The sequence below is a fragment of the Geobacillus sp. TFV-3 genome, from assembly GCF_009901865.1.
Classification (GTDB): domain Bacteria; phylum Bacillota; class Bacilli; order Bacillales; family Anoxybacillaceae; genus Geobacillus; species Geobacillus thermoleovorans_A.
In genome coordinates, this window is record NZ_MPSP01000001.1 from 32,501 (window position 1) to 85,000 (window position 52,500).

53 protein-coding genes, 2 tRNA genes and 2 rRNA genes (2 of these 57 only partly in view) are annotated in these 52,500 nt (G+C 52.0%); 56 read left to right on the forward strand and 1 reads right to left on the reverse strand.

All coding sequences use genetic code 11. The annotated features are described in order from the left end of the window. The 10 genes from BJQ97_RS00150 to rsmI form a co-directional block, all read left to right on the forward strand. Positions 1-1,778 (forward strand): 23S ribosomal RNA (locus BJQ97_RS00150); it begins 1,152 nt to the left of the window's first position. A 276-nt stretch (positions 1,779-2,054) separates the two neighbouring features. Continuing rightward, a 5S ribosomal RNA gene (gene rrf / locus BJQ97_RS00155) occupies positions 2,055-2,171 on the forward strand. A gap of 151 nt (positions 2,172-2,322) precedes the next feature. Further along, positions 2,323-2,529 carry a sigma factor G inhibitor Gin gene (locus tag BJQ97_RS00160; RefSeq protein ID WP_160155091.1) on the forward strand — a complete coding sequence of 69 codons (207 nt, stop codon included), beginning with the start codon at positions 2,323-2,325 and terminating at the stop codon, positions 2,527-2,529. 171 nt (positions 2,530-2,700) lie between these two features. Then, the gene (locus BJQ97_RS00165) at positions 2,701-4,134 is read left to right on the forward strand and encodes an aminotransferase class I/II-fold pyridoxal phosphate-dependent enzyme (RefSeq protein ID WP_160155092.1); all 1,434 of its coding nucleotides are present in this window, start codon (positions 2,701-2,703) and stop codon (positions 4,132-4,134) included. A 26-nt stretch (positions 4,135-4,160) separates the two neighbouring features. Continuing rightward, positions 4,161-4,793 (forward strand): dTMP kinase, encoded by a 633-nt coding sequence (tmk, locus tag BJQ97_RS00170; protein WP_201451640.1) that lies wholly within the window; start codon positions 4,161-4,163, stop codon positions 4,791-4,793. Positions 4,794-4,871: 78 nt separating this feature from the next. Continuing rightward, positions 4,872-5,864 carry a DNA polymerase III subunit delta' gene (gene holB, locus BJQ97_RS00175; protein ID WP_160155094.1) on the forward strand — a complete coding sequence of 331 codons (993 nt, stop codon included), beginning with the start codon at positions 4,872-4,874 and terminating at the stop codon, positions 5,862-5,864. A 14-nt stretch (positions 5,865-5,878) separates the two neighbouring features. Further along, a complete protein-coding gene (locus BJQ97_RS00180; protein ID WP_074043769.1) occupies positions 5,879-6,706 on the forward strand; it encodes a PSP1 domain-containing protein in 828 nt (275 codons plus the stop codon). 15 nt (positions 6,707-6,721) lie between these two features. Next, a complete protein-coding gene (gene yabA, locus BJQ97_RS00185) occupies positions 6,722-7,084 on the forward strand; it encodes a DNA replication initiation control protein YabA (RefSeq protein WP_160155095.1) in 363 nt (120 codons plus the stop codon). A gap of 60 nt (positions 7,085-7,144) precedes the next feature. Beyond that, a complete protein-coding gene (locus BJQ97_RS00190; RefSeq protein ID WP_160155096.1) occupies positions 7,145-7,894 on the forward strand; it encodes a tRNA1(Val) (adenine(37)-N6)-methyltransferase in 750 nt (249 codons plus the stop codon). Positions 7,895-7,910: 16 nt separating this feature from the next. Beyond that, positions 7,911-8,816: a 16S rRNA (cytidine(1402)-2'-O)-methyltransferase gene (gene rsmI / locus BJQ97_RS00195; RefSeq protein ID WP_160155097.1), complete on the forward strand. Its 906-nt coding sequence runs from the start codon at positions 7,911-7,913 to the stop codon at positions 8,814-8,816. Positions 8,817-8,832: 16 nt separating this feature from the next. Here rsmI and BJQ97_RS00200 read toward each other — a convergent pair whose 3' ends face one another. Continuing rightward, positions 8,833-9,129, reverse strand: a complete 297-nt coding sequence (locus tag BJQ97_RS00200) for a transition state genes transcriptional regulator AbrB (protein ID WP_160155098.1) — start codon at positions 9,127-9,129, stop codon at positions 8,833-8,835. Positions 9,130-9,525: 396 nt separating this feature from the next. Between BJQ97_RS00200 and metG the strand changes: the two genes are divergently transcribed. The 46 genes from metG to lysS all read left to right on the forward strand — a co-directional run. Further along, positions 9,526-11,478, forward strand: coding sequence for a methionine--tRNA ligase (gene metG, locus BJQ97_RS00205; protein ID WP_160155099.1), 1,953 nt, complete (start codon positions 9,526-9,528; stop codon positions 11,476-11,478). Positions 11,479-11,614: 136 nt separating this feature from the next. Then, positions 11,615-12,385 (forward strand): TatD family hydrolase, encoded by a 771-nt coding sequence (locus tag BJQ97_RS00210; protein WP_160155100.1) that lies wholly within the window; start codon positions 11,615-11,617, stop codon positions 12,383-12,385. A gap of 201 nt (positions 12,386-12,586) precedes the next feature. Continuing rightward, positions 12,587-13,792 (forward strand): G5 and 3D domain-containing protein, encoded by a 1,206-nt coding sequence (locus tag BJQ97_RS00215; protein ID WP_160155101.1) that lies wholly within the window; start codon positions 12,587-12,589, stop codon positions 13,790-13,792. A 257-nt stretch (positions 13,793-14,049) separates the two neighbouring features. Then, on the forward strand, positions 14,050-14,613 hold the full coding sequence (rnmV, locus tag BJQ97_RS00220) for a ribonuclease M5 (RefSeq protein WP_160155102.1): 564 nt from the start codon (positions 14,050-14,052) through the stop codon (positions 14,611-14,613). Beyond that, entirely contained in the window at positions 14,606-15,487 is an 882-nt protein-coding gene (rsmA, locus tag BJQ97_RS00225) for a 16S rRNA (adenine(1518)-N(6)/adenine(1519)-N(6))-dimethyltransferase RsmA (RefSeq protein WP_160155103.1), read from the forward strand. Before rnmV ends, rsmA begins: the two co-directional genes overlap by 8 nt. Positions 15,488-15,627: 140 nt before the next feature. Beyond that, entirely contained in the window at positions 15,628-16,527 is a 900-nt protein-coding gene (yabG, locus tag BJQ97_RS00230; RefSeq protein WP_160155104.1) for a sporulation peptidase YabG, read from the forward strand. Between the two features lie 181 nt (positions 16,528-16,708). After that, positions 16,709-16,966 (forward strand): biofilm formation stimulator Veg, encoded by a 258-nt coding sequence (veg, locus tag BJQ97_RS00235; protein WP_160155105.1) that lies wholly within the window; start codon positions 16,709-16,711, stop codon positions 16,964-16,966. A 252-nt stretch (positions 16,967-17,218) separates the two neighbouring features. Beyond that, positions 17,219-17,398 carry a small, acid-soluble spore protein, alpha/beta type gene (locus tag BJQ97_RS00240; RefSeq protein WP_122983906.1) on the forward strand — a complete coding sequence of 60 codons (180 nt, stop codon included), beginning with the start codon at positions 17,219-17,221 and terminating at the stop codon, positions 17,396-17,398. A gap of 218 nt (positions 17,399-17,616) precedes the next feature. Next, the gene (gene ispE, locus BJQ97_RS00245; RefSeq protein WP_160155106.1) at positions 17,617-18,489 is read left to right on the forward strand and encodes a 4-(cytidine 5'-diphospho)-2-C-methyl-D-erythritol kinase; all 873 of its coding nucleotides are present in this window, start codon (positions 17,617-17,619) and stop codon (positions 18,487-18,489) included. Between the two features lie 55 nt (positions 18,490-18,544). Then, positions 18,545-19,372: a pur operon repressor gene (purR, locus tag BJQ97_RS00250; protein ID WP_160155107.1), complete on the forward strand. Its 828-nt coding sequence runs from the start codon at positions 18,545-18,547 to the stop codon at positions 19,370-19,372. Between the two features lie 29 nt (positions 19,373-19,401). Further along, positions 19,402-19,776, forward strand: coding sequence for a RidA family protein (locus BJQ97_RS00255; RefSeq protein ID WP_011229557.1), 375 nt, complete (start codon positions 19,402-19,404; stop codon positions 19,774-19,776). 126 nt (positions 19,777-19,902) lie between these two features. Further along, on the forward strand, positions 19,903-20,193 hold the full coding sequence (spoVG, locus tag BJQ97_RS00260; RefSeq protein WP_160157504.1) for a septation regulator SpoVG: 291 nt from the start codon (positions 19,903-19,905) through the stop codon (positions 20,191-20,193). A gap of 130 nt (positions 20,194-20,323) precedes the next feature. Then, entirely contained in the window at positions 20,324-21,703 is a 1,380-nt protein-coding gene (gene glmU / locus BJQ97_RS00265) for a bifunctional UDP-N-acetylglucosamine diphosphorylase/glucosamine-1-phosphate N-acetyltransferase GlmU (RefSeq protein WP_160155108.1), read from the forward strand. Between the two features lie 12 nt (positions 21,704-21,715). Continuing rightward, positions 21,716-22,663 carry a ribose-phosphate diphosphokinase gene (locus BJQ97_RS00270; protein WP_044732963.1) on the forward strand — a complete coding sequence of 316 codons (948 nt, stop codon included), beginning with the start codon at positions 21,716-21,718 and terminating at the stop codon, positions 22,661-22,663. Between the two features lie 77 nt (positions 22,664-22,740). Then, positions 22,741-23,373 (forward strand): 50S ribosomal protein L25/general stress protein Ctc, encoded by a 633-nt coding sequence (locus tag BJQ97_RS00275; protein ID WP_160155109.1) that lies wholly within the window; start codon positions 22,741-22,743, stop codon positions 23,371-23,373. A gap of 60 nt (positions 23,374-23,433) precedes the next feature. After that, positions 23,434-23,994, forward strand: a complete 561-nt coding sequence (gene pth, locus BJQ97_RS00280) for an aminoacyl-tRNA hydrolase (RefSeq protein WP_160155110.1) — start codon at positions 23,434-23,436, stop codon at positions 23,992-23,994. 111 nt (positions 23,995-24,105) lie between these two features. Next, entirely contained in the window at positions 24,106-24,336 is a 231-nt protein-coding gene (fin, locus tag BJQ97_RS00285) for an anti-sigma-F factor Fin (protein ID WP_011229562.1), read from the forward strand. Between the two features lie 89 nt (positions 24,337-24,425). Then, positions 24,426-27,959 carry a transcription-repair coupling factor gene (mfd, locus tag BJQ97_RS00290; RefSeq protein ID WP_160155111.1) on the forward strand — a complete coding sequence of 1,178 codons (3,534 nt, stop codon included), beginning with the start codon at positions 24,426-24,428 and terminating at the stop codon, positions 27,957-27,959. Between the two features lie 156 nt (positions 27,960-28,115). Beyond that, entirely contained in the window at positions 28,116-28,652 is a 537-nt protein-coding gene (gene spoVT / locus BJQ97_RS00295; protein WP_011229564.1) for a stage V sporulation protein T, read from the forward strand. Positions 28,653-28,926: 274 nt separating this feature from the next. Beyond that, positions 28,927-30,477: a putative polysaccharide biosynthesis protein gene (locus tag BJQ97_RS00300; protein ID WP_160155112.1), complete on the forward strand. Its 1,551-nt coding sequence runs from the start codon at positions 28,927-28,929 to the stop codon at positions 30,475-30,477. Positions 30,478-30,483: 6 nt separating this feature from the next. Next, entirely contained in the window at positions 30,484-31,944 is a 1,461-nt protein-coding gene (yabN, locus tag BJQ97_RS00305; protein ID WP_160155113.1) for a bifunctional methyltransferase/pyrophosphohydrolase YabN, read from the forward strand. 13 nt (positions 31,945-31,957) lie between these two features. Next, on the forward strand, positions 31,958-32,239 hold the full coding sequence (locus tag BJQ97_RS00310; protein WP_160155114.1) for an RNA-binding S4 domain-containing protein: 282 nt from the start codon (positions 31,958-31,960) through the stop codon (positions 32,237-32,239). Between the two features lie 123 nt (positions 32,240-32,362). Next, positions 32,363-32,668 (forward strand): sporulation protein YabP, encoded by a 306-nt coding sequence (gene yabP, locus BJQ97_RS00315; protein ID WP_012820452.1) that lies wholly within the window; start codon positions 32,363-32,365, stop codon positions 32,666-32,668. Next, positions 32,665-33,297 (forward strand): spore cortex biosynthesis protein YabQ, encoded by a 633-nt coding sequence (gene yabQ / locus BJQ97_RS00320; RefSeq protein WP_160155115.1) that lies wholly within the window; start codon positions 32,665-32,667, stop codon positions 33,295-33,297. Before yabP ends, yabQ begins: the two co-directional genes overlap by 4 nt. A 16-nt stretch (positions 33,298-33,313) precedes the next feature. Further along, positions 33,314-33,685: an FtsB family cell division protein gene (locus BJQ97_RS00325; protein ID WP_160155116.1), complete on the forward strand. Its 372-nt coding sequence runs from the start codon at positions 33,314-33,316 to the stop codon at positions 33,683-33,685. A gap of 118 nt (positions 33,686-33,803) precedes the next feature. After that, positions 33,804-34,202 (forward strand): S1 domain-containing RNA-binding protein, encoded by a 399-nt coding sequence (locus BJQ97_RS00330; protein WP_025950917.1) that lies wholly within the window; start codon positions 33,804-33,806, stop codon positions 34,200-34,202. Between the two features lie 173 nt (positions 34,203-34,375). Then, a tRNA-Met gene (locus BJQ97_RS00335) sits at positions 34,376-34,452 on the forward strand. Between the two features lie 12 nt (positions 34,453-34,464). Beyond that, a tRNA-Glu gene (locus BJQ97_RS00340) sits at positions 34,465-34,536 on the forward strand. A gap of 197 nt (positions 34,537-34,733) precedes the next feature. Then, positions 34,734-37,214: a stage II sporulation protein E gene (spoIIE, locus tag BJQ97_RS00345; protein ID WP_160155117.1), complete on the forward strand. Its 2,481-nt coding sequence runs from the start codon at positions 34,734-34,736 to the stop codon at positions 37,212-37,214. 64 nt (positions 37,215-37,278) lie between these two features. Next, positions 37,279-38,019, forward strand: a complete 741-nt coding sequence (locus BJQ97_RS00350; protein WP_011229573.1) for a vWA domain-containing protein — start codon at positions 37,279-37,281, stop codon at positions 38,017-38,019. Further along, a complete protein-coding gene (locus BJQ97_RS00355; protein WP_160155118.1) occupies positions 37,982-38,956 on the forward strand; it encodes a serine/threonine protein kinase in 975 nt (324 codons plus the stop codon). The genes BJQ97_RS00350 and BJQ97_RS00355 overlap by 38 nt, the downstream gene beginning before the upstream one ends. Positions 38,957-39,023: 67 nt before the next feature. Continuing rightward, positions 39,024-40,418, forward strand: coding sequence for a tRNA lysidine(34) synthetase TilS (gene tilS, locus BJQ97_RS00360; protein WP_160155119.1), 1,395 nt, complete (start codon positions 39,024-39,026; stop codon positions 40,416-40,418). Between the two features lie 11 nt (positions 40,419-40,429). Further along, positions 40,430-40,975, forward strand: coding sequence for a hypoxanthine phosphoribosyltransferase (gene hpt / locus BJQ97_RS00365; RefSeq protein WP_160155120.1), 546 nt, complete (start codon positions 40,430-40,432; stop codon positions 40,973-40,975). Between the two features lie 94 nt (positions 40,976-41,069). After that, entirely contained in the window at positions 41,070-42,965 is a 1,896-nt protein-coding gene (gene ftsH / locus BJQ97_RS00370) for an ATP-dependent zinc metalloprotease FtsH (protein ID WP_160155121.1), read from the forward strand. A 126-nt stretch (positions 42,966-43,091) separates the two neighbouring features. Continuing rightward, complete coding sequence (locus BJQ97_RS00375; protein WP_160155122.1) at positions 43,092-43,868, forward strand: type III pantothenate kinase; 777 nt, start codon at positions 43,092-43,094, stop codon at positions 43,866-43,868. A gap of 8 nt (positions 43,869-43,876) precedes the next feature. Next, the gene (gene hslO / locus BJQ97_RS00380) at positions 43,877-44,767 is read left to right on the forward strand and encodes an Hsp33 family molecular chaperone HslO (RefSeq protein WP_160157505.1); all 891 of its coding nucleotides are present in this window, start codon (positions 43,877-43,879) and stop codon (positions 44,765-44,767) included. A gap of 86 nt (positions 44,768-44,853) precedes the next feature. Further along, positions 44,854-45,780: a cysteine synthase A gene (gene cysK, locus BJQ97_RS00385; protein WP_011229580.1), complete on the forward strand. Its 927-nt coding sequence runs from the start codon at positions 44,854-44,856 to the stop codon at positions 45,778-45,780. Between the two features lie 115 nt (positions 45,781-45,895). Then, complete coding sequence (pabB, locus tag BJQ97_RS00390) at positions 45,896-47,317, forward strand: aminodeoxychorismate synthase component I (RefSeq protein ID WP_160155123.1); 1,422 nt, start codon at positions 45,896-45,898, stop codon at positions 47,315-47,317. A 5-nt stretch (positions 47,318-47,322) separates the two neighbouring features. Next, complete coding sequence (pabA, locus tag BJQ97_RS00395; RefSeq protein WP_201451641.1) at positions 47,323-47,898, forward strand: aminodeoxychorismate/anthranilate synthase component II; 576 nt, start codon at positions 47,323-47,325, stop codon at positions 47,896-47,898. A gap of 5 nt (positions 47,899-47,903) precedes the next feature. Beyond that, positions 47,904-48,779, forward strand: a complete 876-nt coding sequence (gene pabC / locus BJQ97_RS00400) for an aminodeoxychorismate lyase (RefSeq protein ID WP_160155125.1) — start codon at positions 47,904-47,906, stop codon at positions 48,777-48,779. Then, positions 48,779-49,630, forward strand: a complete 852-nt coding sequence (gene folP / locus BJQ97_RS00405) for a dihydropteroate synthase (protein ID WP_201451642.1) — start codon at positions 48,779-48,781, stop codon at positions 49,628-49,630. The genes pabC and folP overlap by 1 nt, the downstream gene beginning before the upstream one ends. Next, the gene (gene folB, locus BJQ97_RS00410) at positions 49,593-49,982 is read left to right on the forward strand and encodes a dihydroneopterin aldolase (RefSeq protein ID WP_160155127.1); all 390 of its coding nucleotides are present in this window, start codon (positions 49,593-49,595) and stop codon (positions 49,980-49,982) included. The genes folP and folB overlap by 38 nt, the downstream gene beginning before the upstream one ends. Continuing rightward, positions 49,983-50,510: a 2-amino-4-hydroxy-6-hydroxymethyldihydropteridine diphosphokinase gene (gene folK / locus BJQ97_RS00415; RefSeq protein WP_160155128.1), complete on the forward strand. Its 528-nt coding sequence runs from the start codon at positions 49,983-49,985 to the stop codon at positions 50,508-50,510. After that, complete coding sequence (locus BJQ97_RS00420; RefSeq protein ID WP_011229587.1) at positions 50,462-50,683, forward strand: helix-turn-helix domain-containing protein; 222 nt, start codon at positions 50,462-50,464, stop codon at positions 50,681-50,683. The genes folK and BJQ97_RS00420 overlap by 49 nt, the downstream gene beginning before the upstream one ends. A 16-nt stretch (positions 50,684-50,699) precedes the next feature. Next, positions 50,700-51,701, forward strand: a complete 1,002-nt coding sequence (gene dusB, locus BJQ97_RS00425) for a tRNA dihydrouridine synthase DusB (RefSeq protein WP_160155129.1) — start codon at positions 50,700-50,702, stop codon at positions 51,699-51,701. A 90-nt stretch (positions 51,702-51,791) separates the two neighbouring features. After that, positions 51,792-52,500 carry the start of a lysine--tRNA ligase gene (gene lysS / locus BJQ97_RS00430; RefSeq protein WP_160155130.1) on the forward strand. The gene runs 776 nt beyond the window's last position, so 709 of the gene's 1,485 nt are visible here — the first part of the coding sequence; the start codon lies at positions 51,792-51,794; its stop codon lies off the right edge, out of view.

Consider the following 52,500-nt stretch of genomic DNA (forward strand, 5'->3'; position numbering starts at 1 on the left):
TGGTCGAGTGGCTCTGCGCCGAAAATGTACCGGGGCTAAACGTGCCGCCGAAGCTGCGGGATGACCGTTGGTCATCGGTAGGGGAGCGTTCTAAGGGCAGAGAAGCCAGACCGGAAGGACTGGTGGAGCGCTTAGAAGTGAGAATGCCGGTATGAGTAGCGAAAACAGAGGTGAGAATCCTCTGCGCCGAAAGCCTAAGGGTTCCTGAGGAAGGTTCGTCCGCTCAGGGTTAGTCGGGACCTAAGCCGAGGCCGAAAGGCGTAGGTGATGGACAACAGGTGGAGATTCCTGTACCACCTTCTTCCCGTTTGAGCGATGGGGGGACGCAGGAGGATAGGGCGAGCAGGCGGCTGGAAGAGCCTGTCCAAGCCGTGAGGCTGATCCGCAGGCAAATCCGCGGGTCGCTAAGGCCAAGCGGTGACGGCGACGGAGCATTCCGGAAGTCCCTGATTCCACACTGCCAAGAAAAGCCTCTAGCGAGGGAAGAGGTGCCCGTACCGCAAACCGACACAGGTAGGCGAGGAGAGAATCCTAAGGCGCGCGGGAGAACTCTCGTTAAGGAACTCGGCAAAATGACCCCGTAACTTCGGGAGAAGGGGTGCTCTTTCGGGTGAAGAGCCTGGAAGAGCCGCAGTGAAAAGGCCCAAGCGACTGTTTATCAAAAACACAGGTCTCTGCGAAGCCGAAAGGCGACGTATAGGGGCTGACACCTGCCCGGTGCTGGAAGGTTAAGGGGAGCGCTTAGCGGAAGCGAAGGTGCGAACCGAAGCCCCAGTAAACGGCGGCCGTAACTATAACGGTCCTAAGGTAGCGAAATTCCTTGTCGGGTAAGTTCCGACCCGCACGAAAGGTGTAACGACTTGGGCGCTGTCTCAACGAGAGACCCGGTGAAATTATACTACCTGTGAAGATGCAGGTTACCCGCGACAGGACGGAAAGACCCCGTGGAGCTTTACTGCAGCCTGATATGGAATTTTGGTATCGCTTGTACAGGATAGGTGGGAGCCTGGGAAGCCGGAGCGCCAGCTTCGGTGGAGGCGGCGGTGGGATACCACCCTGGCGGTATTGAAATTCTAACCCGCACCCCTTAGCGGGGTGGGAGACAGTGTCAGGCGGGCAGTTTGACTGGGGCGGTCGCCTCCCAAAAGGTAACGGAGGCGCCCAAAGGTTCCCTCAGAATGGTTGGAAATCATTCGGAGAGTGCAAAGGCACAAGGGAGCTTGACTGCGAGACGGACAGGTCGAGCAGGGACGAAAGTCGGGCTTAGTGATCCGGTGGTTCCGCATGGAAGGGCCATCGCTCAACGGATAAAAGCTACCCCGGGGATAACAGGCTGATCTCCCCCAAGAGTCCACATCGACGGGGAGGTTTGGCACCTCGATGTCGGCTCATCGCATCCTGGGGCTGTAGTCGGTCCCAAGGGTTGGGCTGTTCGCCCATTAAAGCGGTACGCGAGCTGGGTTCAGAACGTCGTGAGACAGTTCGGTCCCTATCCGTCGCGGGCGGAGGAAATTTGAGAGGAGCTGTCCTTAGTACGAGAGGACCGGGATGGACGCACCGCTGGTGTACCAGTTGTCCCGCCAGGGGCACCGCTGGGTAGCTATGTGCGGACGGGATAAGCGCTGAAAGCATCTAAGCGTGAAGCCCCCCTCAAGATGAGATTTCCCACCGCGTGAAGCGGGTAAGATCCCTCGAAGATGACGAGGTCGATAGGTCCGAGGTGGAAGCGTGGCGACACGTGGAGCTGACGGATACTAATCGATCGAGGGCTTGACCTAACGAGAAAAGTGGAAGCGCCGCGGTCAGCTCTCGATGCCAAATGTTCTTCACCCGCAGGGGTGCTTGCACCCCGAGGGGGAAGGTTATTTGGCAGAAGAGAGCTAGGCGCTGGAACTGGACAACAAGAAAAGCGGCGGCGAGCCGGAGCTGGACAACGAAAAGCGCAGGCTTGCGGCTTCTTCCGACGGTTATCTAGTTTTGAAGGAATGAACATCCTGTTGACAAATCCAACAGGATGGATATAATAAGGTTTGTCCATAAGTTGATGATCATTGCCTAGTGGCTATGGCGGAGGGGAAACACCCGTTCCCATCCCGAACACGGAAGTTAAGCCCTCCAGCGCCGATGGTAGTTGGGGCCAGCGCCCCTGCAAGAGTAGGTCGCTGCTAGGCAATAAACGAGCAGCCAGTTGCATTGGTGCAATTGGCTGCTTTCGTTTTTTGAGAAAAAACGATCTGGACCCGCTCAATGTCTCTCTTCCTTTCATCTACTAGTATAGAATGTTAGCAATGTGGGAAACATAGAGGATGGGAGGTGGAGAGCGTGAGGGCATCAATAGCAGACCGGAATCAACACGAACATGTATGCATCGTTTGTGAACAGGAAAAAAAGGAAGGGATTTTCCTTTTTGGCCATTTTCTTTGTTTGGACTGCAACCAGGCGATTGTGCAAACGAATACGGACGACCCGAACTACTCGTTTTATGTGCAGCAGCTGCGTAAAATGTTTACATCGAAAATTCACTCGTAATCAGGGCCTGCATTTGGGCCTGTTTTTATTTGCGATTGACGCCACTCGTGCGTTTTTTCGGGCGTTTGTGATACTATTATGTTTGATGTTTCTCCTGCATATCCCATGCATTTCGGCAGTCTGCCCGGATGATGGCCGTTCTGGGACAGACAGCAAGGAAAGAGGATGATGATGGATCAAACGAAAACTCCTTTATATGACGCTCTCGTGCACCATTGGGCGCGCCGCCCGGTTTCGTTTCACGTGCCGGGACATAAATACGGCGCTTTGTTTTCGCATCGAGGGAGAAATATGTTTGCGCCGCTGTTGGCGTTGGATGCGACGGAAATTTCCGGCTTGGATGACTTGCATCATCCTGAGTCGGTGATTGCCGAGGCGCAGGAGCTGGCGGCGGAGCTGTATGGCGTTAGGGAGACGTTTTTCCTTGTGAACGGTTCGACGGCAGGGAATTTGGCAATGATCGCCGCCGTGTGTGATGGAAAGAGGAAGAAGGTGATTGTACAACGCAATTGCCATAAATCGGTGATGCATGCATTGCAACTCATAGAGGCCACTCCTGTTCTACTTGCTCCCGAGTTTGATCGTGATGTGTGTGTCGCTTCGCACATTCGTCCTGAAACCGTCAAAGAGGCGTTGGCGCTTCATGATGATGTTGCTGCGGTTGTATTGACGAATCCAAATTATTATGGAATGGCCGCCGATTTGACAGAAATCGTCCGCCTAGTTCATGAACATGGTATTCCGGTGCTGGTTGATGAGGCACATGGCGCCCATTTCGTTGTCGGCCCCCCTTTTCCCACATCGGCGCTTCGCTATGGCGCCGATGTCGTCGTGCAGTCGGCGCATAAAACGTTGCCGGCGATGACGATGGGAGCGTTTTTGCATATCAACAGCGAGCGGGTTGATCTTGAACGGTTGAAATATTTTTTGCAGTTGTTTCAGTCAAGCAGCCCGTCTTACCCGATTATGGCGTCGCTCGATTTGGCGCGGAGTTATGTCGCCCAGCTTTCAAAAAGCGATGCGGCGGCGATCGTGGCAGAAATTGAGAAATTTAAGGCAGTCCTGGCCGATATTGACGGGGTGGCAGTCGTTTGTTCCCGCCATTCTGGCGTACAGACCGACCCGCTGAAAGTAACGGTGCAGACGCGCTGTTCCTTGACCGGGTATGAACTGCAGCGTTGGCTTGAGCGTGAAGGGGTGTTTGTCGAGCTTGCTGATCGAATGAACGTGCTTTTCGTTTGCCCGCTGGCGGTAACCGAGCGCCTTCAGGAAGCAACGGAGAAAATCAAACGAGCGTGGCGCGATTTGCCAGATGGCGAGGCGCCGGTGTGTGACGATTCGCCTTTTCTCGGACCGCCGCTATCGGTTTTAGTTCCGTATAATGAACTGCGCTATTGGCGGACAAAAGCTGTGGCGCTCGAGGATGCTGAAGGACATATAGCAGCGGAAACGGTCATTCCATATCCGCCTGGGGTGCCGCTCGTGTGGGTTGGAGAGCGGATCGGCCGTGGCCATATTGAACAGATTCGCCAGCTTCTTTGTCAGCGGGCGCACATACAAGGCGGAAGCCGGCTGAAAGATGGTCAGTTGGTTGTATACGAATAGGAAGGATGGAAAGGATGCCGCGAGTGGTGAACGGATGCTTTTTTTCGTTTGAAGGGCCGGAAGGAGCAGGTAAAACGACGATGATCGGCAAATTGGAGTCGTTGTTGCGTGAGCGGGGGATTGACGTCGTGGCGACGAGGGAACCGGGCGGGGTGCGCATTGCTGAGGCGATTCGCTCAATCATTTTAAACCGTGATTATACGGAAATGGATGGGCGGACGGAGGCGCTTTTATATGCGGCGGCGCGCCGGCAGCATTTGCTTGAGAAAATCGTGCCGGCGCTTGAGGCTGGGTGCGTCGTCCTTTGCGACCGGTTTGTTGATAGTTCCCTCGCCTACCAGGGATTTGCCCGCGGGCTTGGCATTGAAGAAGTATGGAAAATTAATGAATTCGCTATTGATGGATATATGCCGTCGCTGACGATTTATTTTGATATCGATCCGCAAATTGGGCTTGAACGAATCCGGCGAAACCGCGGCCGAGAAGTGAATCGACTTGACCTTGAAACGTTGTCTTTTCATGAGAAGGTGCGAGAAGGGTATCGGGAACTCGCCAGACGGTTTGCCGACCGCATTGTCGTCATCGACGCGAGCCGCCCGCTTGATGATGTATTCGCCGAAACAACGGCTGCGGTGCTTTCCCGCCTGAAAGGAAGATGACAGCGTGATTTCCATGAATCCGGCCGTGATGATTCCTAGCGGACATGATAGAATAGAAATAAGAAATAAGGAAGAGTGATGGCGATGCGATGGGAACAGCTAGCGAAACGCCAGCCGGTGGTGGCGAAAATGCTGCAAAGCGGCTTGGAAAAAGGACGGATTTCTCATGCGTATTTGTTTGAGGGGCAGCGGGGGACGGGCAAAAAAGCGGCCAGTTTGTTGTTGGCGAAACGTTTGTTTTGTCTGTCCCCAATCGGAGTTTCCCCATGTCTAGAGTGCCGCAACTGCCGGCGCATCGACTCCGGCAACCACCCCGACGTCCGGGTGATCGGCCCAGATGGAGGATCAATCAAAAAGGAACAAATCGAATGGCTGCAGCAAGAGTTCTCAAAAACAGCCGTCGAGTCGGATAAAAAAATGTACATCGTTGAGCACGCTGATCAAATGACGACAAGCGCTGCCAACAGCCTTCTGAAATTTTTGGAAGAGCCGCATCCAGGGACGGTGGCGGTATTGCTGACTGAGCAATACCACCGCCTGCTAGGGACGATCGTTTCCCGCTGTCAAGTGCTTTCGTTCCGGCCGTTGCCGCCGGCAGCGCTCGCCCAGGCGCTTGTCGAGGAGCACGTGCCGTTGCCGTTGGCGCTGTTGGCTGCCCATTTGACAAACAGCTTCGAGGAAGCACTGGCGCTTGCCCAAGATAGTTGGTTTGCCGAGTCGCGAACATTAGTGCTACAATGGTATGAGATGCTGGGCAAGCCGGAGCTGCAGCTTTTGTTTTTCATCCACGATCGCTTGTTTCCGCATTTTTTGGAAAACCATCAGCTTGACCTTGGACTTGATTTGCTTTTATATTTATACCGCGATTTGTTGCATATTCAAACCGGTCAAATGGACAGCGTGTTATACCGCGATCAGCTGGACTGCCTGCAACGATGGGCGCTTGCTTGCCCACAGCGGCGGATTGTGGCTGGCATGGAAGCGATTTTACAAGCAAAAACGCGTTTAAATACAACGAATATGAGCACGGCGTTGCTTGTTGAGCAGCTCGTTCTTCAATTAAAGCGGTAAAGGAGGGAGAGCCGTTGTATACGGTAGTCGGCGTTCGTTTTAAAAAAGCAGGGAAGATTTATTATTTTGACCCTGGCGATGCCGTTATTCCCGTCGGCGAATTCGTCATTGTCGAGACGGCGCGCGGCATTGAGTACGGAAAAGTCGTCATCGCCAATAAACAAGTCGACGAAAACGACATCGTGATGCCGCTCAAAAAAGTGATCCGTGTGGCGAATGAGAAAGATAAATGGGTTGTGGAAGAAAACAAAAAGGCGGCGCGCGAGGCGTATGACATTTGCTTGCGCAAAGTGGAGGAGCACGGGCTCGAAATGAAGCTCGTCGATGTGGAATATACGTTTGACCGCAATAAAGTGATCTTTTATTTCACTGCCGATGGACGCGTCGATTTCCGCGAACTTGTGAAGGACTTAGCGTCAATTTTCCGCACGCGCATTGAGCTGCGGCAAATCGGGGTGCGCGACGAGGCGAAAATGCTTGGCGGCATTGGGCCGTGCGGCCGCATGCTTTGTTGTTCGACGTTTTTAGGCGATTTTGAACCGGTGTCAATCAAAATGGCGAAAGATCAAAACTTGTCGCTCAATCCGACGAAGATTTCCGGGCTGTGCGGCCGGCTGATGTGTTGCCTGAAATATGAAAACGAAGAGTATGAGACGGCGAAAGAACAACTCCCGGATTTAGGGGAATATGTCGAAACACCCCACGGCTTCGGCAAAGTTGTCGGCTTGAATATTTTAGAACGGGTGTTGCAAATCGAGCTTCCAGAATTCGGAAGGGTCGTCGAATATACACTCGATGAGCTGATGAAAAACGGGACGTTGTCCATTCGCGTCGCAGATTAATTTGGGGTGGGGCCAGTGGAAAAAGTAGATAAAAAAGAAGTGTTTCGATCAGTGGCCAATATGGAAGAGCAACTTAGTTATTTTTACCGCGAGCTGGTGCAGCTGAAACAGCGCGTAACGGAGCTGTTAGAAGAGAATCACCGGTTGCAAATCGAAAATGCTCAGTTGCGCCGTCGGCTTGAACAATTGTCAGAAGCATGGGAAGAAGGCAAACGCAAAGGGGACAAACATGGCAAAAAACTCATCGACGTTGGCGAAGGGTATGATAATTTAGCCCGCCTTTACCAAGAAGGGTTTCATATTTGTCACATCCATTACGGAAGCATTCGCACCGAGGGCGATTGTTTGTTTTGCTTGTCGTTTTTGAACAAAAACTAAAGGCAACGCCACCCTTTCCGTTTCGGAAAGGTTATTTTTTTCAATGGAGGATCTTGCGTCATGGTGGAATTGTACGAGGATGAACGGCTCGATTATTTGTTTAACGAAGAGCTCCGCATCATTCAAAGTCCATCTGTATTTTCGTTTTCCCTTGATGCCGTGCTCCTTGCTCATTTTGCCTATATGCCGATTCAAAAGGGGCAGATTGTTGATTTGTGCACGGGCAACGGGGTGATTCCCCTCTTGTTGAGCCGGCGAACAAAAGGGACGATCATCGGCATCGAAATTCAAGAACGGCTTTGCGACATGGCGAGGCGAAGCGTGCAATACAACGGGCTTGAAGGACAAATCGAGATCATACACGGCGACATTAAAGAAGCGCCGCAACGGATCGGTTACAGCCGGTACGATGTCGTCACGTGCAATCCCCCGTATTTTCCGGCAGTCGGCAAAGATGAACTGAGCAAAAATGAACATATCGCCATCGCCCGCCATGAAATTTATTGCACTCTAGAGGATGTGATTCGTGTCAGCAGCCAACTGTTGAAGCAAGGAGGGAAGGCGGCGTTCGTCCACCGGCCGGGGCGGCTGCTTGACATTGTGACGCTCATGCGCCAATACCGTCTTGAGCCGAAACGGCTCCGCTTTGTGTACCCGAAAGAGGGCAAAGAGGCGAACATGATTTTAATTGAAGGGACAAAAGATGCAAGCCCGGACTTAAAAGTGTTGCCACCGCTCGTCGTGTATGATGAGAATAACGAATATACCGAGGAGACGAAGCGAATCTTATATGGCATTATTTCATCTTAAAGGGGCGGAACAAAGGATGCTTTGGCAGCAAAAAAGTTTTACCGAACAAACGGAGCAAGGGACGCTATACATCGTGCCGACGCCGATCGGCAATTTGGAGGATATGACGTTTCGTGCGGTTAGGACGCTTCAGGAAGCTGATGTCATCGCCGCCGAGGACACAAGGCAGACGAAAAAGCTGCTCGCCCATTTCGGCATTCATACGCCGCTCGTCAGCTACCATGAGCATAATAAATACGCGAGCGGCCGGCAGCTTGTCGAATGGCTGAAGGAAGGAAAAACGGTGGCATTGGTGAGCGACGCCGGGATGCCCGGCATTTCCGATCCGGGCTATGAGCTTATTGCTGCGGCGCTTGCCGAGCGCTGCCGCGTCGTCCCTCTTCCTGGAGCGAACGCGGCATTGACAGCGCTCGTCGCCTCCGGGCTGCCCACGGACCGCTTTTTGTTTGTCGGCTTTTTGGAACGGGCGAAAAAAGAGAAAAAAGAGCAACTGCTGTCATTAAAAACAGCGGCGGAGACGTTAATTTTTTATGAGGCGCCCCACCGCTTGAAAGAAACGCTCGCTCTCATGTATGATATATTCGGCAATCGGCGCATCGCTCTTGGCCGCGAGTTGACGAAACGGTTTGAGGAGTTCATCCGTGGTGATTTACGTGATGTGGCCGCTTGGGCGGAAGAACATGACATCCGCGGCGAATTTTGCCTCATTGTCGAAGGGGCGCGAGATGGGAATAAACAAGAGCAAGAGGAATGGTGGCAGCCGCTTTCGCTTGTCGAACATGTCGATTATTATATTCGCGAGCACAGCCTTTCTGTCAAGGAGGCGGTGAAACAGGCGGCCAGTGATCGAAATATGTCGAAACGCGACGTTTATCGGCAGTATCATCAACAGCAAGAAGAAGAAAAAAAAGAGTTTCTCTGAAACCAGAGAAACTTTTTTATTGTTTTTCTTTGTCTGCTGCTTCTAGATGCTGTTGGATCTCCTGCAGCAAAATTTCCGCGCCTTCGCGGCTTAAAATGATTTTGCCGCCGGCCAGTTTGAAGTTGTCGTCCGACACTTCGCCGGTGACGACACACGTCATGTTCGGCTTATACTTTTTCAAAATGATGCGGTCATCGTCAACGTAAATTTCCAACGCATCTTTTTCGTTAATATCCAACGTACGTCGCAGCTCAATTGGAATGACGACGCGGCCTAACTCATCGACTTTACGCACAATCCCTGTCGATTTCATCGTCGATTCTCCTCTCCGCAAAAAAGTTTTTTGTCGTTTATTCGTCAATATTCGACAAATTTCCTACAACCTAATCATATCAGTGTTTCCATTAAGCGTCAATCCTTTAATATGTAAAATTTAAAAAAAATGTATATTGTTATTTCGCAAAAAAGTTTGTTTAGAAAGAAAAGAGAAAACGAATGAATTTGCCCATCTAAACTCTATCCTTGTATAACAAATTCGCAGCGATAGTTGAAAACGCGGCCGTATTTTTGCCGGTTTGGGTATATTTTTTCAGCTTGCGAGAAATAGATGTTTTTGTAGAATGAAAAAATTATGTAAAATAGAAGTAACGCCGCTCTCGTCGCCGGACGGGGGCTTTTGTGCTCAACAGTACGAGGGAGGGCCTAACCGATGGAGAAAAAAACGTTTTATTTGACGACGCCGATTTATTACCCGAGCGACCGCCTGCATATTGGTCATGCTTACACAACGGTGGCGGGGGACGCCATGGCTCGCTATAAACGGATGCGCGGCTATGATGTCATGTATTTGACCGGCACTGATGAGCATGGGCAAAAAATTCAGCGCAAGGCGGAAGAAAAAGGAGTAACGCCACAGCAATACGTCGATGAGATCGTCGCTGGCATTCAGGAGCTATGGAAGAAGCTTGACATTTCCTACGATGATTTTATTCGCACAACGCAGGAGCGGCATAAAAAAGTCGTCGAGCAAATTTTCGCCCGTCTTGTCGAACAAGGCGATATTTATTTGGGCGAATATGAAGGTTGGTATTGTACGCCGTGCGAATCGTTTTACACTGAGCGGCAGCTTGTGGACGGCAACTGTCCGGACTGCGGCCGGCCTGTTGAGAAAGTGAAAGAAGAGTCCTATTTCTTCCGGATGAGCAAATACGTCGACCGTTTGTTGCAATATTACGAAGAAAATCCCGATTTTATCCAACCAGAATCTCGGAAAAATGAGATGATCAACAACTTTATTAAGCCAGGGCTTGAGGATTTGGCTGTGTCGCGGACGACGTTCGATTGGGGCATTAAAGTGCCAGGCAATCCGAAGCATGTCATCTATGTCTGGATCGACGCGCTTGCCAACTATATCACAGCGCTCGGCTATGGCACGGACAACGATGAAAAGTTCCGCAAATATTGGCCGGCGGACGTCCATTTGGTCGGCAAAGAAATCGTCCGTTTCCATACGATTTATTGGCCGATTATGTTGATGGCGCTCGGCTTGCCGTTGCCGAAAAAAGTATTCGGCCATGGTTGGTTGCTGATGAAGGATGGAAAAATGTCCAAATCGAAAGGAAATGTCGTTGACCCAGTGACGCTCATCGACCGGTATGGACTTGATGCGCTCCGCTATTATTTGCTGCGGGAAGTGCCGTTCGGCGCTGATGGCGTGTTTACCCCGGAAGGATTTATTGAGCGTATCAACTATGACTTGGCCAACGACTTAGGCAACTTGCTGCACCGCACCGTGGCGATGATCGAAAAATATTTCGACGGCGTTATTCCGCCATACCGCGGGCCGAAAACACCGTTTGACCAAGAGTTGGCGCAAACGGCGCGCGAAGTGGTGCGTCAATATGAAGAAGCGATGGAGGGAATGGAGTTTTCCGTCGCGCTCGCCGCTGTTTGGCAGTTGATTAGCCGGACGAACAAATACATCGATGAAACGCAGCCATGGGTATTGGCGAAAGACGAACAGAAACGGGACGAGCTTGCCGCCGTCATGACCCACTTGGCTGAATCGCTCCGCCATACGGCGGTGCTGCTCCAGCCGTTTTTGACGCGCACGCCGGAGCGCATGTTCACTCAGCTTGGCATCACTGATCATTCATTGAAAGAATGGGACAGCTTGTACGATTTCGGCCTCATTCCGGAAGGGACAAAAGTGCAAAAGGGAGAACCGCTCTTCCCGCGCCTCGACATCGAAGCGGAAGTGGAGTACATTAAGGCGCATATGCAAGGGGGCAAACCGGCCGCCGAGCCGGTAAAAGAGGAAAAAAAAGCAGCGGAGGCGGCGGAAATTTCGATTGATGAGTTCGCCAAAATCGATTTGCGCGTCGCTGAAGTCATCCATGCCGAACGGATGAAAAACGCCGATAAGCTGTTGAAGCTTCAGCTTGACCTTGGCGGCGAGAAGCGGCAAGTGATCTCTGGCATCGCTGAGTTTTACAAACCAGAAGAACTCGTCGGCAAAAAAGTCATTTGCGTCGCCAATTTAAAACCAGCCAAGCTTCGCGGCGAATGGTCGGAAGGCATGATTCTAGCCGGAGGCAGCGGCGGGGAATTTTCGGTGGCGACGGTTGATCAACACGTGCCGAATGGAACGAAAATCAAATAGCTATTTGCTTGGTAGGGGGGTGTTGCGCTTGACACCTCCTTGTCGCTATTTTGTAATGGAAATGTTAACGAAATGTGACGTATGTAACCAATTTCTATGCTACACTTAACATCAAGGTGGAAAAGAGGGCATTCGTATGCTGTTTGATACGCACGCACATTTGAATGCAGTCCAATACGAAGAAGATTTGGAACAAGTCATTGAACGCGCCCGCGATGAAGGGGTTTCACACATTGTCGTCGTCGGGTTTGACCGTCCGACAATCGATCGGGCGATCGAGCTGGCTGAGCGGTATCCGTTTATTTATGCGGCGGTTGGCTGGCATCCGGTCGATGCGATCGAGATGACGGACGATGATTTGCAGATGATTGAACATCTCGCCGCTCACCGGAAAGTCGTGGCGCTCGGCGAGATGGGGCTTGACTACCATTGGGATAAATCGCCGAAAGACGTGCAACAAGAGGTGTTCCGGCAGCAAATCCGGCTGGCTAAAAAGGTGAAGTTGCCGATCATTATTCATAACCGTGAGGCGACGGCGGATATTTTAAAAATTTTGAAAGAGGAAAACGCCGCCGAAGTCGGCGGGATTATGCATTGTTTCAGCGGCAGCGTCGAGGTGGCCAAACAGTGCATGGACATGAATTTTCTCATTTCCCTTGGCGGTCCGGTCACGTTTAAAAATGCGAAAAAACCGAAGGAAGTGGCGAAGGAGATTCCGCTCAGCCATTTATTGATCGAAACGGACTGTCCATATTTAACGCCTCATCCTTTCCGCGGCAAACGAAACGAGCCGAGCTATGTCAAATACGTTGCCGAAGCGATCGCACAGATCAAAAACATTTCTTTTGCCGAAGTAGCGGAAACAACGGCGGAAAATGCCAAAAAATTGTTCGCCATCGACCGCTAAAATCAGGCATCGAACAGCGGGGAAGCTTGTCGAAGGTGCGGCGAAGACGATAAGATTCTACAAATTCAGCCGATATGAGCCAACCGCGTGTCGACAAGTCTTCCTTCCTTTTTCACTGAAATTTCTGCATAATAGAGTATGCTCGTGCGTACATGTTAAAGGGAGAGGGGAATTCCGGAGGAAAAGGAGGCGTTTCTTCTGATGTTGCCGAATGGGAGGAAATGGCTGGACTTATGGAGGAAAAACGTGACCGTCACAGCGGGTGGGTTTCTCGCCATCTCCGCGACGACAGGGGTTGCTGGATATGAGATGGCCAAAGACGATGTGACGCTGATCAAAAACGGAAACAAACAAGAAATTCGCACTCATGCGAAAACGGTGAAAGAACTGCTTGCGGAGCAAAACATTCAACCGCGCAAAGAAGATTATGTTTATCCGTCTCTCCATTCACCGATCACCGACGATCTCCATATCGTTTGGGAAGCGAGCAAAGAAGTGACGCTGACGGTCAATGGAAAAAAGAAAAAGATATGGACGACAGCCGATACAGTCGCGGAGTTGCTCCGTTCGCAGCACGTGGCAGTCGGGCCGTATGACAAAGTGGCGCCGGCGCTTTCGGCGAAAATTCAAAAAGGCATGGACATCGGCGTTGAAAAGGCGTTTCCAGTCCACGTCAATGTCGGCGGTAAACAACAGCAGGTATGGACAACTTCGACTACGGTCGCTGACTTTTTGAAGCAGCAAGGGATTCAGCTAGGTCGACTTGATCGGATAGAGCCCTCCTTGCACGAAACGGTCAAAGAACAGATGACCATTTGCGTGATCCGAGTAAAAAAAGTCACCGATGTAGTGGAAGAACCCGTCGACTTTGCTGTGGTGACAAAACGGGACGACTCATTGCCGAAAGGAGAGCGGCGCGTCATTCAGCCTGGAGAAAAAGGGGCGGTTCAAAAAACATATGAGGTGACATTGGAAAACGGCAAAGAAACGGCACGCAAACTAGTCGCTGCCAAAACGCTGAAAGAAAGCAAGGCGCGCATTGTCGCCATCGGCACGAAAACGGTGCGCTCGGCTGCCGCGCCCGACCGCCCGTCCTCGCGCGGCTCGGACCATGCCGCGAAGGAATTTTACGTCACCGCCACCGCCTACACCGCCTATTGTGCAGGCTGTTCAGGCATAACAAGCACAGGCATTAACTTGCGCAAAAATCCTTTCGCTAAAGTGATTGCCGTCGACCCGTCCATCATCCCCCTTGGGTCGAAAGTGTATGTGGAAGGATACGGATATGCCATTGCCGCTGACACCGGTTCAGGTATCCGCGGATATAAAATTGATGTATTTTTCCCGGAACGGTCGGATGCGTTTCGTTGGGGCAGAAAGCGCGTGAAAATACGGGTGTTGCCATAGAGATGCGATGGGAGAACGAAGCGGAGGGTTTTTTCCCTCTGCTTTTTTTCGCTATAATGGCATTGTGCCGCAACAATGCGCGCTGTTTCTGATAAATTAGACGATGCAAACGGAAAAAAGTTTCAGCCAAATTCAAAAAATAATAAGGGAATGAAGCGGCTTTCGGCGATGATTCGCCTTACTTTTGATTTTACCGGAAAGGAGGCTTTGCAGAAATAGGAAAAAGGAACGATTCCATTGTTTCTGCAATTGGGAGGATGAAGATCAAAGAAGTGATCGTTGTGGAAGGAAAAGATGATACGGCGGCGATCCGGCGCGCCGTCGATGCCGATACAATCGAGACAAACGGAGCAGCAGTGGGCGCGGATGTCATTGAGCGGATCAAGCTGGCGAAAGAGCGCCGCGGCGTGATCATTTTTACCGATCCCGATTTTCCTGGCGAAAAAATTCGCCGCACGATTGCCGAACAGGTGCCGGGGTGCAAGCATGCCTTTTTGCCGCGTGAGGCGGCCAAAGCGAAAAATGGCAAAGGCATTGGTGTTGAGCACGCGTCCCCTGCCGAAATCCGTCAGGCGCTCGCCAACGTGTATGAAGAGGCGTCGGATTGGAAGGAAGAAATTACGTTTGCTGAACTGATCGAGGCTGGGTTGATTGGCGGCGCGATGGCGCGCCGGCGGCGGCAGCGTCTCGGCGAGGAGCTGAAAATCGGCTATGCGAACGGTCGGCAGTTTCATAAGCGGCTGCAAGTGTTCCGCATTTCCCGTGATGCTTTTTATGAGGCGTTAGCGCACGTGATGCAGGAGGAGGCGGACGATGTATAAAGATATTGCTACACCGGGGCGGACGAAAGAAATTTTGGAGCGATATGGCTTTTCGTTTAAAAAGAGCCTTGGGCAAAATTTTTTAATCGATGCGAATATTTTGCGGAAAATCGTGGATGTCGCCGACATCTCCCCTGATACAGGAGTGATTGAAATCGGACCGGGCATCGGAGCGTTGACTGAACAATTGGCGCGGCGGGCGAAAAAAGTCGTTGCTTTCGAAATCGACGGCCGACTGTTGCCGATTTTGGCCGACACGCTGTCTCCTTATGACAATGTGCGCATCTTTCATCAAGATGTATTAAAGGCCGATTTGCATGACGTCATTGCCGAGGAATTAGCTGATGTAAGCGACCGGATGGTCGTCGCCAACTTACCTTATTATGTGACGACACCGATCATTATGAAGCTGCTGACCGATCGGCTGCCCATCCGCGGCATGGTCGTCATGCTGCAAAAAGAAGTCGCCGACCGTCTTGCCGCTAAGCCGGGGACGAAAGATTACGGCTCGCTGACGATCGCTGTGCAGTATTATACCGAAGCGGAAGTCGTCATGACGGTGCCGCGCACCGTCTTTATGCCGAAGCCGAACGTTGATTCTGCTGTCATCCGGCTTGTAAAGCGGCAGCATCCGCCTGTTGTTGTCGACGATGAGGTCGTGTTTTTCCAAGTGGTGCGGGCAAGCTTCGCTCAGCGCCGCAAAACGCTGTTCAACAACTTAACAAACAATTTGCCGGGAGGAAAAGAGAACAAAGAGCAAATTGAACGAGTGCTCGTTGCTTTGGGCATTGATCCCCGCCGCCGCGGAGAGACGCTTGACATCGCTGAGTTTGCTTCATTAAGCAACGAGTTGGCACCGCTTTTCGGCAAATGAAGGAGTTGTAAAGAAAGCGCTTCTGTGGGGAGGCAATGGTCCTTTCGTCAACCAAAGCCGTTCAAACAGGCGTCTATCACCTATTGTCCGCACGTGCATATCGTATAGATGACAACGATTATGCAATGGAGTGAGCGGTGATGGACGTCATTAAAATCGGCGATATTGTCGCCCGCAAGTCTTATCAATGTGATTTATTGTTCCGAGTGATTGATATGAAAGAAAAAAACGGCGAGTGGGAAGCGATTTTGTATGGTGAAGATGTGCGCCTCGTCGCGGATGCTCCGTGCAGCGATTTAGTCGTCATCGGTGAGCAGGAACAACAGGAACGGAAAAAGAAGGAAATCGAGCTGATCGAACAATCGTATCGGCTTTTTCGCCAAGATTATCAGGCGATCAAGCAAAAAGTTGAATATCGGGCGACCGGCGGATACCGGGTGGAGAAAGATTTTTTTCAAATTCCGGGGCGCGTCCTCCATTTGGATGGCGACCCGTTATATTTGCGCAAATGTATGGATTTGTATGAGCGGATCGGCGTGCCCGTGCACGGCATTTACTGCGAGGAAAGCGAAATGCCTGAAAAAGTTGGTTATTGGATCGAGCAGTTTCGCCCTAATATTTTAGTCATCACCGGGCATGATTCGTATTCGAAGTCAAAAGGAAAGGTGCATGAGTTAAAAGCGTACCGCCATTCGCGCCATTTTGTGCAAACGGTGAAAGAGGCGCGCAAAAAAGTGCCCCATTTGGACCAACTGATCATTTTCGCCGGCGCCTGCCAGTCGCACTTTGAGTCGCTCATTCGCGCGGGGGCGAATTTTGCCAGCTCGCCAGCGCGGGTGAACATTCATGCTCTGGACCCTGTCTATATTGTTTCGCGTCTCAGCTTCACCCCGTTCACCGAAACAGTCGACGTATGGGATGTGCTGCGCAACACGTTAACCGGGGAAAAGGGGCTTGGTGGGGTGGAAACGAAAGGCGTGCTCCGCACCGGGATGCCGTTTCGCCTCATTGAGGATCGAGAGGAAGACCGCCGCAGTTGATGGCGGTTTTTTCTATACGTCCGCCGCATTTTTTTACAAAAAAGTTCCACATCACACATAAAAACAAGGATATTGTAGAAAAATATACATTGACAGAAATAAAAATGCCCTGATATAATTTTTATTTTTTGACTTTAGATGTCATCTTTGTTATAATTAAAAATAGTGAGGTGGATGATGAATGCCAAAGACTTTATCCGATATTAAAAAAACGCTGGATTCCAATATCGGGAAACGGTTGACGCTGCGGGCCAACGGCGGACGCAGAAAAATGATTGAGCGTTGTGGTGTTTTGGCGGAAACATATCCATCCGTATTTGTCATTGAGCTGGATCAAAAAGAGAATTCGTTTGAACGCGTATCGTTCAGCTACGCCGACGTATTGACAGAGACGGTAAAGTTGACGTTTTGGGATGATGAGCAAGCAGGGGGGCAGTAGACAGATTTGTTTGCTGCTTTTTGCTTTTGGTTTTGTCATAAATTAGGTGACGTGAACTACTCCCACTTCGCTTTGCTTGAAGCGGGAGTTTTTCTTTCGGAACTATGATAAAACCGCCCTCTTTATTTCATACTAAAACTGCCGCAGCCGCCTTTTGCCCGGTCAAAGGCAAAGCCGGCTTGTTGATGCGCCGGCGGGTTGCCAAACGTTTCATGCCATAGCGCCAATGAACATGGAAAGGGGTTGCTGACATTGGGTCGACGCCGCGGGGTTATGTCGCAACGCTTGAAAGAAGAGCTGGCAAAAGAGTTGGGCTTTTATGATGTCGTGCAACGTGAGGGATGGGGCGCCATCCGCGCGAAAGACGCAGGAAACATGGTTAGATTGGCGATTGAACGGGCGGAACGGCAACTGGCCGGAACAACGGAATAGCGCCGGCAACGGGGCGTGTTGCGGCGAGGGTGTCCCGAACGGGGCGCCCTTTTTGTATACATATATTGTTTGGCGTCGTCGCCAGAACATGGTAATATGATAAAATGGGTTGACGAAAGAAAGGCGGATGAGACGGGGCAAAGACGGCGGAGAGGGAAAGCAGCCGATGGATGCCGATCCGCTTATTCATGATCGCGCGTGGAAGTAGGTGAGGATGAGTGAGGTTGTCGATAAAAGCGCCGGCGAAAATCAACTTGTCACTCGACGTTCTTTATAAGCGCCCGGATGGTTACCATGAAGTGAAAATGGTGATGACGACGATCGATTTGGCCGATCGCATTGAGCTTGTCGCGTTGCCGGGGGAAGATGCGATCCGCATCGTTTCGCAAAACCGCTTTGTGCCGGATGATTGCCGCAACTTGGCGTATCAGGCGGCGAAACTTCTTAAAGAGACGTTTTCGATCCGCCAAGGGGTGGCCATTTCGATTACGAAGCATATTCCGGTGGCCGCCGGATTGGCGGGAGGAAGCAGCGATGCGGCGGCGACGCTGCGAGGGTTAAACAAGCTTTGGCAGCTTGGATTAACGATGGATGAACTGGCAGAGCTGGGGGCGAAAATCGGCTCGGATGTCGCTTTTTGCGTCTACGGCGGAACCGCCTTGGCGACGGGGCGCGGGGAAATCATCACTCCGATCGCTTCACCGCCGCCGTGCTGGGTTGTGCTGGCCAAGCCCCCGATTGGTGTATCGACGGCGGAAGTGTACCGAAACTTGGAGCTTGAGCGTGTCAGCCATCCGGACGTCGATGCGATGGTAAGAGCGATCGAGCGGCAAGATTATGCGGCGATCTGCCGGTTGGTCGGCAATGTTCTTGAGGAAGTGACGTTGAAAAAATATCCGGAAGTCGCGCATATTAAAGAACAAATGAAACGGTTTGGCGCTGATGCGGTGTTGATGAGCGGCAGCGGGCCGACCGTGTTCGGTCTGATCGAGCACGATTCCAGAATGCAACGGGTGTATAACGGGTTGCGCGGCTTTTGTAACCAAGTGTTTGCGGTGAGATTGTTAGGGGAACGGCATTCTCTTGATTAAACACGTACATTTTTGTTAAAATATATTTATAATATTCGGTTTCAGGAGGTCGGCTATGAAGCTAAGGCGAAGCGGCCGTTTAGTGGATATGACGCATTACCTTCTTGAACGGCCACATCAGCTCATTCCGCTGACATTTTTTGCGGAGCGTTACGAATCGGCCAAATCGTCGATCAGCGAAGATTTGGCCATCATTAAGCAGACGTTCGAGCAACAAGGAATCGGAACCGTTCGGACGCTGCCCGGCGCTGCCGGCGGCGTGCAATACATTCCAAAAATGGCAGCCGAGGAAGCGGAAGAAGTGGTTGCGTATTTGTGTGAACAACTGTCGCGTCCGGATCGGCTTCTTCCCGGCGGATATTTGTATATGACCGACATACTTGGCGATCCCCGTATTATGAACAAAATCGGCCGCCTTTATGCGTCGATGTTTGCCGACCGTCCGGTGGATGTCGTCATGACGATCGCCACCAATGGGATTCCGTTCGCGTATGCCATCGCCAACTTTTTGTATGTGCCCGTTGTCATCGTTCGCCATGACAATAAAGCGACAGAAGGACCGATGGTGAGCATCAATTACGTATCCGGCTCGTCCAAACGCATCCAAACGATGGTCCTATCGAAGCGCAGCTTAGCGGAAGGAGCCAATGTGCTCATCGTCGACGATTTTATGAAGGCGGGGGGCACAGTCAATGGCATGATCAGTTTGCTGCAGGAGTTTAACGGCAATGTCTCCGGCATTGGCGTGCTCGTCGAGTCGGAGGAGGCGAAAGAACGGTTGGTCGATGAATACATTTCACTCGTCAAACTGTCCGAGGTAGACGTCAAAGAAAAGCGGATCGCTGTCAAAGAAGGCAATTACAAAACGTTATTCACTGCTTGACATAAAAAATCAAGAAAGGAGACTGGCTCATGAGAAAGGTAGAGACAACGAAGGCGCCGCAAGCGATCGGCCCATATTCGCAAGGAATCATCGTCAACAACATGTTTTACAGCTCGGGGCAAATCCCGCTCACTCCAGAAGGGGAATTGGTGAAAGGCGACATTCAAGCGCAGACACATCAAGTGTTCCAAAACTTGAAAGCCGTATTGGAAGCGGCCGGCGCTTCACTCGATACGGTGGTGAAAACGACCGTATTTCTGAAAAATATGGATGATTTCGCTGCCATGAATGAGGTGTACAGCCAATACTTCCCGAACCATAAGCCGGCGCGCTCGTGCGTGGAAGTAGCCCGGCTGCCGAAAGATGTCCTTGTCGAAATTGAAGTCGTTGCCCTCGTTCCGTAATGGTTAGTCCGACTTTTCCCCTACATAAAAATTTATAAAAAATTTTTCGAAAAAAAGAAGGAAATAGCTCGAGAGCGTGGAATTCATTACATCGAGTCTCATATAGGGGAAAAGGTGGTGAGCAAAATGGAAGTGACAGACGTAAGATTGCGCCGCGTCCATACCGAAGGACGGATGAAAGCGATCGCCTCCATTACGTTGGACAACGAGTTCGTCGTCCATGACATCCGCGTCATCGACGGAAACAATGGGCTGTTCGTCGCGATGCCGAGCAAGCGCACGCCAGATGGGGAATTCCGTGATATCGCTCATCCGATCAATTCGGCCACGCGCGGGAAAATCCAGGAGGCGATCCTCGCTGAATATCACCGCCTCGGGAAGTTGGAAGAAGAACTTGAAGAAGCTGGCGCTTCGTAAACATATGAAGGGGAGCTTAGGTGAAATTCACCAAGCTCTCTATTTTTTTGCCAGCCGCATTGTTTCCTTGAAAAGTGCCGTTGATTCATATATATTCAATTATGGATAAAAGGGTAACTGGAGGCCTTTCATGATGAAACGATATGCGGTCATTTTGGCGGCCGGACAAGGAACGAGGATGAAGTCCAAATGGTATAAAGTGCTTCATCCTGTTTGCGGCAAGCCAATGGTTCAGCACGTCATCGACCAAGTGGCGAAGCTTGGGGTGGAAAAAACCGTTGTGGTAGTGGGATTTGGCGCTGAGCAGGTGAAAGATCAGCTCGGTGCTCAGTGCGACTACGCCTTCCAGGAGGAGCAACTCGGGACGGCGCATGCAGTAATGCAGGCGGCTTCGCATTTGCGCGGCCTTGAAGGAGTGACGATTGTCGTCTGTGGGGATACGCCGCTCATCACCGCTGAAACGATGAAAGAACTCATTAGGCATCATATGACCGTCCAGGCGAAGGCGACCGTATTGACGGCCATCGCTGATGATCCGGCCGGGTATGGCCGCATTGTCCGCAACGAGGCTGGCCATGTCGAGAAAATTGTCGAACATAAAGATGCGAGCGAGCAAGAGCGGAACATTCGCGAGATTAACACAGGAACGTACTGTTTTGACAATGAAACATTGTTTCAAGCGCTTACAAAGGTGACGAATCACAACGCTCAAGGCGAATATTATTTAACGGATGTGATTGAAATTATCAAAGCGGATGGCGGCGTTGTATCCGCCTATCAGGCGCCGTCGTTTGAGGAAACGATCGGCGTAAACGACCGCATCGCCCTCGCCGAAGCGGAGCGGATCATGCGTGCCCGCATTTGCCGTCAGCATATGAAAAACGGAGTTACGATCATTGATCCGGCTTCCACGTATATTTCTGCCGAGGCGGCGATCGGACGTGACACGGTCATTTACCCCGGCACGGTGATTGAAGGCGAGACGGTGATCGGTGAAGACTGCGTCATCGGACCGAATTCGGAAATTAAAAATTGCTATATCGGCCATCGCACATTGATTCGCCATTCGGTCGCCCATGACAGCGAGATTGGTTCGGATGTGACGATCGGCCCATTCGCCCATATTCGACCGCTGTCAAAAATCGACGATGAGGTGCGAATCGGCAATTTCGTCGAGGTGAAAAAATCGACGTTCGGCAAAGGAAGCAAGGCGTCGCATTTAAGCTATATCGGCGACGCGCAAGTCGGAGCCGATGTGAACCTTGGCTGCGGATCGATTACCGTCAACTATGACGGCGTGCACAAATATATGACCAAAATTGAGGACGGGGCGTTTATCGGTTGCAACGTCAATTTGATCGCCCCGGTTACGGTAGGACAGGGCGCTTACGTCGCCGCCGGATCGACGATTACAGATGACGTTCCCGGCCGCGCGCTCGCCATCGCCCGCGCCCGGCAAGTCAATAAAGAAAATTATGCCGATCGCCTGCCGGGCAAGAAAAAATCTTAGTGGAGGTCTATCATGTCTGACTGTCAGCATCAATTAAAGTTGTTCGCTCTGAACTCGAACATGAAGTTGGCGAAGGAAATTGCGGAAGTCATGGGAATCGAGCTCGGCAAATGTTCCGTTTCCCGTTTCAGCGACGGGGAAATTCAAATCAACATTGAAGAAAGTATCCGCGGCGACGATGTGTTCGTCATCCAATCGACGAGCGTGCCGGTCAATGAGCATTTGATGGAGTTGCTTATTATGATTGACGCGTTAAAGCGTGCCTCGGCCCGCACGATCAATATCGTGATGCCGTATTACGGCTATGCCCGTCAAGATCGGAAAGCGCGTTCGCGCGAACCGATTACGGCGAAGCTCGTGGCCAACTTGCTTGAAACGGCTGGAGCGTCGCGCGTCATCACGCTTGATTTGCATGCCCCCCAAATTCAAGGATTTTTTGATATTCCGATCGATCATTTGATGGGTGTGCCCATTTTGGCGGATTATTTCAAAAGCAAACAATTGGAAGATATTGTCGTTGTCTCTCCGGACCATGGTGGTGTCACAAGGGCGCGCAAGCTCGCTGACCGTTTGAAAGCGCCGATTGCCATTATCGATAAGCGCCGGCCGAAGCCGAACGTCGCCGAAGTGATGAACATTGTCGGACAAGTGGCGGGGAAAACAGCCATTTTGATTGACGACATTATCGATACGGCTGGCACGATTACGCTCGCGGCCAACGCTCTCGCCGAAAATGGAGCGAAGGAAGTGTATGCGTGTTGCACCCATCCGGTGTTGTCCGGCCCGGCGATCGAGCGCATTCAAAATTCGAGAATTAAGGAACTAGTCGTCACCAATTCAATTGCCTTGCCAGAAGAGAAAAAAATTGATAAAATTGTAGAGCTGTCGGTGGCGCCGCTCATTGCCGAGGCAATCAACCGTGTGTATGAAATGAAGTCTGTCAGCGTCCTGTTCGACTGACGCAAGAAAACATGTTTAGCCCTTCTTGTTTTAGGATAAAGTAGTCAATAGATTCTAATTCAGGAAGGTGAAGAAACATGGCGATTGTGTTGGAAGCGAAGGAACGCACAGACAAAAAACGTTCGACATTGCACCTCATTCGTTCAAAAGGCGGCATTCCAGCCATTTTGTACGGCAAAAAAGTTGAAAACAAAATGATTTTTGTCAGCACCGCAGAGCTGGAGAAAGCGCTTCGTGAAGGCGGGCGCACAAGCTTGATGACGCTGAAAGTCGGCGGTGAGGAATATTCGGTGCTGTTGCGCGAACTGCAGCGCGACCCGTTGCGCGGTCATCTTCTTCACGCTGATTTTCAAGCGGTTGACATGTCGACAGAAGTCGATATTGATGTGGAAGTCCGCTTGGTGGGCGAAGCGCCTGGCGTGAAAGACGGCGGCGTGTTGCAGCAAAACTTGCATGAGCTGTCCATCCGCGTCTTGCCGGCGAACATCCCGCCAGTGATTGAAGTGGACATTTCCGGCCTGCAAGTGGGCGATACCGTCACCGTTGGCGATGTGAAAACGGACGGCAAATTTGAAATCAATCATGAACCTTCCGAGGTGATCGCCACGATCTTGCCGCCGCAACAAGAGGAAGAAATCGATAGCGGCGAACAGCAAGAGGCAGGGCAGCCTGACGCTGCGGAAGGAAGAGAAACGACCCCAGAAGAGTGACAGACGTAACCGTTTCGGTTACGTCTTTTGTAGTATCATGCAAAGAGAGGAGCGCGAGGATTGAAGCTGTTTGTCGGGCTCGGCAATCCGGGCAAGGAGTATGAGCAGACAAGGCACAATGTTGGCTTTTTCGTCATCGACGAGCTGGCGAAGCGCTGGAATGTATCGTTGAAAACCGCTAAATTTCGCGGCTTGTTCGGAACGGCGTCCGTTTCTGGTGAAAAAGTAGCATTATGCAAGCCGTTGACATATATGAATTTATCAGGAGAATGTGTTCGCCCACTGATGGATTACTACGACATTGCCATCGATGATGTCATCGTCATTTACGATGACCTCGATCTCCCGCCAGGGAAAATCCGCCTTCGCTTAAAAGGGAGTTCCGGCGGCCATAACGGCGTCAAATCGCTCATTCACCACCTTGGCACCGAGCAGTTTAAGCGCATCCGCATCGGCATCGGCCGGCCGACCGGCGGTCAGCCGGTCGCGGACTACGTGCTTGGCCGCTTTACGGAAGAGGAGAAACCGGCGGTGGACAAAGCGGTGCTGCGGGCTGCCGATGCGTGTGAACAGGCGGTGAAGGCGCCATTTATTCAAGTGATGAATGATTTTAACGAGTGAATATTTTCCTCTGAACTGGTGCACAATGTGAGTACGGGAGACAGCCGAAGCGTCGGCTTCGCCTGCCCTGTGGACGGAACAGCCCAGTGTCCAGTGAGGAGGTTGGCTTGAATGGCGCTACATTACTATTGCCGCCATTGCGGTGCAAAAGTCGGAACGATTGAGCAAATGCCGATATACAGCGAGAAACTGGGATTCCACCACTTAACGGAAGAGGAACGGCTCGAGATGATTTCGTATGAACCGAACGGCGACATTCATGTGAAGACGATTTGCGAAGACTGTCAAGAGGCGCTGGCACGAAACCCGGAATGGCATCAATACGAAAAATTCATCCATTAAGGGCGGCTTTGGGCGACCAAAGCGTTTTTGCGTTTGCGAAAGAATAGTGAAACGGAAAGAAACCGGCGTTGAGAGGAGGGAGAATAGGGGTGCTTTCGTTGCATCGCTATTTAGCTGAAAACCAAGATGTCCGTACGATCATCGAAGGGCTCCATGTCCGTTTGAAGGAACAGCTTGTTGCCGGGCTGTCCGGATCGGCCCGGTCTGTTTTTATTTCCATGCTTTACAAGGAGACAGGCCGGCCGCTGTTAGTCGTCTCTCACAATTTGTTTCAGGCGCAAAAAATGTATGACGATCTTGTTTCATTGCTCGGGCCGGAAGACGTGTTCCTTTACTCAGTGAACGAAGTGATCGCCGCTGAGATGGCGGTCGCCAGCCCGGAGCTGAAGGCACAGCGCCTAGAGATTATGAACCACTGGGCGCAAGGCGGAAAAGGAGTCGTCGTCTGCCCGGTCGCTGGCTTGCGGCGTTTGCTGCCGCCGCCGTCGCTTTGGAAGCAGTATTTGTTCTCCTTCTCCGTTGGACAAGAGTTCGATGTAGAACGTTATAAACAGAAGTTTGTGCAAATGGGGTACAAACGGGTCGGCACCGTTTCCGCCCCCGGAGAGTTCAGCGTCCGCGGCGGCATCATCGACATTTATCCATTGACTGCTGAGCTTCCGTACCGCATCGAGCTGTTTGATACGGAAATTGAATCGATTCGGACGTTCACCCCTGACGACCAACGTTCGCAAGGGCAAATCGAGCGCATCATGATCGGGCCGGCCGATGAAATCATTCTCGATGAACAGACGCGGTGCCGAGGAATCGAGCGGATTGAAGCGGGGCTTGCGTCGAGCTTGGAGACGATGAAAGATGAGGCCGCCAAACAGCGGATGTATGAGCATATTCACGCTGAGCTTGAGCAATTGCGCGAGGGGCAGGAAATCGAGCAACAATATAAATATATGTCCCTTTTTTATGAAAAGGTTGCCAGTTTGCTAGATTACCTGCCAGAAGACGGCGTGTTGCTCATGGATGAAATGAGCCGGCTGCAAGAGGCGGCAGAACGGTTGGACCGCGAAGAGGCGGAATGGTATACGAGTTTGCTTGACGGCGGGAAAATGATTCATGGCGTTCCTCTTTCGCATTCGTTTTCTGAATTATTGCAAAAACATCGGTTCCAGCGGGTATACTTATCGTTGTTTTTGCGCCATGTTCCGTATGCCCACCCACAAAACGTCGTCAATATTACGTGCAAACAAATGCAAAACTTCCATGGGCAAATGGCGCTTCTTCAATCCGAAGTCGAGCGGTGGAAAAAAGCAAACTATGCGGTCGTTTTTTTGGCCCCGAATGCAGAGCGGGTGAAAAAGCTGCAATCATTGCTTCAAGATTATGAGATTGACGCACTGCCGCTCGCGCGCGATGCGGCTTTGCTGCATGGCAAATGCCAGCTCTTTGAAGGAGATTTAAATACCGGGTTTGAATTGCCGTTGCAAAAAGTTGCCGTCATCACAGAAGAAGAGCTGTTCAAAAAACGGGTCAAACGCCCGGTGCGCCGGCAAAAGCTGTCCAACGCCGAGCGGATCAAAAGCTACGCCGAATTGCAAGTCGGCGACTACGTCGTCCATGTGAACCATGGCATCGGGAAATATTTAGGCATCGAGACGTTAGAAATCAACGGAGTGCATAAAGACTATATTCATATCCAGTACCAAGGCGGCGATACGCTGTATGTTCCGGTCGATCAAATTGATCAAGTGCAAAAATACGTCGGTTCGGAAGGGAAAGAGCCAAAAATTTACAAACTCGGTGGTTCGGAATGGAAAAAGGTCAAAAAGAAAGTGGAATCATCCGTTCAGGATATTGCCGAAGATTTAATCAAGCTGTACGCCGAGCGTGAGGCAAGCAAAGGATATGCGTTTTCGCCGGACACCGAGATGCAGCGCGAATTTGAAGCGGCGTTTCCATATCAAGAGACAGAAGATCAGCTTCGGTCGATTGAGGAAATTAAGCGTGATATGGAGAGTGACAAACCGATGGATCGCCTTCTTTGCGGCGACGTCGGCTACGGAAAGACGGAAGTGGCGTTGCGGGCGGCGTTTAAAGCCATTATGGACGGCAAACAGGTGGCCTTTCTTGTGCCGACCACGATTTTAGCCCAACAGCATTACGAAACGGTGCGCGAACGGTTTCAAGGGTTCCCAATCAACGTCGGACTGTTGAACCGTTTCCGGACGAAAAAGCAACAAGCCGAGATCATCAAAGGGCTAAAAGATGGGACGATCGATATGGTTATCGGAACGCATCGGCTGCTGTCGAAAGACGTGAAGTTTAAAGATTTAGGCTTGCTTATTATCGACGAGGAGCAGCGGTTTGGCGTGGCGCATAAAGAAAAAATCAAGCAGCTGAAGGCGAACATCGACGTGCTCACCTTAACGGCGACGCCGATTCCGCGTACGTTGCATATGTCGATGATCGGCGTGCGCGATTTGTCGATCATTGAGACGCCGCCTGAAAACCGATTCCCGGTGCAAACGTATGTCATGGAATATACGCCCGAACTTGTCAAAGAGGCGATTGAACGTGAGCTCGCCCGCGACGGGCAGGTGTTTTTCCTTTACAACCATATTGAAGACATCGATTTGAAAGCGGAAGAAATCGCACAGCTTGTCCCGGAAGCGCGCGTCACTTACGTGCATGGCCGCATGTCGGAAACGGAGCTCGAATCGACGATTTTGGCGTTTTTGGAAGGGCAATACGATGTGCTGGTGACAACGACGATCATTGAAACGGGCATCGATATTCCGAATGTCAACACGCTTATCGTCTATGACGCCGACCGGATGGGATTGTCGCAGCTGTATCAGCTGCGCGGGCGCGTCGGCCGCTCCAACCGCGTCGCTTATGCGTATTTCACCTATCGGAAAGACAAAGTGCTCAATGAAGCGGCAGAAAGGCGGTTGCAAGCCATTAAAGAGTTTACCGAGCTCGGCTCTGGTTTTAAAATTGCCATGCGCGATTTGTCGATCCGCGGAGCAGGCAACATTCTCGGCGCCGAACAGCACGGCTTTATCGACTCGGTCGGATTCGATTTGTATTCGCAAATGTTGAAAGAAGCGATCGAGAGACGGCGCGGCATCAAGCGAGAAGATGAGCAGCCGGATATCGTCATCGATGTCGAAGTCGACGCCTATATTCCGGGCACATACATTGCAGACGAGTTGCAAAAGATCGAGATGTACAAGCGATTTAAGGCAGTGGAGACGCTCGAAGACGTTGAGGCGCTGCGTGAGGAAATGGTCGACCGCTTCGGCGATTATCCAGATGAAGTTGCGTATTTGTTCCAAATTGCTGAGTTGAAGGTGTTGGCCAAGCAGCTTGGCGTCGAATCGATGAAGCAACATAAGCAGCAAATTGACATCTTGTTTACTGAACAGGCATCGAAAACGGTGGAAATCCAGCGTCTATCTGACATCGGACACCGGCATGGCCGCTTATTCGGGTTTGGCATGGACGGAGCGAAGCTGAAAATTGTGCTCTATATCAAGGAAATGAAGCCGCATGAGTGGCTGATGATTTTAGAGGAGACGCTGCGGCGGCTGTCCGGGATGGAAAAAGAGAAGTCGGTGACGGCATAATCAAGAAAAAGTTTTATCAAAATGGCCAAGATCACTTTCATCACGTATAGAACGTGGATTGTGAAGGATACTAATCACAACAATGGTGAATTCCCCATTACAAGGGCTCATCGGAGTATCCTTCAAATCCTAGATGAAAGTGAGGGTATACAAGGCATGAAAGCAACCGGTATTGTTCGCCGCATTGATGATTTAGGGAGAGTTGTCATTCCGAAGGAAATTCGCAGAACGTTGCGCATTCGCGAAGGAGATCCGCTCGAAATATTTGTTGACCGCGATGGAGAAGTCATTTTGAAAAAATATTCGCCGATCAGTGAATTAGGCGACTTTGCCAAAGAGTACGCCGAAGCGCTGTTTGACAGCCTCGGTCAGCCTGTGCTCATTTGCGACCGCGATGTATACATCGCTGTCGCCGGCGTTTCGAAAAAAGAGTATATGAACAAAAGCGTCAGCCCGTTGGTGGAAAAAGCCATGGAAGACCGCAATTCCATCCTCCATACGGAGGAAGGAGAAGTCGAGCTCGTTGACGGGATGACGGAAACGTTGAAGTCGTATACGATCGGCCCGATTGTCGCCAACGGCGATCCGATCGGAGCAGTCATCATTTTATCGCGCGAGAAAACGCTTGGCGAAGTGGAGCATAAAGCAGTAGAAACAGCCGCCAGCTTTTTGGCTCGACAAATGGAACAATAGGCGAAACGACAAGGCAGCTTCAAAGGCTGCCTTTTTTTCCGCCCGGCAAATGGGGCGTCAGATGTCTTGAATCCCGGAATCGCTTCCACATCCTGCTTTTTTCATCCGCCTAGCTTGGGGAACAGTGCATGAGCCGTGCGAGTTGACCATCACCTTTGTCCAACAGGCGGAAGTTGCGCTATAATATCGAGCGTAGCCATAATGGCGCTTGGCGGCTTCTATCGCCCTCCGGCGTCTAGGTTGAGTGGGTTGTCTATGCGAGGGGAGAAACTGGATGGGAAACGTATGGAAAGGGGCGGCGATCTTAACGGCCGCCGCTTTGGCCGCGAAACTATTAAGCGCTTTGTATCGTGTTCCGTATCAAAATATGGTCGGGGACATTGGTTTTTATATTTACCAACAAGTGTACCCGATTTATGGCATCGTCGTCGCACTCTCGCTGACCGGCTACCCGGTTGCCGTCTCGAAGCTTGTCGCCGAGCGGTTGGCGGGACAGGATGAAGCGGGCGCTGCCGCTAGTGTGCGCGTCTCTTTGTTGGTGTTAAGCGTCCTTGGCGTCATCCTGTTTGCTTCGCTGTATCTAGGGGCGGGGGGGATTGCCTCGGCGATGGGCGATGGACGGCTTACGCCCCTCGTGCGCTTGCTTTCATTTTCGTTTTTGCTGTTTCCGCCCATCGCGTTGTTGCGCGGCTATTTCCAAGGGCGGCATGATATGACGCCGACGGCGGCGTCCCAAGTTGGCGAGCAATTCGTCCGGGTGACGGCGATTTTAGGGCTGTCGTATGGAGCGGTGCAGCGCGGCGCCGACGTCTATGCTTGCGGCATGGCAGCGGTCGCAGGCACGCTAGTAGGCATGGCGGCGGCGCTTTTCATTTTGCTTTTCTTCCTGCCCCGGGGCCGGCGGCTAAAAACGGCGGACCGCACGACGCCAGCTTGGGATCGACAGGTGGGCCGGCGTTTATTGACGGCGGGGACGGTCATTTGCTTGACGAATATGGCGTTGACGCTGATTCCACTCGTCGATTCATTTTTATTCGTTCCCCTTCTACAGGAAGCGGGGGCAAGGCTCGATGAGGTGCAGCGGCTAAAAGGAGTGTACGACCGCGGTCAGCCGCTCATTCAGCTCGGCACGGTCGTCGGCACGTCGTTTTCATTGGCGCTTGTTCCACTTCTTTCCGGAGTGCGCCGCCAAGGTGCCGTTTTCGCCTATGGAGCGCTGTCCATCCGGCTTGCCGTTGTCATCGGGCTTGGTGCTTCGTTAGGGCTCATTTGCCTCATTCGACCGATCAATGCAATGTTGTTCGAGAATGACTACGGTTCGTCGGTTCTCGCCGTCTTGTCCGCCTCCGTCTTTTTTACGACGATCGCGTTGACCGCCTCTGCATTATTGCAAGGAATGGGGAGGGAATGGACGGCCGCTGCCGGCGTGGCGTTGGCAGTGGCGGGGAAGGCCGCGCTTATGCATTGGCTTGCTCCGCGGTTTGGAGCGCTTGGCGCCGCCGCGGCGACGACGGGTGCTTATTCGCTCATGGCAGGCTTTTTATACGCCTTTTTGCCGCGTGAATATCGGACGGCGGGCCGGAAATACATGTACCCAACCGTGAAAGCGGCCGTTATGATGGCCGTCGTCTTGTATGGGTATAGGTGGCTGATGGACAGCTCGAGCGAGGGGCGCCTATGGGCGGCCGCCGAGGCGCTTGGCGGGGTTGCCGTTGGTGCTGTCGTCTATCTTGCGTGCATTGTGAAAGGCCGTGTTTTTTCTGAACAGGAGTTGGCAGCTTTCCCATTGGCTAATAAATTCCGTCTACGATTAGGAGGCAGGTGATCCGCGATGAATACGATTTATGTGTTCGGCCTCGGCGCCGGAGATGTAAAACAGCTGCCGATCGGCGTGTACCGAAAGCTAAAGCGGGCGCATCCGCTCTTTTTGCGGACGAAAGAACACCCGGTGGTCAAATGGCTTACGGAGGAAGGGGTTGCGTTTACGTCATTTGATGAAGTGTATGAAAAACACGGGCAGTTTGCTGATGTGTACGCTGACATCGTCGATCGATTGACGGAACAGGCGAAGCGCGGCGATGTGTTTTACGCTGTTCCCGGCCATCCGCTTGTTGCTGAGCGGACGGTGCAGCTTCTTTTCGAAGCTGAGCGGCGCGGCGTCTGCCGAATCGTTATCGAAGGTGGTCAAAGCTTTTTGGATGCGCTGTTTACGGCGGTGCGCATCGATCCAATTGAAGGGTTTCAGTTGCTTGATGCGACGACTTTTCGAGGAGAGGAATGGTCGCCTTCACTGCATGCTGTTTTTTGTCAAGTGTACGATTCGTTTGTGGCCTCGAACGTGAAGCTTTCTTTGATGGAGCAGCTTCCCTACGATTACCCGATCTACATTGTCACCGCGGCAGGCACGAAGGACGAGCAAGTAAAGCGCGTGCCGCTTTATGAGTTGGACCGCGAGACGGGGCTTGACAACTTGACAAGCGTCTACGTGCCGCCGGTGAAGGACGAGCCGTTGCTTTACCACCGGTTTGAGACGCTGCGCCGCGTCATCGCCACGCTGAGAGGGCCGAACGGCTGTCCATGGGATCGGAAGCAGACGCATGCGTCGCTGAAGCGCTATTTGCTTGAGGAGGTGTATGAGCTGCTTGAGGCGATTGACGAGGGTGACGATGATCATATGGTCGAGGAGCTCGGCGACGTATTGCTGCAAGTGATGCTCCATGCGCAAATCGGCGCCGACCGAGGATTGTTTTCGATCGACGACGTCATCCGCACGCTGACGGCGAAAATGATCCGCCGCCATCCGCATGTGTTTGGCGATGTCACGGCCGAGACGGCCGAACAAGTCGTTGCCAACTGGGAGAAGATCAAGGAGAAAGAAAAAGGAGGCGGGCTTTCGGAATCGATTCTTGCCGACATTCCGAAAAGTTTGCCAGGGACGATGCGGGCGTACGAGCTGCAGAAACGAGCGGCGAAAGTCGGGTTTGACTGGGATGATGCCGCGCCGATATGGCAAAAAGTCGAAGAAGAAATGGCCGAGTTTCGAGCGGAAACGTCCGGCGGCCGTCGCGATCGGCTTGTCGGCGAGTTTGGCGATCTATTGTTCGCGCTCATCAACCTTGCCCGTTATTACGGGATTCAACCGGAAGAAGCGTTGCAAATGGCCAACGACAAATTTGCCCGCCGTTTCGCTTATATCGAGGAACAAGCGCGAAAAAGCGGCCGGTCGATCACCTCGTTTTCGCTCGCCGAGCTTGACCGCTTTTGGGAAGAAGCCAAAGAAAACGAACGTTAAGGGGGATCATGCAATGCGCCTTGATAAATTTTTAAAAGTGTCCCGCCTCATCAAACGCCGCACGTTGGCGAAGGAAATCGCCGATCAAGGGAGAGTGTGGATCAACGGCCATGTCGCCAAAGCGAGCTCCGATGTGAAAGTCGGCGATGAATTGACGATTCAATTTGGGCAAAAGCGGGTAACGGTAAAAGTGACGGATCTAAAAGAAACAACGAAAAAAGAGGAGGCAACCAGGCTGTACGAATTGATCCGCGAAGAACGGACCACCCCGGCGCCGGAACAAGACGACGTCTAATTTGTCCTGCAGGCTTGTTCTAAACCATCCCCCGCTGACATACATATGGTACAAACAATGGATGAGAAAAGGCGGTTGGCCTTGCCGGCTTTCTATAACTAAATGGAAATGCGGGGGATGAACATGAGTCGACACGATGAATTTGGCGGAAGCACGAACAAAGGTCCGGTCCAGGAACATGATGTGATCATGCGCGGCCGGCGCCTTCTTGACATCACCGGGGTGAAACAAGTCGAGAGCTTTGACAACGAGGAGTTTTTGCTTGAGACGGTCATGGGGTTTTTGGCCATCCGCGGGCAAAACTTGCAGATGAAAAACTTAGATGTCGACAAAGGCGTTGTTTCGATTAAAGGGCGCATTTTCGACCTTGTTTATTTAGATGACCATCAGGAGAAGGCTAAAGGATTCTTTAGCAAGTTGTTCAAATGAATGTCAGCATACAGCTGTACACCATGCTGGCGATGATTGGCATGGGCGGCTGGCTTGGCCTGGGGTGGGATACGTACAGCCGGATATTGAAACGGCATGAGCGGGCGCACTGGCTCGTCTTTGTGAATGACGTGCTGTTTTGGGCGGTGCAGGCGCTCATCGTGTTTTATGTGCTTCTGCTCGTCAATGAAGGCGAGCTTCGCTTTTATTTGTTTCTCGCGCTTTTGTGCGGATATGCCGCTTATCAAAGCTTGCTCCGCTCCTTTTATGTTCGGGTGCTCGAGTGGTTCATTGGGCTGGCGGTAAGACTCGGACAGACGCTCGTTCAGCTGTTCCGCCTCATGGTCATGCGCCCGCTCATCCTCCTTGGGCAAATGGCGCTGGCACTTCTATTGTTCGCTTGGCGGCTTTTGTTGTGGATCGTCCGGTTTGTGCTGCTGGCTGTTTGGAAGATGATCCGCCTTTTGCTTGCTCCGCTGCGTTGGACGGGCATCATGATTTGGCGGCGGGTGCCGCCGCAAAAACGAGCCGGAGTGGAAAAAATTTTTCGACGTTTAAAAGGATTTGCTGGACAAATCAAGAATACAAAAGAGAAAATAAGCATGTGGTTTGTGAAATGGCGCCAGTAAAAGAGGTGTAAATGCGATGAACATGACCCGGAGAACGAATGTGGCGAAGCTGTCGTCGACGTACATAGCGGAGCATGAGGAGAAAAAGCAGAAGGCAGCGAGAAGACGGCAGGCTGTCGCTGTCCGTTTGGTTGTCTGGTCATTGTTGTTTGCGATGTTCGCCTCCGCTCTTGTCTACACCTTGCACTCGCAAGCGAAGGCGATCGATGCAAAAACGGTGGAACAGCGAAAGCTGAAAGAGCAACTTGCGGAGCTTGAACGGAAGGAAAAGCAACTGAAAGAGGAAATGAAAAAGTTGCATGATGATGACTATATCGCCGAGCTGGCGCGGAAAAAATATTACTTATCGAAAGATGGAGAAATTATTTTCGTCTTGCCGGAAAAATAATTTTGCCTGCGAATGCCCGTTTTCTATGGGCATTCGTCATATTGACACGCATTTTTTTCATTCGCTATAATAAAAAAAACACCATCTTTAAAGCGTTTTAAGGAGGAGCACTTTTTTTATGTCGATTGAAGTAGGCAGCAAGTTACAAGGCAAGGTCACGGGCATTACGAAATTTGGCGCGTTTGTGGAGCTGCCGGAGGGGGTCACAGGACTCGTTCACATTAGCGAGGTAGCTGATAACTATGTCAAAGACATCCACGATCATCTGAAAGTCGGCGATATGGTGTATGTCAAAGTCATCAACGTCGGTCAAGATGGAAAAATCGGCTTGTCCATCCGCAAAGCAAAAGACACGCCTTCTTCGCAGCGGCCGCGCCATCGGACAAACGACCGCTCCGCGGCGGACAGCTTAGAACAAAAAATCAGCCGATTCTTAAAAGAGAGTGAAGACCGATTGGCATCGCTGCGCCGTCATACGGAGTCGAAGCGGGGAGGTCGTGGAGCGAGACGAGGGTAACTTGCTGCTGAAAGATTGTTTGAAGGATGACAAATTAGGAAACAAGCATCCGTCGCTATGGATGCTTTTTTGTTTCTGTATGGAATAAGAGGATAGATTTCCCCTTTGCATTTTCCGCCTATATGTATTGACAATCGTCATCTCCTCCGTTATGATATAAACTGTTGTCACACGGCGGTGTAGCTCAGCTGGCTAGAGCGTACGGTTCATACCCGTGAGGTCGGGGGTTCGATCCCCTCCACCGCCACCAACCATCAAAAATGGCCCGTTGGTCAAGTGGTTAAGACACCGCCCTTTCACGGCGGTAACACGGGTTCGAATCCCGTACGGGTCATCGCAAACGAGCATGCGCCATCAAGCGACATGCTCGTTTTTCTTTTTTGTCTCTTTCTGTCGGAACAAGCCTGTTGACCGCGTTTTGCCGTGGAAAGCGTCGAACGATTTTTTATTTTTCTCTGTGGTTTTGACAAATTTTTGACAATTGAAGCGATATAATAGGGGGTAATAGAAAGGTGAAGGAGAGGATCGGGAATGGAAAGAGTAGAAAGAGGGACGGTGCGCCGCAGCATTTCGGAAGTGCCGATTCATGACACGCAAGCAACGGTGTCGCGCTGGATGCGCCATGTGAAGCTGCGCCTTGGTCATCTGTTCATCCATCAAGGCTTTTTGCTTCTCCTTGTCGGCTTTTTGCTTGGACGAGCGCTGATTTTATCGAAGCTGACCCCGTTCGCTTTGCCATTTTTCGTTTCGGTCTATATGCTGCGCCGCGACAAGGCCGCTTTTGCGTTGATCTCGCTGTTGGCCGGTGCTTTGACGCTGTCGTTTGATGTGGCGCTGTTTGTCGGCGCTTCCATTTTTGGTTTTCTCTTTATTTACGGATGGGTGCGGAGGGTGATCAGTGAGTCACTGAAAATCGTTCCATTTGTTGTGTTTGTGCTGTCTCTTTCCGCCAAATGGCTAATCTCCTATTATTGGCTCGGAGAGCGGTCGGTCTACGGCGCCGCCATGTCGGTCGTCGAAGCCGGGCTGTCGCTTGTATTGACCTTGATTTTTATGCAAAGCATCCCGTTGTTGACAGTGCAGAAGCATAAACATGCGTTGCGAGCGGAAGAGATCATTTCGTTGATCATTTTGCTCGCCTCGATGTTGACCGGGATGATCGGCTGGGCTGTGTACGGTTTGTCGCTTGAGCATGTGATGTCGCGCTACCTCGTTTTGTTGTTCGCGTTTGTCGCCGGGGCGGCGACCGGTTCCACCGTCGGCGTTGTCACCGGACTTGTACTGAGCTTGGCAAATGTCGGCAACTTGTCGGAAATGAGCTTGCTTGCTTTCGCCGGGCTGCTTGGCGGGTTGCTGAGGGAAGGGAAAAAACTAGGGGTGGCGTTCGGCCTCCTCGTCGCGACGCTGTTGCTTGGTTTATACGGCGAAGGGAAGAGTGAGCTTGTGCCGACGTTGCTTGAATCCGGCATCGCCATTATGCTGTTTTTCGGTACATCCCGTTCACTGACGGAGAAAATCGCCAAATACATTCCCGGGACGGCAGAATATATAAATGAGCAGCAACAATACGTCCGGAAAATCCGTGATATGACAGTGCAACGCGTCTCGCAGTTTTCCAACGTCTTTCAGGCGCTGGCGGAAAGCTTTTCGCCTGAACCGCTTCCGGATGCCAATGAATACAGCGACCGTGAAGTCGACTATTTTTTGAGCGACATCACGGAAAAAACGTGCCAAACGTGCTTTAAGAAGACGCAATGCTGGGCGGACAACTTTCGTACAACCTATGCGTACATGAAGCAGATGATGGGCGAGGCGGACGAAAAAACATTGTCGCAAAACCATCAGTTGCTGCGCGAGTGGGAGCGGTATTGCGTCAAGGCCGGCAAAGTCGTCGACGCGATTGAAAAAGAGATGGTTGCTTATCAAGCAAACCGCAAGCTCAAACGGCAAATCCACGAAAGCCGGAAGCTTGTTGCTGAACAGCTGTTGGGCGTTTCGCAAGTGATGGACGATTTCGCCAAAGAAATGCAAAAAGAACAGGAAAATCACTATTTGCAGGAAGAACAAATTTACCATGCGCTACAAGAGTTTGGCATCGAAGTGGGCCATGTCGACATTTACAGTTTGGAAAAAGGAAATATCGATATTGAAATGAGCATTCCTTACTGCGAAGGGCGGGGTGAGTGCGAAAAACTGATCGCCCCGATGCTGTCAGATATTTTAGGAGAGACGATCGTCGTCAAGCGCGAAGAGTGTGCCGCCTACCCGAACGGCTACTGCCGCGTCGCCTTCGGCTCGACGAAAGCGTTCGTCGTCGAAACGGGCGTCGCGTTTGCCGCCAAAGGAGGGGGGTTCATTTCTGGCGACAGTTATGCAACGATTGAACTTGCTGCCGGCAAGTACGCCGTTGCCATCAGCGATGGCATGGGCAATGGGGAGCGGGCGCATGACGAAAGTCGCGAGACGCTGCGCCTGTTGCAAAAGATTTTGCAGACGGGCATGGACGAGTCGATTGCCATCAAATCGATCAATTCGATTTTGGCATTGCGGACGACAGAAGACATGTATGCGACGCTCGATTTGGCCATCATCGACTTGCAAAACGCGGCGACGAAGTTTTTGAAAATCGGATCGACGCCAAGCTTTATTAAGCGCGGTGACAAGGTGATGAAAGTGGAAGCGAGCAACTTGCCGATGGGCATCATTAAAGAAGTGGAATTTGACGTTGTCACCGAGCAGCTGAAATCGGGCGACTTGCTCATTATGATGAGCGATGGTGTATTTGAAGGGCCGATGAACGTCGAAAACCATGATGTTTGGATGAAGCGGAAAATTCAAGAATTAAAGACGAACGACCCGCAGGAAGTCGCCGATTTGATCATGGAGGAAGTGATCCGCCAATGCGGCGGCGAGATTGAAGACGATATGACCGTCGTTGTCGCCAAAGTGCGGCATAATACGCCGAAATGGGCGACGATTCCGGCATACATGTATATGAAAAAGGCGCAATAGCTAGCGTATAAAAACGTTCCCCTGCGGCGATGATGGTAATACATTCGCCAAGGAGGGAACGAACGTGCGAAAGGGAACATTGCGGCAAATTTTGCTCATTACCGATGGCTGCTCCAATCATGGTGAGGACCCAGCCGCCATGGCGGCGCTAGCCCGTGAGCAAGGCATTACGGTGAACGTGATCGGCATCTTGGACCAAGGCGCGATGGATGAAAATGGACGGCGGGAAATTGAAGCGATCGCCGCGGCTGGCGGCGGGATGAGCCAAGTCGTGTACGCGAAACAGCTGTCGCAAACGGTGCAAATGGTGACGCGCCAAGCGATGACTCAGACGTTGCAAGGGCTCGTCAATCGCGAGTTGAAACAAATCTTTGGTTCTGACGTTTCACTTGAGGACTTGCCGCCGGACAAGCGCGGCCAAGTGATGGAAGTCGTCGATGAACTCGGGGAAACGGTTGCTCTGGATGTGCTCATTTTAATCGATACGAGCGGGAGCATGAAAACAAAACTGCCGACCGTCAAAGAGGCGCTTATCGATTTATCGCTCAGCTTAAATGCGCGCATGGGCGAAAACCGCTTTTCGGTGTTTATCTTCCCGGGAAAACGGGCGCATGCCGAAAAAATGATCGACTGGACGCCAAGGATTGAAGAGTTGTCCACCATCTTTCCGAAATTGGCGTCGGGCGGGCTGACGCCGACCGGACCGGCGTTGCGCGAGGCAATCGCCTATTTTGAGCGTAAACGGTCGTTAAGGAGCTGGATCGGCGATGGCGATGAGCCATACATCGAAGAATCGTCTTTGTAATTTGCCGCCTGGTACGGTCATCACTGGGAAATGGCACGGCCGTTCCTACCGGCTGCTGCGGCGGCTTGGCAACGGGGCGAACGGCGTTGTCTATTTGGCGGAGAACGGCGGGACTCGCGTCGCCGTCAAGTTGAGCGATGACTATGCGTCATTGACATCGGAAATGAATATATTGCGCCGTTTTGCTAAGGTCCAGGGAGCCGCCCTCGGGCCTTCTTTGCTGGAAGCCGATGACTGGCAAAGCCCGTTTGCGCGGGAGACGATCCCGTTTTATGTGATGGAGTATATTGAAGGGGAGAATTTCGCTACTTTCATCCGCCGACGTGGAAAAGAATGGGCGCCCGTGCTCGTGATGCAGCTGTTGTCGGTGCTTGATCGGCTTCATCAAGAAGGATGGATATTTGGGGATTTAAAGCCGGATAATTTGATTGTTACCGGGTCGCCGCCGTCGGTTCGGTTGCTTGATGTGGGCGGGACGACCCTGCAAGGAAGGGCGGTAAAAGAGTTTACTGAGCTGTATGACCGCGGCTATTGGGGGCTTGGATCGCGCAAAGCGGAGCCATCTTACGACTTGTTTGCGGCGGCGATGGTGATGATTTCTTCTTGCTGCCCGGGGCCGATTGAGAAAAAGGGGGACGGTCGGGCGCAACTGTTGTCCATCATCGAAACGGACCGCTTTTTAACCCGATACAAGGAAGTGCTGCAAAAGGCGCTTGATGGCCGATATCGAAAGGCGGCCGATATGCGTCGCGACTTATTGGCCGCCTCTTCCCGCCATACATCGACGAAAAACGAAAGAAAGGCAGTGCCAAGCCGTCGGTCAGGGCGGCAGGTGAAACGGCGCCGCCAAGCGAGAGGGATTGTCGAAACGGTGGTCATCGCTGCCGCATTGCTGGGCGCTTATGCTTTTTATATATATTGGCAGCTGGCGATGTAATTTTTTTGAGAAAACAGGGCGGACGTGTTACGATGAAGCTGAACGAAACGCAAAGAGGTTGGCTCGGATGATCGACAAAGTGCGCGCCTTTATCCACAGGCATCAACTGCTTTCAGAAGGAGCGGCCGTCATCGTTGGCGTTTCCGGAGGCCCGGATTCGCTTGCGTTGCTGCACGTTTTGTTGTCGCTGCGCGACGAATGGAAGCTTCAGGTCATAGCGGCCCATGTTGACCACATGTTTCGTGGGCGGGAGTCAGAAGAAGAGATGGAGTTTGTGAAACGTTTTTGCGTGGAGCGCCGTATTTTATGTGAGACTGCGAAAATCGACGTCCCGGCCTTTCAGCGCAGCGCAGATCTCGGCGCCCAAGAGGCGGCGCGGATCTGCCGCTACCGCTTTTTTGCCGAACTGATGGAAAAGCATCAAGCGGGGTACGTCGCCGTAGGCCATCATGGCGACGATCAAATCGAGACGATTTTAATGCGGCTTGTGCGCGGCAGCACAAGCAAAGGATACGCCGGCATTCCCGTCAAACGGCCGTTTCACGGCGGCTATCTCATCCGTCCGTTTTTGGCTGTCAGCCGGGCGGAGATTGAAGCGTATTGCCGTCAGATGGGGCTGTCTCCACGCCGCGATCCGAGCAATGAAAAAGACGATTATACGCGCAACCGGTTCCGCCATCATATTGTCCCGTTGCTACGGGAGGAAAATCCGCGCCTGCACGAGCGTTTTCAGCAATACAGCGAAATGATGGCGGAAGATGAGCAGTTTTTGGAGGAATTAGCCGCGGACGCGCTGAATAAAGTAATGGAAAAACAACACCGCGATGCGGCGCTTTCCATCGGACCATTTTTGGCGTTGCCGCGACCGCTGCAGCGCCGGGTGCTGCAGCTGTTGCTTCTCCGTCTTTATGGCGGCGTTCCGCCGACATTGACTTCCGTACATATCGGCCATATACTGATGCTTTGTGAGCGCGGCCGCCCTTCCGGAATGATCGATTTGCCAAAAGGGCTCAAAGTGATTCGCTCGTACGACCGCTGTTTGTTTACTTTTGGCGCAGAAAACGGCGAGAAAGGCTATTGGTTTGAACTGCCGGTTCCGGCGCTATTGCCCCTCCCAAACGGCTATGCAATCATCAGTGAATTTGGGGAACACTATCCAAGAAAGCAAGCCGGGAATGATTGGTTCGTCGTGGATCCTGCTTCTGTCTCCTTGCCGCTTCGCGTGCGGACGCGTCGGCGTGGCGACCGGATGGTGCTTAAAGGGACGGGGGGAACGAAAAAATTGAAAGAAATTTTCATTGAAGCAAAAATTCCGCGGATGGAAAGGGATCGCTGGCCGATTGTCGAAGATGCCGACGGCCGCATCCTTTGGGTGCCTGGCTTGAAAAAATCGGCTTTGGAAGCGCAAAACCGTGGGCAAGCCCGCTATATTTTGCTGCACTATCAGGCGATGAACAGCTAGGAGGAAAAAAGATGGGGATGAAAGACGATATTCAAAAAGTGTTGATCACTGAAGAGGAAATTCAGGCAAAAGTCAAAGAACTCGGAGGTTTGTTAACGAAAGAATATGAAGGCCGTTTTCCGCTCGCTGTCGGCGTCCTCAAAGGGGCGATGCCGTTTATGGCCGACTTGCTCAAACATATTGATACATATTTGGAAATGGATTTTATGGACGTATCAAGCTATGGCAATGCGACCGTTTCATCCGGTGAAGTGAAAATCGTCAAAGACTTGAACACATCCGTCGAAGGACGCGATATTTTGATCATTGAGGATATTATCGACAGCGGGCTGACGCTCAGCTATTTGGTCGATTTGTTTCGCTATCGGAAGGCGAATTCGATCAAAATCGTCACGCTTCTTGACAAGCCGTCTGGACGGAAGGCGGACATTCAAGCCGATTACACGGGATTTATCGTCCCGGATGAATTCGTCGTCGGCTATGGGCTCGATTACGCGGAAAAATACCGCAACCTCCCGTTTATCGGCGTCTTAAAGCCGGAAGTGTACCAAAAGTAGAACGGTTGCTGGGCGACGGCCGAATTGTTTGTATTGAAACAAATTTCTATGATAGTATTGAGTATAGTGTGTTTCATATGGGAGGAGGCAAGAAATGAACCGGATTTTCCGCAATACCATCTTTTATTTGCTGATTTTCCTCGTCGTGATCGGCGTCGTCAGCTTTTTTAACGGCACGAACCAGCGGACCGAGCCGATGACGTACGATGCGTTCATTACTCATCTGGAAAGCGGGGATGTCAAGTCGTTTTCCATTAAGCCGGAGCGCGGCGTATATGAAATCAAAGGCCAGTTGAAAACATATAGCGAAGGGCAGTACTTTTCCACCTACGTCATGAACAGCGACAAAGTGCTTGACCGCATCGATGCGGCGGCGGCGCGGACGCGGGTGGAAGTCGTGCCAGCGGACGAAACGAGCGGATGGGTGACGTTTTTCACTTCCATCATTCCATTTGTTATTATTTTTATTTTGTTCTTCTTCCTTTTGAACCAGGCACAGGGTGGCGGCAGCCGGGTGATGAATTTCGGCAAAAGCCGGGCGCGGCTGTATACGGATGACAAGCGGAAAGTCCGCTTCCGCGATGTGGCTGGGGCAGATGAGGAAAAGGAAGAGTTGGTGGAAATCGTCGAGTTTTTAAAAGATCCGCGCAAGTTTGCGGAACTTGGCGCCCGCATTCCGAAAGGGGTATTGCTCGTTGGGCCGCCCGGAACCGGGAAAACGTTGTTGGCGCGCGCGGTTGCTGGAGAAGCGGGCGTGCCGTTTTTCTCGATCAGCGGGTCGGATTTCGTGGAAATGTTCGTCGGGGTCGGGGCATCGCGGGTGCGCGATTTATTTGAGACGGCGAAAAAAAATGCCCCGTGCATCATCTTCATTGACGAGATCGACGCCGTCGGCCGCCAGCGCGGCGCCGGCCTTGGCGGCGGCCATGACGAGCGTGAGCAGACGCTCAACCAACTGCTCGTCGAAATGGACGGCTTTAACGGCAACGAAGGGATCATTATTATCGCGGCCACCAACCGGCCGGACATTTTAGACCCGGCGCTGTTGCGCCCGGGTCGCTTCGACCGGCAGATTACCGTCGACCGCCCGGACGTCAAAGGGCGCGAAGCGGTGTTGCGCGTGCATGCCCGCAACAAGCCGCTCGATGAATCGGTTGACTTGAAGACAATCGCGATGCGGACGCCTGGATTTTCCGGCGCCGACTTGGAAAACTTGCTGAATGAGGCGGCGCTCGTTGCAGCGCGCCGCAACAAAAAGAAAATTGATATGAGCGACATCGACGAGGCGACGGACCGGGTGATTGCGGGCCCGGCGAAAAAAAGTCGCGTCATTTCGGAAAAAGAACGGCGCATCGTCGCGTTTCACGAAGCTGGGCATACGGTCATCGGCATGGTGCTTGCCGATGCGGAAATGGTGCATAAAGTGACGATTGTGCCGCGCGGCCAAGCCGGAGGCTATGCAGTCATGCTGCCGAAAGAAGACCGCTACTTTATGACGAAAGCCGAACTGATGGATAAAATCACCGGACTGCTCGGCGGGCGCGTTGCCGAGGAAATCGTGTTTAATGAAGTGAGTACAGGGGCTCATAACGATTTTCAGCGGGCGACAAACATCGCGCGTCGGATGGTGACAGAGTTCGGCATGAGCGAAAAGCTTGGTCCCCTGCAATTCGGCCAGCCGACTGGTCAAGTGTTTTTAGGACGCGACTTACACAACGAGCAAAACTACAGCGATAAAATCGCCTATGAAATTGACTTAGAGATTCAGCGCATCATTAAAGAGTGTTATGAAAAAGCGAAACAAATTTTAACCCAGCATCGGGACAAATTGGATTTGATCGCCAACACGCTGTTAGAAGTCGAGACGCTCGATGCGGAGCAAATTAAACATTTGTTCGAACATGGCACGTTGCCGCCGGACCGCAACGGAAACAACAGGGCTGATCAAGATAAAGGCGACGTGAAAATTAACATTCAAAAGAAAGAGTAATCGATGTCTCTGTTCGGAGGCATCTTTTTTTTGCCGGCGGCCTAGGGAAAGAAGGACAGTTTTTTTCCCGTAAGTATGATATGATAAAGAATGGGAATTTATCGAGGAAAAGCGAGGAATGAAGCGATGATTTTTGTATTGGACGTCGGCAATACAAACACGGTGTTAGGGGTGTATGACGGGGACGAACTGAAACATCATTGGCGCATTGAAACAAGCCGCTCGAAAACGGAAGACGAATACGGCATGATGATCAAAGCGCTCTTGAACCATGTCGGTTTGCAGTTTTCCGACATTCGAGGCATTATCATTTCCTCGGTCGTGCCGCCGATTATGTTTGCTCTTGAACGCATGTGTCTAAAATATTTCCATATCAAACCGCTCATCGTCGGCCCCGGCATTAAAACCGGGCTCGACATCAAATATGACAATCCGCGCGAGGTGGGCGCTGACCGGATTGTCAACGCGGTCGCCGGCATCCATTTGTACGGCAGCCCGCTCATTATCGTCGACTTTGGCACGGCAACGACGTATTGTTATATTAATGAACATAAACAATATATGGGAGGGGCCATTGCCCCGGGAATTATGATCTCGACGGAGGCTCTGTTTGCGCGAGCAGCGAAATTGCCGCGCATTGAAATCGCCCGTCCGGATGATATCATCGGCAAAAATACGGTCAGCGCCATGCAAGCCGGCATTTTGTACGGCTATGTCGGACAAGTGGAAGGCATCGTGTCGCGAATGAAGGCGAAAAGCAAAGTTCCGCCGAAGGTGATTGCCACCGGCGGTCTCGCGCCGCTTATTGCCAGCGAATCGGACGTCATTGATGTCGTTGATCCATTTTTGACGCTGACCGGCTTAAAACTGTTGTATGAGAAAAACACCGAGAAAAAAGGATGAAGGGTTTGATGACGATGGGAGACTATTTAGTGAAAGCGCTCGCTTACGATGGACAAGTGAGAGCGTATGCCGCAAGAACGACGGAAACCGTCGCCGAGGCGCAGCGCCGCCACCAAACGTGGCCGACCGCCTCAGCGGCCCTTGGTCGAGCGTTGACCGCCGGTGTCATGATGGGAGCGATGCTGAAAGGCGAGGAAATGTTGACGATTAAAATTGACGGCGGCGGCCCGATCGGCGTCATTTTGGTTGACAGCAACGCCAGAGGGGAAGTGCGTGGCTATGTAACGAATCCGCATGTGGATTTTGAGCTGAACGAGCATGGGAAGCTCGATGTCGCCCGGGCGGTCGGCAAAAATGGGATGTTGACAGTTGTGAAGGATCTTGGGCTGCGCGACTTTTTCACCGGACAAGTGCCGCTTATCTCCGGGGAGCTCGGTGATGATTTTACGTATTATTTTGCTTCGTCCGAACAAATTCCGTCATCGGTTGGCGTCGGGGTGCTCGTCAATCCCGACCATACCATCCGAGCCGCCGGAGGATTTATCATCCAGCTGATGCCCGGGACGGAGGAGAACACGATCATTCGCATTGAAGAGCGGCTGAAACAAATTCCACCTGTCTCGCGCATGATTGAAAGCGGACTCGGACCGGAGCAAATGCTCGAGCAGTTGTTGGGCGACGGGGGTGTGCGCGTGCTGGAAACGATGCCGGTGTCATTCGTCTGTCGCTGTTCGCGCGAGCGGATCGCTGATGCTCTTATCAGCCTAGGACCCGAGGAAATCCAAGATATCATCGACAAAGAAGGGCAGGCGGAAGCTTCGTGCCATTTTTGCAATGAAACGTACCATTTCGACAAAGCCGAACTGGAACAGTTGAGACAACTGGCAAAAAAAGAATGAAAACAGTAAAATGATTGACAATTACGCCAATAGTTGATACATTGGATACAAAGTCGATAAAATTAATGGGGATTAGAGGTGGAACAATGGCACGCACAGTCAACTCGATAACCGAATTGATCGGTGATACGCCGGCCGTGAAACTAAACCGCATCGTTGATGAAGACAGCGCGGATGTGTATTTGAAACTGGAATTTATGAACCCGGGCAGCAGCGTCAAAGACCGGATCGCGTTGGCGATGATTGAAGCGGCGGAAAAAGCGGGCAAGCTGAAGCCGGGCGACACGATCGTTGAGCCGACAAGCGGCAACACTGGAATTGGTTTGGCGATGGTGGCGGCGGCGAAAGGGTATAAAGCGGTGCTAGTCATGCCGGATACGATGAGCTTGGAGCGCCGCAACCTGCTGCGGGCGTATGGAGCCGAGCTTGTGCTTACACCGGGCGCACAAGGAATGCGCGGAGCAATCGCAAAGGCGGAAGAACTCGTCCGCGAGCACGGCTACTTTATGCCGCAACAATTTAAAAACGAGGCGAACCCGGAAATCCATCGCTTGACGACCGGGAAAGAGATCGTGGAGCAAATGGGCGACCAGCTTGATGCGTTTGTTGCCGGCGTCGGCACGGGCGGAACGATCACCGGAGCAGGCAAAGTATTGCGTGAAGCATATCCGAACATTAAAATTTACGCCGTTGAGCCAGCGGATTCGCCCGTCTTGTCGGGAGGAAAACCGGGTCCGCACAAAATTCAAGGGATCGGCGCTGGCTTTGTTCCGGATATTTTGGATACGAGCATTTACGATGGGGTTATTACGGTAACGACGGAAGAAGCGTTTGCGGCGGCCCGCCGCGCGGCTCGCGAGGAAGGCATTCTCGGCGGCATTTCGTCCGGCGCTGCGATTCATGCGGCATTGAAAGTGGCAAAAGAGCTCGGCAAAGGGAAAAAAGTGCTCGCCATCATCCCGAGCAACGGCGAACGGTATTTGAGTACGCCTCTTTACCAATTTGAAGACTAAGCAAGACTTTTTCGGCAGGGGCAGCCCTGTCGAATTTTTTTACGAGGATGGTGACCCAAGCGGACAATCATTGTACAATAAAAGTAACTATGGACATCGTAAGGAGCTGACGAGGATGGAACAGCGGCGTAGGCGACTGAAACGAACCATCGATTATCGTGGACGGGATTGGTTCCGCCAGTACGAACAGCTGGCCTATAGCCGGCCTCATCATGTGCTGCTTGAGAGCGGCCAAGGAGGAAGGTATAGCATTATCGGCCTTGATCCGATCGGAGTGATCCGCGCTGACGAGCGGCGGCTCGTTATCAAGCAGCGCGGGGTTGAAACGGTGCTCGATGGCTCTCCGCTCGAAGGGCTCCGGCAATGGCTTCGGTGTTTGGCAGTGCCGGATGAGGGGGAGTCGTTGCCTTGCCAAGGTGGACTGATTGGCTTCATTAGCTATGATGCCGTTCGCTATATAGAACGGCTCCCGGTGTTTGCACAAGATGATTTGCGGCTGCCGCTCATGTATTTTTTCCTCTTTGACGACGTAGCGATTTATGATCACCAAACTGAACAGCTTCATTTGCTTGCCTACGCGAATGAAGGGGAGGAAAGCGAAGCAAACCGGCGGCTTGCTCGGCATGCACGGATGTGGCTCGAAGATCGGAACGAAGCGCTGGCCTGGCCGCTTGCTGCCTCGACAGCTGCGCCGTCTGTTTCAATGACAAAAGAGAGGTTTATGGATGCGGTTCGCCGCGTGCAACGCTATATTGCGGCGGGCGATGTGTTTCAAGTCAACTTATCGGTGCGTCAGTCGCAGCCGCTGGTGACGCATCCATTTGCCGTCTACAAGCAGCTGCGGACCCTTAATCCGTCACCTTATATGGCGTATTTGCATACCCCGGAATTTCAAGTCGTCAGCGGCTCGCCGGAGCTGCTCGTCCGCAAGCGGGGATGGCGTCTTGAGACGCGGCCGATTGCCGGCACACGTTCGCGCGGTCGGACGGCGTCAGAGGATGAACAAATTGCTCGCAAGTTGCTTGCGAGTGAAAAGGAGCGGGCCGAGCACGCCATGCTCGTTGATCTTGAACGGAATGACCTTGGGCGCGTCTGTGCATACGGGACGGTTCGGGTTGACGAATGGATGACCATCGAAAAGTACTCTCATGTGATGCATATCGTTTCTCACGTATCCGGCACCATGATGACGGAGCACGATGCGTTTTCTGTCATTCGCGCCATGTTTCCTGGCGGGACGATCACCGGCGCCCCGAAAGTGCGAACAATGGAAATTATTGAGGAGTTAGAACCGGTCCGCCGCGGCTTGTACACGGGCTCGATCGGTTGGATCGATTTTCAAGGAAATATGGAGCTAAACATCGCTATTCGAACGATGGTTGTCAAAGACGGATTGGCGCATGTACAGGCAGGAGCGGGCATTGTCATCGATTCCAACCCAGAGCATGAGTACAAGGAATGTTTAAAGAAAGCAGCTGCCCTTTGGAAAGCGAAAGAGCTGAGCGAAGCAGAGGCATTATTTCCGAGCATGAGGTGAGAATGATGATCGTCATGATTGATAACTACGATTCCTTTACGTACAATTTGGTGCAATATTTGGGTGTGTTGGGAGAAAAGCTGATTGTCAAACGGAATGATGAAATTACAGTGGCTGAAATCGAACGACTCCGCCCCGATTTTATTATGATTTCCCCCGGTCCTTGCACACCGAATGAGGCAGGGGTCAGCCTGGAAGTCATCGATCGGTTTGCTGGCCAAATTCCGATTTTCGGCGTCTGCCTCGGGCATCAAGCCATCGCCCAGGCGTTCGGCGGCCGCGTTGTCCGCGCTCCAAGGCTGATGCACGGGAAAACATCGTCCGTCTACCATGATGGGGAGACGATTTTCCGTGGCGTGCCGAACCCGTTTACGGCAACGCGCTACCATTCCCTTATCGTCGAGAAAGAGACGCTTCCGGACTGTTTCGTCGTGTCGGCTTGGACGGAAGAGGATGAAGTGATGGCGATTCGCCATAAAACGCTGCCGGTGGAAGGCGTGCAGTTTCACCCGGAATCGATTATGACCAGCCATGGGATGCAGCTGTTGAAAAACTTTATCGACACGTATAAAAAGGCGTGACAGTCATGTACGTGTATATCAACGGCGCGGTCGTTCCGCGCGAAGAAGCGCAGTTATCAGCGTTTGATCACGGCTTTTTATATGGGCTCGGCTTATTTGAAACATTCCGCACATATAGCGGCCACCCTTTTTTGCTTGACGATCATTTGGCCCGATTGAACAAAGGACTGTCTGAGCTTCACATTGAAAGGCAGTTCGACCGCGCCGAAGCAATGGCGATCATCGAGCAGTTGCTCGAGGCCAATGGCTTGCGCGACGCTTATGTGCGCTTCAACGTATCAGCCGGAGTCGGCGATCTCGGCCTGCCGAGCGAACGTTACCGAAACCCGACCGTCATCGTCTATATGAAGCCGCTTCCGCCGCCCGTCCCTCCGGAAGGAAAAGAAGGGGTGGTGCTCGCGGCAAGGCGAAACAGCCCGGAAGGCAATGAGCGACTAAAGTCGCATCATTATTTAAACAATATAATTGGGAAATGGGAGCTCGGACATCGACCTCATGCGGAAGGAATTTTTTTGAATTCAGATGGTGCGGTAGCGGAGGGGATCGTTTCCAATATTTTTTGGGTGAAAGACGGCATCGTTTACACCCCGACGCCGGCGGTCGGCATACTAAACGGCATCACCAGGCAATTCGTCATGGCCTTGCTCAATCAGTTGCACATCCCGGTGGAAGAAGGGGTATATCCGTTGTCCCACTTGCTGCAGGCGGATGAAGCATTTATCACGAATTCTGTGCAGGAAATCGTGCCGCTTCACCGCATCGGCCGTCGCATTTACCAAGGAAAAAATGGGCCGGTGACCCGTGAGTTGCAGCATCATTACCGCCGCTTTACCGATACGTTATGGACGAGGAACGAATTGGCAGAAAGGATGAAACAATGATGACAACATTGACGCGTTCCCTTGTGCTTCAATGCCGCGGGCATGAGCTTGACTTGCGCAAAAAAACGTTGATCATGGGCATTGTGAACGTCACGCCCGATTCGTTTTCCGACGGCGGCCGGTTTTACGACGTGGAAAACGCGGTCAAGCACGCGAAGCGGCTCGTGGCGGAAGGAGCAGATATCATTGACATCGGCGGTGAATCAACTCGTCCGGGGGCGGATCCAGTGCCGCTTGATGAAGAATTGCGCCGTGTCATTCCGGCGGTCAAAGCGATTGCTAAGGCGGTGAGTGTGCCGATCTCCATTGACACGTACAAAGCGGAAGTGGCGCGGCAAGCCATGGAAGCTGGGGCGCACATTATCAACGACGTTTGGGGAGCCAAGGCGGACCCTGATATGGCTCGCGTCGCCGCCTCATATAGTGCACCGATCATTTTAATGCACAACCGCCGCGATATGGCCTATCGCGATTTGATTTCCGACATGATCGCCGATTTGAAAGAAAGCATTCGTATTGTCAAAGAAGCGGGGGTGAAAGATGAGAACATTATTTTAGATCCAGGGATCGGCTTCGCCAAGACGGTCGAGCATAACTTGGAGGTGATGCGGCGCCTTGATGAATTTGCCGCTCTCGGCTATCCGATTTTGCTTGGCACGTCGCGCAAACGATTTATCGGCCATGTGCTCGGCGTGCCTGTCGAGGAGCGGGTCGAAGGAACAGGAGCGACCGTTTGTCTCGGCATCGTGAAAGGGGTGCACATCGTCCGCGTCCATGATGTATTGCCGATCGCCCGCATGACCAAAATGATGGATGCTATGCTTGGGAAGGGGGAGAGCGGTCATCGATAAAATTTATGTGCAAGGCATGGAGTTTTACGGCTATCACGGGGTGTTTCGCGAAGAAAACATCCTCGGCCAGCGATTTTTGGTCGATGTGACGTTGGAGCTGGACTTGCAGCCCGCCGGGCGGAGCGATTGTCTTGAGTATACCGTCAACTACGCCGATGTGTACGAGCGCTGCCGGGTGATCGTGGAGGAGCGGACGTTCGCCTTGATCGAGGCGGTCGCTGAAGCGATTGCCGCCGATTTGCTCTCGGACTTTCCCGCCGTTCAGCGCTGCATTGTCAAAGTGACGAAGCCGAATCCGCCGATTCGCGGCCATTATCAACATGTCGCAGTCGAAATTGATAGGGGTCGTTAAATGGAAAACATCGCATATCTCGCTTTAGGCTCCAACCTCGGAGATCGTGTTTCCTATTTGCGTTCTGCGATTGAAGCGCTCCATCATCATCAGGAAATTTTTGTAACATCGAGCTCATCGATTTATGAAACCGATCCGGTCGGCTATGTCGACCAAGGCAAGTTTTTAAACATGGTGATCGAGGTGGCGACGTCGTTGTCGCCGTTTGCCTTGCTTGACGTGACCCAGCAAATCGAACGACGATTTGGAAGAAAAAGGGAAATCCGTTGGGGACCACGGACGTTAGACCTTGACATTTTGCTGTATAATCATGAAAATATTGAAACAGAGCAGCTGACGATCCCGCATCCGCGCATGGCGGAGCGGGCATTCGTGCTCATCCCGTTGTTGGAAGTCAACTCCCACGTGGCAATACCGAACCTTTCCGAGCCGTTAATCGACATCATTGGCCGACTACCTGACAAAAAAGGAGTTCATGTATGGAAGCGGAAAGATGGGGAAGACGTATTCGCGCTTTTCGAAAGTTGAAAGGATATACGCAAGAAAGATTGGCGAAAGAACTAGGCATTTCCGTATCGATCCTTGGTGAAATCGAACGAGGGAACCGGATGCCGTCCGATTCGCTCGTTGGACAAATCGCCGAACGGCTGAATATATCGGTGGAAGAACTGGCGCCCCCGAAACTCGAATCGAACAAGTAGAAAGGAGGCATCTGCGATGTTTCGCATTGGCGATGTCGAAATTAAAAACCGCGTCGTGCTCGCTCCGATGGCAGGCGTATGCAACTCCGCGTTCCGCTTGACCGTCAAAGAATTCGGCGCCGGGCTTGTATGCGCCGAGATGGTAAGCGACAAAGGAATCGTATACAACAACGAAAAGACGTTAAACATGTTATATATTGATGAACGGGAAAAGCCGATCAGCTTGCAAATTTTCGGCGGCGAAAAAGAAACGCTCGTCAAAGCAGCGAAATTTGTCGATAAAAATACGAATGCAGATATCATCGACATCAACATGGGTTGCCCCGTGCCGAAAATTACGAATTGCGACGCTGGAGCGAAATGGCTGCTTGATCCCAATAAAGTCTATGATGTCGTTGCCGCGATCGTCGATGCCGTTGAAAAACCGGTCACGGTGAAAATGCGGATCGGTTGGGATGAAAAGCACATTTACGCCGTCGAAAACGCTCAAGCCGTTGAGCGCGCCGGCGGGAAGGCCGTCGCCGTCCACGGACGGACAAGGGTGCAAATGTATGAAGGAAAAGCGGACTGGAACATCATCAAGCAAGTGAAAGAAGCCGTCAACATCCCGGTTATCGGCAACGGGGATGTCAAAACGCCGCAAGATGCGAAGCGGATGCTGGAAGAAACAGGGGTCGACGGCGTCATGATCGGACGGGCGGCGCTTGGAAACCCGTGGATGATCTACCGCACGGTCCGCTATTTAGAGACCGGGGAGCTCATTCCGGAACCGACGCCGAGGGAAAAAATCGACGTCTGCCTGTTGCATTTGGACCGCTTAATTGCCTTAAAAGGCGAGTATATCGCTGTGAAAGAGATGCGTAAACACGCTGCTTGGTATTTAAAAGGCATTCGCGGCGCAGCGAAAATCCGCAACGCCATCAATGAATGTGAAACGCGGGACGAACTGGCCGCACTGTTGCTTCACGTGGCTGAGGAAGCGGAAATCCAAGCAGCGGCGAACGCCGAAGCCGTTTAAACAACGGAGACGACGTTCATGCAGCCGAGGACTGCCAGCGAGCGCTGGCAGTATTTTTCGTAAAAAATCGCTAAATGGAGTGAATGAGGTATGAGTCATGAAGAATTGAACGACCAACTGCGCGTCCGCAGGGAAAAGCTGAAAAAAATTGAGGAATTGGGTGTCGACCCGTTTGGCAAACGATTCGAGCGCACCCATAAAGCGCAAGAGCTGTTTGAACTGTACGGCGATTTATCGAAAGAGGAACTTGAAGAAAAGCAAATTGAAGTCGCCGTCGCCGGCCGCATCATGACAAAGCGCGGCAAAGGAAAAGCCGGGTTCGCCCATATCCAAGATGTCACCGGGCAGATTCAAATTTACGTCCGCCAAGACGATGTTGGCGAACAACAGTACGAACTGTTTAAAATCTCTGACCTTGGCGATATCGTCGGTGTGCGCGGCACGATGTTTAAAACAAAAGTCGGTGAACTTTCCATCAAAGTGTCGTCATACGAATTTTTGACGAAAGCGCTGCGTCCGCTGCCGGAAAAATACCATGGATTGAAAGACATCGAGCAACGCTACCGCCAGCGTTATCTCGATTTAATTATGAATCCGGAGAGCAAAAAGACGTTCATCACCCGCAGTTTAATCATCCAATCGATGCGGCGGTATCTCGACAGCCATGGCTATTTGGAAGTTGAAACGCCGATGATGCACGCCGTTGCTGGCGGCGCTGCGGCGCGCCCGTTCATTACGCATCATAACGCATTGGATATGACCCTTTATATGCGAATCGCCATCGAGCTCCATTTAAAAC

Bases quoted from the DNA above. Each gene is read 5' to 3' on its own strand.
- BJQ97_RS00165 (WP_160155092.1), top strand. From the start codon at position 2,701: ATGGATCAAACGAAAACTCCTTTATATGACGCTCTCGTGCACCATTGG.
- holB (WP_160155094.1), top strand. From the start codon at position 4,872: ATGGCGATGCGATGGGAACAGCTAGCGAAACGCCAGCCGGTGGTGGCG.
- BJQ97_RS00190 (WP_160155096.1), top strand. From the start codon at position 7,145: ATGGTGGAATTGTACGAGGATGAACGGCTCGATTATTTGTTTAACGAA.
- rsmI (WP_160155097.1), top strand. From the start codon at position 7,911: ATGCTTTGGCAGCAAAAAAGTTTTACCGAACAAACGGAGCAAGGGACG.
- BJQ97_RS00200 (WP_160155098.1), bottom strand. From the start codon at position 9,129: ATGAAATCGACAGGGATTGTGCGTAAAGTCGATGAGTTAGGCCGCGTC.
- metG (WP_160155099.1), top strand. From the start codon at position 9,526: ATGGAGAAAAAAACGTTTTATTTGACGACGCCGATTTATTACCCGAGC.
- BJQ97_RS00210 (WP_160155100.1), top strand. From the start codon at position 11,615: ATGCTGTTTGATACGCACGCACATTTGAATGCAGTCCAATACGAAGAA.
- BJQ97_RS00215 (WP_160155101.1), top strand. From the start codon at position 12,587: ATGTTGCCGAATGGGAGGAAATGGCTGGACTTATGGAGGAAAAACGTG.
- rnmV (WP_160155102.1), top strand. From the start codon at position 14,050: ATGAAGATCAAAGAAGTGATCGTTGTGGAAGGAAAAGATGATACGGCG.
- rsmA (WP_160155103.1), top strand. From the start codon at position 14,606: ATGTATAAAGATATTGCTACACCGGGGCGGACGAAAGAAATTTTGGAG.
- yabG (WP_160155104.1), top strand. From the start codon at position 15,628: ATGGACGTCATTAAAATCGGCGATATTGTCGCCCGCAAGTCTTATCAA.
- veg (WP_160155105.1), top strand. From the start codon at position 16,709: ATGCCAAAGACTTTATCCGATATTAAAAAAACGCTGGATTCCAATATC.
- purR (WP_160155107.1), top strand. From the start codon at position 18,545: ATGAAGCTAAGGCGAAGCGGCCGTTTAGTGGATATGACGCATTACCTT.
- BJQ97_RS00255 (WP_011229557.1), top strand. From the start codon at position 19,402: ATGAGAAAGGTAGAGACAACGAAGGCGCCGCAAGCGATCGGCCCATAT.
- spoVG (WP_160157504.1), top strand. From the start codon at position 19,903: ATGGAAGTGACAGACGTAAGATTGCGCCGCGTCCATACCGAAGGACGG.
- glmU (WP_160155108.1), top strand. From the start codon at position 20,324: ATGATGAAACGATATGCGGTCATTTTGGCGGCCGGACAAGGAACGAGG.
- BJQ97_RS00270 (WP_044732963.1), top strand. From the start codon at position 21,716: ATGTCTGACTGTCAGCATCAATTAAAGTTGTTCGCTCTGAACTCGAAC.
- BJQ97_RS00275 (WP_160155109.1), top strand. From the start codon at position 22,741: ATGGCGATTGTGTTGGAAGCGAAGGAACGCACAGACAAAAAACGTTCG.
- fin (WP_011229562.1), top strand. From the start codon at position 24,106: ATGGCGCTACATTACTATTGCCGCCATTGCGGTGCAAAAGTCGGAACG.
- spoVT (WP_011229564.1), top strand. From the start codon at position 28,116: ATGAAAGCAACCGGTATTGTTCGCCGCATTGATGATTTAGGGAGAGTT.
- BJQ97_RS00300 (WP_160155112.1), top strand. From the start codon at position 28,927: ATGGGAAACGTATGGAAAGGGGCGGCGATCTTAACGGCCGCCGCTTTG.
- yabN (WP_160155113.1), top strand. From the start codon at position 30,484: ATGAATACGATTTATGTGTTCGGCCTCGGCGCCGGAGATGTAAAACAG.
- BJQ97_RS00310 (WP_160155114.1), top strand. From the start codon at position 31,958: ATGCGCCTTGATAAATTTTTAAAAGTGTCCCGCCTCATCAAACGCCGC.
- yabP (WP_012820452.1), top strand. From the start codon at position 32,363: ATGAGTCGACACGATGAATTTGGCGGAAGCACGAACAAAGGTCCGGTC.
- yabQ (WP_160155115.1), top strand. From the start codon at position 32,665: ATGAATGTCAGCATACAGCTGTACACCATGCTGGCGATGATTGGCATG.
- BJQ97_RS00325 (WP_160155116.1), top strand. From the start codon at position 33,314: ATGAACATGACCCGGAGAACGAATGTGGCGAAGCTGTCGTCGACGTAC.
- BJQ97_RS00330 (WP_025950917.1), top strand. From the start codon at position 33,804: ATGTCGATTGAAGTAGGCAGCAAGTTACAAGGCAAGGTCACGGGCATT.
- spoIIE (WP_160155117.1), top strand. From the start codon at position 34,734: ATGGAAAGAGTAGAAAGAGGGACGGTGCGCCGCAGCATTTCGGAAGTG.
- BJQ97_RS00355 (WP_160155118.1), top strand. From the start codon at position 37,982: ATGGCGATGAGCCATACATCGAAGAATCGTCTTTGTAATTTGCCGCCT.
- tilS (WP_160155119.1), top strand. From the start codon at position 39,024: ATGATCGACAAAGTGCGCGCCTTTATCCACAGGCATCAACTGCTTTCA.
- hpt (WP_160155120.1), top strand. From the start codon at position 40,430: ATGGGGATGAAAGACGATATTCAAAAAGTGTTGATCACTGAAGAGGAA.
- ftsH (WP_160155121.1), top strand. From the start codon at position 41,070: ATGAACCGGATTTTCCGCAATACCATCTTTTATTTGCTGATTTTCCTC.
- BJQ97_RS00375 (WP_160155122.1), top strand. From the start codon at position 43,092: ATGATTTTTGTATTGGACGTCGGCAATACAAACACGGTGTTAGGGGTG.
- hslO (WP_160157505.1), top strand. From the start codon at position 43,877: ATGACGATGGGAGACTATTTAGTGAAAGCGCTCGCTTACGATGGACAA.
- cysK (WP_011229580.1), top strand. From the start codon at position 44,854: ATGGCACGCACAGTCAACTCGATAACCGAATTGATCGGTGATACGCCG.
- pabB (WP_160155123.1), top strand. From the start codon at position 45,896: ATGGAACAGCGGCGTAGGCGACTGAAACGAACCATCGATTATCGTGGA.
- pabA (WP_201451641.1), top strand. From the start codon at position 47,323: ATGATCGTCATGATTGATAACTACGATTCCTTTACGTACAATTTGGTG.
- pabC (WP_160155125.1), top strand. From the start codon at position 47,904: ATGTACGTGTATATCAACGGCGCGGTCGTTCCGCGCGAAGAAGCGCAG.
- folP (WP_201451642.1), top strand. From the start codon at position 48,779: ATGACAACATTGACGCGTTCCCTTGTGCTTCAATGCCGCGGGCATGAG.
- folB (WP_160155127.1), top strand. From the start codon at position 49,593: ATGCTATGCTTGGGAAGGGGGAGAGCGGTCATCGATAAAATTTATGTG.
- folK (WP_160155128.1), top strand. From the start codon at position 49,983: ATGGAAAACATCGCATATCTCGCTTTAGGCTCCAACCTCGGAGATCGT.
- BJQ97_RS00420 (WP_011229587.1), top strand. From the start codon at position 50,462: ATGGAAGCGGAAAGATGGGGAAGACGTATTCGCGCTTTTCGAAAGTTG.
- dusB (WP_160155129.1), top strand. From the start codon at position 50,700: ATGTTTCGCATTGGCGATGTCGAAATTAAAAACCGCGTCGTGCTCGCT.